52 protein-coding genes and 1 pseudogene are annotated in these 56,197 nt (G+C 69.4%); 30 read left to right on the top strand and 23 right to left on the bottom strand.

Annotation, left to right across the window (positions count from 1 at the left end):
- The 4 genes from A5771_RS24140 to A5771_RS17795 all read left to right on the top strand — a co-directional run.
- Positions 1 to 79, top strand: a 79-nt coding sequence (locus tag A5771_RS24140; protein ID WP_131808888.1) for a hypothetical protein, incomplete at its 5' end; no start/stop codon positions are given.
- Positions 80 to 123: 44 nt separating this feature from the next.
- Positions 124 to 1,251 carry an aminotransferase class V-fold PLP-dependent enzyme gene (locus A5771_RS17805; RefSeq protein WP_064856515.1) on the top strand — a complete coding sequence of 376 codons (1,128 nt, stop codon included), beginning with the start codon at positions 124 to 126 and terminating at the stop codon, positions 1,249 to 1,251.
- A 28-nt stretch (positions 1,252 to 1,279) separates the two neighbouring features.
- Positions 1,280 to 3,370 carry a phosphate acetyltransferase gene (gene pta, locus A5771_RS17800; RefSeq protein WP_064856514.1) on the top strand — a complete coding sequence of 697 codons (2,091 nt, stop codon included), beginning with the start codon at positions 1,280 to 1,282 and terminating at the stop codon, positions 3,368 to 3,370.
- Positions 3,367 to 4,512, top strand: a complete 1,146-nt coding sequence (locus A5771_RS17795) for an acetate kinase (protein WP_064856513.1) — start codon at positions 3,367 to 3,369, stop codon at positions 4,510 to 4,512. The genes pta and A5771_RS17795 overlap by 4 nt, the downstream gene beginning before the upstream one ends.
- 8 nt (positions 4,513 to 4,520) lie before the next feature.
- Here the strand turns inward: A5771_RS17795 and A5771_RS23455 are convergent, their stop codons facing one another.
- Complete coding sequence (locus A5771_RS23455; RefSeq protein ID WP_165606183.1) at positions 4,521 to 4,676, bottom strand: DUF6131 family protein; 156 nt, start codon at positions 4,674 to 4,676, stop codon at positions 4,521 to 4,523.
- Complete coding sequence (locus tag A5771_RS17790; RefSeq protein ID WP_064856512.1) at positions 4,673 to 4,927, bottom strand: hypothetical protein; 255 nt, start codon at positions 4,925 to 4,927, stop codon at positions 4,673 to 4,675. The genes A5771_RS23455 and A5771_RS17790 overlap by 4 nt, the downstream gene beginning before the upstream one ends.
- A gap of 172 nt (positions 4,928 to 5,099) precedes the next feature.
- Between A5771_RS17790 and pstS the strand changes: the two genes are divergently transcribed.
- The 4 genes from pstS to A5771_RS17770 all read left to right on the top strand — a co-directional run bounded on the left by pstS (position 5,100) and on the right by A5771_RS17770 (position 10,900).
- Complete coding sequence (gene pstS / locus A5771_RS17785; protein WP_064856511.1) at positions 5,100 to 6,215, top strand: phosphate ABC transporter substrate-binding protein PstS; 1,116 nt, start codon at positions 5,100 to 5,102, stop codon at positions 6,213 to 6,215.
- Between the two features lie 91 nt (positions 6,216 to 6,306).
- The gene (locus A5771_RS17780) at positions 6,307 to 8,235 is read left to right on the top strand and encodes a serine/threonine-protein kinase PknD (protein WP_064856510.1); all 1,929 of its coding nucleotides are present in this window, start codon (positions 6,307 to 6,309) and stop codon (positions 8,233 to 8,235) included.
- A 6-nt stretch (positions 8,236 to 8,241) separates the two neighbouring features.
- Positions 8,242 to 10,161, top strand: coding sequence for a serine/threonine-protein kinase PknD (locus A5771_RS17775; RefSeq protein WP_064856509.1), 1,920 nt, complete (start codon positions 8,242 to 8,244; stop codon positions 10,159 to 10,161).
- 118 nt (positions 10,162 to 10,279) lie between these two features.
- Positions 10,280 to 10,900, top strand: a complete 621-nt coding sequence (locus A5771_RS17770) for a cation transporter (protein ID WP_064856508.1) — start codon at positions 10,280 to 10,282, stop codon at positions 10,898 to 10,900.
- Between the two features lie 75 nt (positions 10,901 to 10,975).
- On the opposite strand, the gene ctpC is transcribed toward A5771_RS17770, so the two are convergent.
- The 4 genes from ctpC to A5771_RS17750 all read right to left on the bottom strand — a co-directional run bounded on the left by ctpC (position 10,976) and on the right by A5771_RS17750 (position 15,860).
- Positions 10,976 to 13,126: a manganese-exporting P-type ATPase CtpC gene (gene ctpC, locus A5771_RS17765; protein WP_109401193.1), complete on the bottom strand. Its 2,151-nt coding sequence runs from the start codon at positions 13,124 to 13,126 to the stop codon at positions 10,976 to 10,978.
- A gap of 53 nt (positions 13,127 to 13,179) precedes the next feature.
- On the bottom strand, positions 13,180 to 13,461 hold the full coding sequence (locus tag A5771_RS17760; protein ID WP_064856506.1) for a DUF1490 family protein: 282 nt from the start codon (positions 13,459 to 13,461) through the stop codon (positions 13,180 to 13,182).
- Positions 13,462 to 13,654: 193 nt separating this feature from the next.
- A complete protein-coding gene (locus A5771_RS17755) occupies positions 13,655 to 14,380 on the bottom strand; it encodes a TIGR03089 family protein (RefSeq protein WP_267887474.1) in 726 nt (241 codons plus the stop codon).
- A 10-nt stretch (positions 14,381 to 14,390) separates the two neighbouring features.
- Entirely contained in the window at positions 14,391 to 15,860 is a 1,470-nt protein-coding gene (locus A5771_RS17750) for an LCP family protein (RefSeq protein WP_064856505.1), read from the bottom strand.
- A gap of 68 nt (positions 15,861 to 15,928) precedes the next feature.
- Between A5771_RS17750 and rfbD the strand changes: the two genes are divergently transcribed.
- Genes rfbD through A5771_RS17735 form a run of 3 tightly spaced genes read left to right on the top strand, consistent with a single transcriptional unit; the run spans position 15,929 to position 18,757 of the window.
- Positions 15,929 to 16,798, top strand: a complete 870-nt coding sequence (gene rfbD, locus A5771_RS17745; protein ID WP_064856504.1) for a dTDP-4-dehydrorhamnose reductase — start codon at positions 15,929 to 15,931, stop codon at positions 16,796 to 16,798.
- A gap of 10 nt (positions 16,799 to 16,808) precedes the next feature.
- Positions 16,809 to 17,687: a glycosyltransferase family 2 protein gene (locus tag A5771_RS17740; RefSeq protein ID WP_064856520.1), complete on the top strand. Its 879-nt coding sequence runs from the start codon at positions 16,809 to 16,811 to the stop codon at positions 17,685 to 17,687.
- Positions 17,684 to 18,757, top strand: a complete 1,074-nt coding sequence (locus A5771_RS17735) for a sugar phosphate nucleotidyltransferase (RefSeq protein ID WP_064856503.1) — start codon at positions 17,684 to 17,686, stop codon at positions 18,755 to 18,757. The genes A5771_RS17740 and A5771_RS17735 overlap by 4 nt, the downstream gene beginning before the upstream one ends.
- Position 18,758: 1 nt before the next feature.
- On the opposite strand, the pseudogene A5771_RS24135 reads toward A5771_RS17735, so the two are convergent.
- The 6 genes and pseudogenes from A5771_RS24135 to cofD all read right to left on the bottom strand — a co-directional run.
- Positions 18,759 to 19,019: pseudogene (locus tag A5771_RS24135) on the bottom strand (hypothetical protein); the annotation flags it as partial.
- A 136-nt stretch (positions 19,020 to 19,155) separates the two neighbouring features.
- The gene (locus A5771_RS23450) at positions 19,156 to 19,545 is read right to left on the bottom strand and encodes a type II toxin-antitoxin system VapC family toxin (RefSeq protein ID WP_064856502.1); all 390 of its coding nucleotides are present in this window, start codon (positions 19,543 to 19,545) and stop codon (positions 19,156 to 19,158) included.
- Entirely contained in the window at positions 19,530 to 19,769 is a 240-nt protein-coding gene (locus A5771_RS23445) for a hypothetical protein (protein ID WP_064856501.1), read from the bottom strand. Before A5771_RS23445 ends, A5771_RS23450 begins: the two co-directional genes overlap by 16 nt.
- Positions 19,770 to 20,053: 284 nt before the next feature.
- Entirely contained in the window at positions 20,054 to 20,593 is a 540-nt protein-coding gene (locus tag A5771_RS17720) for an NUDIX hydrolase (protein WP_064856500.1), read from the bottom strand.
- Positions 20,590 to 21,939, bottom strand: a complete 1,350-nt coding sequence (locus A5771_RS17715; protein WP_064856499.1) for a coenzyme F420-0:L-glutamate ligase — start codon at positions 21,937 to 21,939, stop codon at positions 20,590 to 20,592. The genes A5771_RS17720 and A5771_RS17715 overlap by 4 nt, the downstream gene beginning before the upstream one ends.
- Positions 21,936 to 22,934 (bottom strand): 2-phospho-L-lactate transferase, encoded by a 999-nt coding sequence (gene cofD / locus A5771_RS17710; protein ID WP_064856498.1) that lies wholly within the window; start codon positions 22,932 to 22,934, stop codon positions 21,936 to 21,938. Before cofD ends, A5771_RS17715 begins: the two co-directional genes overlap by 4 nt.
- A gap of 335 nt (positions 22,935 to 23,269) precedes the next feature.
- On the opposite strand from cofD, the gene A5771_RS17705 reads away from it, so the two are divergent.
- Entirely contained in the window at positions 23,270 to 23,653 is a 384-nt protein-coding gene (locus A5771_RS17705; RefSeq protein ID WP_275084988.1) for a WhiB family transcriptional regulator, read from the top strand.
- A 15-nt stretch (positions 23,654 to 23,668) separates the two neighbouring features.
- On the opposite strand, the gene A5771_RS17700 is transcribed toward A5771_RS17705, so the two are convergent.
- The gene (locus A5771_RS17700; RefSeq protein ID WP_064856496.1) at positions 23,669 to 24,124 is read right to left on the bottom strand and encodes a metallopeptidase family protein; all 456 of its coding nucleotides are present in this window, start codon (positions 24,122 to 24,124) and stop codon (positions 23,669 to 23,671) included.
- 90 nt (positions 24,125 to 24,214) lie between these two features.
- On the opposite strand from A5771_RS17700, the gene A5771_RS17695 reads away from it, so the two are divergent.
- From A5771_RS17695 to A5771_RS17670, 6 genes are read left to right on the top strand one after another with little or no spacing between them, the layout of a single operon-like run.
- Positions 24,215 to 24,664 (top strand): DUF3499 domain-containing protein, encoded by a 450-nt coding sequence (locus tag A5771_RS17695; protein ID WP_082947302.1) that lies wholly within the window; start codon positions 24,215 to 24,217, stop codon positions 24,662 to 24,664.
- A gap of 58 nt (positions 24,665 to 24,722) precedes the next feature.
- Positions 24,723 to 26,123, top strand: coding sequence for a phosphomannomutase/phosphoglucomutase (locus tag A5771_RS17690; protein ID WP_064856494.1), 1,401 nt, complete (start codon positions 24,723 to 24,725; stop codon positions 26,121 to 26,123).
- A complete protein-coding gene (locus A5771_RS17685; RefSeq protein ID WP_064856493.1) occupies positions 26,120 to 27,241 on the top strand; it encodes a hypothetical protein in 1,122 nt (373 codons plus the stop codon). Before A5771_RS17690 ends, A5771_RS17685 begins: the two co-directional genes overlap by 4 nt.
- 8 nt (positions 27,242 to 27,249) lie before the next feature.
- Positions 27,250 to 28,491 (top strand): mannose-6-phosphate isomerase, class I, encoded by a 1,242-nt coding sequence (manA, locus tag A5771_RS17680; protein ID WP_064856492.1) that lies wholly within the window; start codon positions 27,250 to 27,252, stop codon positions 28,489 to 28,491.
- Positions 28,492 to 29,433: a cation diffusion facilitator family transporter gene (locus tag A5771_RS17675; RefSeq protein WP_064856491.1), complete on the top strand. Its 942-nt coding sequence runs from the start codon at positions 28,492 to 28,494 to the stop codon at positions 29,431 to 29,433. It abuts the gene before it with no gap.
- On the top strand, positions 29,430 to 30,515 hold the full coding sequence (locus A5771_RS17670) for a type I-U CRISPR-associated protein Cas7 (RefSeq protein WP_234783099.1): 1,086 nt from the start codon (positions 29,430 to 29,432) through the stop codon (positions 30,513 to 30,515). The genes A5771_RS17675 and A5771_RS17670 overlap by 4 nt, the downstream gene beginning before the upstream one ends.
- A gap of 7 nt (positions 30,516 to 30,522) precedes the next feature.
- Here A5771_RS17670 and A5771_RS17665 read toward each other — a convergent pair whose 3' ends face one another.
- From A5771_RS17665 to A5771_RS17655, 3 genes are read right to left on the bottom strand one after another with little or no spacing between them, the layout of a single operon-like run.
- A complete protein-coding gene (locus A5771_RS17665) occupies positions 30,523 to 30,921 on the bottom strand; it encodes a PaaI family thioesterase (RefSeq protein ID WP_064856489.1) in 399 nt (132 codons plus the stop codon).
- 7 nt (positions 30,922 to 30,928) lie between these two features.
- Positions 30,929 to 31,843, bottom strand: coding sequence for an alpha/beta fold hydrolase (locus A5771_RS17660; protein ID WP_064856488.1), 915 nt, complete (start codon positions 31,841 to 31,843; stop codon positions 30,929 to 30,931).
- A 32-nt stretch (positions 31,844 to 31,875) separates the two neighbouring features.
- Positions 31,876 to 33,318, bottom strand: coding sequence for an adenylate/guanylate cyclase domain-containing protein (locus tag A5771_RS17655; protein ID WP_064856519.1), 1,443 nt, complete (start codon positions 33,316 to 33,318; stop codon positions 31,876 to 31,878).
- Positions 33,319 to 33,543: 225 nt separating this feature from the next.
- On the opposite strand from A5771_RS17655, the gene A5771_RS17650 reads away from it, so the two are divergent.
- The 8 genes from A5771_RS17650 (at position 33,544) to lpqB (ending at position 42,038) form a co-directional block, all read left to right on the top strand.
- Positions 33,544 to 34,779: an alkane 1-monooxygenase gene (locus tag A5771_RS17650; RefSeq protein ID WP_064856487.1), complete on the top strand. Its 1,236-nt coding sequence runs from the start codon at positions 33,544 to 33,546 to the stop codon at positions 34,777 to 34,779.
- Positions 34,779 to 34,946 carry a rubredoxin gene (locus tag A5771_RS17645; protein ID WP_064856486.1) on the top strand — a complete coding sequence of 56 codons (168 nt, stop codon included), beginning with the start codon at positions 34,779 to 34,781 and terminating at the stop codon, positions 34,944 to 34,946. Before A5771_RS17650 ends, A5771_RS17645 begins: the two co-directional genes overlap by 1 nt.
- A gap of 20 nt (positions 34,947 to 34,966) precedes the next feature.
- Positions 34,967 to 35,572 (top strand): TetR family transcriptional regulator AlkX, encoded by a 606-nt coding sequence (alkX, locus tag A5771_RS17640; RefSeq protein WP_064856518.1) that lies wholly within the window; start codon positions 34,967 to 34,969, stop codon positions 35,570 to 35,572.
- Between the two features lie 73 nt (positions 35,573 to 35,645).
- Positions 35,646 to 37,106 carry an adenosylhomocysteinase gene (ahcY, locus tag A5771_RS17635; protein ID WP_109401192.1) on the top strand — a complete coding sequence of 487 codons (1,461 nt, stop codon included), beginning with the start codon at positions 35,646 to 35,648 and terminating at the stop codon, positions 37,104 to 37,106.
- 69 nt (positions 37,107 to 37,175) lie between these two features.
- Positions 37,176 to 37,805 carry a dTMP kinase gene (locus A5771_RS17630; RefSeq protein ID WP_064856484.1) on the top strand — a complete coding sequence of 210 codons (630 nt, stop codon included), beginning with the start codon at positions 37,176 to 37,178 and terminating at the stop codon, positions 37,803 to 37,805.
- 51 nt (positions 37,806 to 37,856) lie between these two features.
- Entirely contained in the window at positions 37,857 to 38,543 is a 687-nt protein-coding gene (mtrA, locus tag A5771_RS17625; RefSeq protein WP_019737852.1) for a two-component system response regulator MtrA, read from the top strand.
- 22 nt (positions 38,544 to 38,565) lie between these two features.
- Positions 38,566 to 40,215, top strand: a complete 1,650-nt coding sequence (gene mtrB, locus A5771_RS17620; RefSeq protein WP_064856483.1) for an MtrAB system histidine kinase MtrB — start codon at positions 38,566 to 38,568, stop codon at positions 40,213 to 40,215.
- On the top strand, positions 40,215 to 42,038 hold the full coding sequence (gene lpqB / locus A5771_RS17615) for an MtrAB system accessory lipoprotein LpqB (protein ID WP_234783101.1): 1,824 nt from the start codon (positions 40,215 to 40,217) through the stop codon (positions 42,036 to 42,038). The genes mtrB and lpqB overlap by 1 nt, the downstream gene beginning before the upstream one ends.
- 8 nt (positions 42,039 to 42,046) lie before the next feature.
- On the opposite strand, the gene A5771_RS17610 is transcribed toward lpqB, so the two are convergent.
- Positions 42,047 to 43,489: a WS/DGAT/MGAT family O-acyltransferase gene (locus A5771_RS17610; protein WP_064856482.1), complete on the bottom strand. Its 1,443-nt coding sequence runs from the start codon at positions 43,487 to 43,489 to the stop codon at positions 42,047 to 42,049.
- A 235-nt stretch (positions 43,490 to 43,724) separates the two neighbouring features.
- Here A5771_RS17610 and A5771_RS17605 point away from each other — a divergent pair, with 235 nt between their 5' ends.
- On the top strand, positions 43,725 to 44,810 hold the full coding sequence (locus A5771_RS17605; RefSeq protein WP_234783098.1) for an Acg family FMN-binding oxidoreductase: 1,086 nt from the start codon (positions 43,725 to 43,727) through the stop codon (positions 44,808 to 44,810).
- Here the strand turns inward: A5771_RS17605 and A5771_RS17600 are convergent.
- From A5771_RS17600 to A5771_RS17575, 6 genes are all read right to left on the bottom strand, one after another.
- On the bottom strand, positions 44,746 to 46,455 hold the full coding sequence (locus A5771_RS17600) for a GAF domain-containing sensor histidine kinase (RefSeq protein ID WP_064856481.1): 1,710 nt from the start codon (positions 46,453 to 46,455) through the stop codon (positions 44,746 to 44,748). The two genes, A5771_RS17605 and A5771_RS17600, sit on opposite strands and share 65 nt — an antisense overlap.
- Positions 46,448 to 47,116 carry a hypoxia response regulator transcription factor DosR/DevR gene (gene dosR / locus A5771_RS17595; RefSeq protein WP_064856480.1) on the bottom strand — a complete coding sequence of 223 codons (669 nt, stop codon included), beginning with the start codon at positions 47,114 to 47,116 and terminating at the stop codon, positions 46,448 to 46,450. Before dosR ends, A5771_RS17600 begins: the two co-directional genes overlap by 8 nt.
- Positions 47,113 to 47,790: a universal stress protein gene (locus tag A5771_RS17590; protein WP_064856479.1), complete on the bottom strand. Its 678-nt coding sequence runs from the start codon at positions 47,788 to 47,790 to the stop codon at positions 47,113 to 47,115. Before A5771_RS17590 ends, dosR begins: the two co-directional genes overlap by 4 nt.
- 94 nt (positions 47,791 to 47,884) lie before the next feature.
- Complete coding sequence (locus tag A5771_RS17585) at positions 47,885 to 48,652, bottom strand: slipin family protein (protein ID WP_064856478.1); 768 nt, start codon at positions 48,650 to 48,652, stop codon at positions 47,885 to 47,887.
- Positions 48,645 to 49,274 (bottom strand): hypothetical protein, encoded by a 630-nt coding sequence (locus tag A5771_RS17580; RefSeq protein ID WP_064856477.1) that lies wholly within the window; start codon positions 49,272 to 49,274, stop codon positions 48,645 to 48,647. The genes A5771_RS17585 and A5771_RS17580 overlap by 8 nt, the downstream gene beginning before the upstream one ends.
- Before the next feature lie 6 nt (positions 49,275 to 49,280).
- Positions 49,281 to 51,620 (bottom strand): nitric-oxide reductase large subunit, encoded by a 2,340-nt coding sequence (locus tag A5771_RS17575; protein ID WP_064856476.1) that lies wholly within the window; start codon positions 51,618 to 51,620, stop codon positions 49,281 to 49,283.
- A 178-nt stretch (positions 51,621 to 51,798) separates the two neighbouring features.
- Between A5771_RS17575 and A5771_RS17570 the strand changes: the two genes are divergently transcribed.
- The 3 genes from A5771_RS17570 to secA all read left to right on the top strand — a co-directional run.
- Positions 51,799 to 52,446: a ComF family protein gene (locus tag A5771_RS17570; RefSeq protein WP_064856516.1), complete on the top strand. Its 648-nt coding sequence runs from the start codon at positions 51,799 to 51,801 to the stop codon at positions 52,444 to 52,446.
- 132 nt (positions 52,447 to 52,578) lie between these two features.
- The gene (gene hpf / locus A5771_RS17565) at positions 52,579 to 53,283 is read left to right on the top strand and encodes a ribosome hibernation-promoting factor, HPF/YfiA family (RefSeq protein ID WP_064856475.1); all 705 of its coding nucleotides are present in this window, start codon (positions 52,579 to 52,581) and stop codon (positions 53,281 to 53,283) included.
- A gap of 108 nt (positions 53,284 to 53,391) precedes the next feature.
- Positions 53,392 to 56,197, top strand: a 2,806-nt coding sequence (gene secA, locus A5771_RS17560; protein WP_234783097.1) for a preprotein translocase subunit SecA, incomplete at its 3' end; no start/stop codon positions are given.

Genomic DNA, 56,197 nt, shown 5'->3' with positions numbered 1-56,197 from the left:
CGACGCCAAGATCACCCAGATCTACGAGGGCACCAACCAGATCCAGCGCGTCGTCATGAGCCGCCACCTGCTGCGCTGAACCGCGGCCCGATGACATCGCGGCTCGTCGACTAGGAGAGCTTCATGCCAGGACTGCTGCCCGAGGTGGACCCCGACGGCTTGCTGGAGTACTCCGTCGTCTATACCGACCGGGCACTCAACCACATGTCCGCACGCTTCCAGAACGTCATGACCGACGTCTCGGCCACGCTGCGCGAGGTCTACCACGCCGACGCGGCAATCGTGGTGCCCGGCAACGGAACCTGCGGCATGGAAGCCGTCGCGCGCCAGTTCGCCAACGATGCCGAGGTACTCGTCGTCCGCAACGGGTTCTTCAGCTACCGGTGGAGCCAAATTTTGGAGGCCGGCCGCATCACCGACCGCATCACGGTGCTCAAAGCGCGCCCAACGGGCGACGGCGACCAGGCACCCTGGGCGCCGGCGCCCATCGTCGAGGTCGAGGAGGCGATCGCGCGGACCCGGCCGGCGATAGTGTGCGTCCCGCACGTGGAAACCGCCAGCGGAATCCTGCTGCCCGACGACTACCTGGCGCGCATCGGCGCGGCGACCACGGCGGTGGGCGGCCTGTTCGTACTGGACTGCATCGCCTCCGGCGTGGTCTGGGCCGACATGGCCGCGCTCGGGGTCGACGTCTTGGTGACCGCGCCGCAGAAGGACTGGAGCGCCGAGCCGGGCTGCGCCATGGTCTGCCTGTCCAACCGGGCGCTCGAGGTCATGGACCGCACGCAAAGCACCAGCTTCGCGCTGGATCTGAAAAAGTGGCGCGAGATCATGGCGACCTACGAGAACGGTGGCCACGCCTACCACGCCACCATGCCGACCGGTGTCATCAGCGGCCTGCGCGACGCCATGACCGAGACCCGCGAGCGCGGTTTCGGCGCGGTGTGCGAGCAGCAGTTCACCTTGGGCCGCAAGGTGCGCGCGCTGCTGGCCGAACACGGTTTCCCCAGCGTGGCCGCAGCGGGATTCGAAGCGCCCGGCGTGGTCGTGAGTTACACCACCGACCCCGAAATCCGCACCGGTAGAAAGTTTTTGCCGCAGGGACTTCAGACCGCGGCTGGAGTGCCGCTGCAATGCGACGAACCGTCGACGTTCAGCACCTTCCGGCTGGGCCTGTTCGGTCTGGACAAACTGGCCGACATCGAGGGAACGGTGGCGCGACTGCGCTCGGCGATCGATCGGATCGGCTGAGCTCGCGCTGGTCTAGGTTGAACACACCATGACCGAAGCTGAACCGGCTCGCGCGTCGAGCATCTATCTGGCCGCCGCCGAGGGAGGCGCCGGCAAAACCGTGATCGCGCTGGGGCTGCTGCACCTGCTGGCCGCCTCGTCGGCGCGGGTTGGGGTGTTCCGGCCGATCGTCCGGTCGCTCGATGAGCCCGACGACCAACTCGAACTGCTGCTCGCACACGCCACCGCCCAGCTCGACGACCACCGCGGCTGCCGGGGGGTGACCTACCAGCAGGTCTACGCCGATCGCGAAGCCGCGCTGAGTGAGATCGTCGCGCGGTTCCACCAAGTCGCCCGGCAATGCGACGCGGTGCTGGTGGTCGGCAGCGACTTCACCGACGTCGTCAACCCGAGCGAGTTGAGCTTCAATGCCCGCGTCGCGGTGAACCTGGGCGCGCCGCTGGTCCTGGCGGTCAACGGCCACAACCGCGACCCGCACGCGATCTCCGAGATCACCGCGCGTTGTCTGACCGATGTGGCCTCGGTGCACGCCCGGCCGGTCGCGGTGATCGCCAACCGCTGCGCCCCCGGCCTGCTGGCGGAGGTCACCCAGGCGATGGCCGACATCGGCGTGCCGGCGTTCGCGGTTCCGGAAGTGCCGTTGCTGTCCGCCCCGACGATGGCTGAACTTTGCACGGCCCTGGGCGGCACCGTCTACAGCGGCGACCCGGAGCTGATGCGCCGGGAGGCGCTCAGCGTGATGGTGGGCGGGATGACAGCCGAGAACATCCTGGAGCGCCTGACCGAGGGGCAGGTGGTGATCGTGCCGGCCGACCGCTCCGAAGTCCTGCTGGCGCTGCTGAACGCCCATGAAGCGCAAGGGTTCCCGTCGCTGTCAGGCATCATCCTCAACGGTGGCCTGCTGCCGCACCCGGCCATCGACAAACTGGTCAAGGGGATGCGGCCCAAGCTGCCGCTGATCGCCAGCAGCCACCGCACCTACGACACCGCCGAACAGGTGTCGCACACCGGGTCCCGGATCACCGTCGACTCGCTGCGCAAGATCGACACCGCGCTTGCGGTGATGGCCGCCCACGTCGACGGTGCGGAGTTCGCCGAACGGGTCCGGGTGCCGGCCTCGGCGGTGGTGACCCCGCAGATGTTCGAGTACCGGCTGCTGGAAAGGGCCCGGTCCGACCGGCGCCATATCGTGCTCCCGGAAGCCTCTGACGACCGGATCCTGTTGGCGGCAGGGCGGTTACTGTCGCGCGGCATCGTGGATCTGACCCTGCTCGGGGTCGAGGATGTGGTACGCGGGCGCGGCGCCGAACTCGGGGTGGACCTGGGCGCTGCGCAGGTGGTCGACCCGAGCACCAGTGGCCTGCTGGAGTCGTTCGGCGCCGAATACACCCGGCTGCGCGCACACAAGGGGATGACCGAGGATCGCGCTCGCGAGATCATGCGCGACATCTCCTATTTCGGCACCATGATGGTGCAGCTGGGGATCGCCGACGGGATGGTGTCGGGTGCCGCGCACACCACTGCGCACACCATCCGTCCGGCTTTCGAGATCATCCGCACCACGCCCGGGGTGTCGACGGTATCCAGTGTGTTCCTGATGTGTTTGTCGGATCGGGTGCTGGCCTACGGCGACTGTGCGGTGGTCCCCGATCCGACGGTCGAGCAACTGGCCGACATCGCCATCTCCTCGGCGGCCACCGCAGAGGCGTTCGGTATCGAACCCCGCGTGGCGCTGCTGTCGTACTCGACCGGTGAGTCCGGTTCCGGGGCGGGCGTCGAGAAGGTGCGGGCTGCAACGCAACTGGTGCATGAGCGTCGCCCCGACCTGCTCGCCGACGGTCCGATCCAGTACGACGCCGCCGTGGATGAGACGGTGGCGGCCGCCAAGATGCCCGACTCGCCGGTCGCCGGGCGGGCCACGGTGCTGGTGTTCCCAGACCTGAACACCGGAAACAACACCTACAAGGCGGTGCAGCGCAGCGCCGGAGCGGTGGCGATCGGGCCGGTGCTGCAGGGCTTGGCCAAACCGGTCAACGACCTGTCCCGGGGCGCACTGGTCGACGACATCGTCTACACCGTCGCGATCACCGCGATCCAGGCGCAAGGAGTCGGCTCGTGACCAATCCCGGCCTGGTGCTGGTACTCAACTCCGGCTCGTCGTCGATCAAGTACCGGCTCGTCGATCCCGGCGCTGGAACCGCGGTGCTCTCCGGACACGTGGAGCAGATCGGCGAGGGCGGGCCGGTCGTCGATCACGCCGCGGGGCTGCGGCTGATCCATCGGCGGCTCATCGATTCCGGGGTCGATCTGGCCGCGGTGCGCGCGGTGGGGCACCGCGTGGTGCACGGCGGCAGCCGGTTCTTCGCGCCCACGCTGATCACCGATGCGGTGGTGTCCGAGGTGCAACGGCTCGCCGAGTTGGCGCCGCTGCACAATCCGGCCAATGTGATCGGGATCGAGGTGGCCCGCAAGGATTTTCCCGATGTTCCGCACGTCGCGGTGTTCGACACCGCCTTCTTCCATTCGCTGCCGTCCGCGGCCGCGACTTACGCGATCGATCACGGCGTTGCCACCCGATACGGCATCCGCCGCTACGGATTCCACGGCACCTCCCACCAATATGTCTCCGGGGAGACGGCCGCAGCCCTCGGGCGCGACCCGGCCGAGCTGAACACCATCGTGTTGCACCTGGGCAACGGCGCCTCGGCGTCGGCGGTGCGCGGGGGAGTGGCGGTCGAGACGTCGATGGGGCTGACCCCGCTCGAGGGGCTGGTGATGGGCACCCGCAGCGGCGACATCGACGCCGGCGTGCTGTTTCACCTCGACCGGGCCGCCGGGATGGGTGTCGAGCAGCTCGACGAGTTGCTGAACCGCCGCTCCGGGTTGAAAGGACTCAGTGGCGTCAACGACTTTCGGGAGTTGCTGCAGCGGCGGGCGGCCGGGGGAGCTTCAGGCGAGGCGGCCGCGCTGGCCTACGACGTCTACATCCATCGGCTGCGCAAGTACGTCGGGGCGTACCTGGCGGTGCTCGGCCGCGTCGACGCGATCGCCTTCACGGCCGGGGTGGGGGAGCACGTGCCCGACGTGCGTGCAGACGCCCTGGCGGGTCTGGACGGGCTGGGCATCGCCGTCGACCCGCACCGCAACCGAATCGGCACCGGCGCGCGGATCATCTCGACCGACGCCTCGCGCACCACGGTCCTGGTGGTTCCCACCAACGAGGAGTTGGCGATCGCCCGCGCCGCCTGGGAATTCGTGTAGCCGGGCGGTCAGTACCAATGCCGGCGGCCGCCGACCGGACGTCCGACGGACCCCAAGATCCACAGGACCGCGCCGATCACCAGCAGGACGATGCCGATGCTCCACAGAATCTGGATCCCGAACACGAAACCGAGAATGAGCAGAAGGACTCCCAGGCCGATCATGGCGACTCCATTCCTATGAGGTGTTCGATGCTGCGGTCGGGAAGTGAGCTGGGCTGCGGCAGCTCACATTGCGCCACTTGAGGATTGACGCCGCCGTAGTTCAGCGGCCCGGCGAGCACGGTCAGTGCGATGGTGCCCGCCGAGCGGCACGTCGGCTCGGCATTTTCCAGATAGCCGCGCTGCCACACCGCGATCGCCCCGATCAGCAACCAGATGAACGCCACCGTGCCGAGTACGTTGCCCAATCGCATCGTGACCTCCGTTTTCGGTTGCGCCCCCGGGTGGGTGCGACGACGATACCGCCGCAAAGCTTGTCGCGTACCCGGATTGGCTCGCGGACCGCTGTCGTCCTTGTGAAGTACCCCGGCAGAGCCGTCTCCAACCAGCATCCCGCTCGCCTCGGGCGGAGTACAGTTGTGAGCTGTGAAAATCGGCCGCGGGACCGTGTTACTGACTCTGCTCACTGTTGGCGCACTGATAGTTTCGGCCTGCGGCGGAAATTCCGGTGAGTCGGGCTCGGCGGCCGGCGCCTCGTCGGTCGACTGCGGCGGAAAGCCGGAACTGCACGCCAGCGGCTCCACCGCCCAGGAGAACGCGATCGAGCAATTCGTCTACGCCTACATCCGGGCGTGCCCGGGCCACACCCTGGACTACAACGCCAACGGGTCGGGCGCCGGGGTGGACGACTTCATCGGCAACCAGACCGATCTCGCCGGGTCGGATGTGGCGCTGGACGCCGCCAAAGGCCAGCCGGAACGCGCGGCGGAGCGGTGCGGTTCGCCGGCCTGGAATCTGCCGATCGTGTTCGGCCCGATCGCGGTGACCTATCACATCAGCGGGGTCAACGCGCTGACCCTGGACGGCCCCACGCTGGCGAAGATCTTCAACGGCACTATCGGTAGTTGGGACAATCCGGCGATCAAGGCGCTCAACGCGGGCGTACCGCTGCCCTCGACGCCCATCCACGTGGTCTACCGCAGCGACAAGTCGGGCACCACCGCCAATTTCCAGAAGTATCTCGATGGTGCCTCCGACGGCGCGTGGAACGGGGGAACGGGGGAGATGTTCAACGGCGGTGTCGGTGACGGAGCCGCCGGGAACAACGGCACCTCGGCTGCGCTGCAGAACACCGACGGTTCGATCACCTACAACGAGTGGTCGTTCGCGGTCGGCAAGCAGCTGCCGATGGCGCAGATCATCACCTCGGCAGGCCCCAAGCCGGTGTCCATCTCCGCCGACTCGGTCGGCAAGACGATCGCCGGGGCGAAGTTCGCGTCGCCGTCCGGGCAACCCAATGACCTGGTGCTGGACACGTCGTCGTTCTACAAGCCGACCGAGGCGGGCGCCTACCCGATTGTGCTGGCGACCTACGAGATCGTCTGCTCGAAATACCCCGACGACGCCACCGGCGCGGCCGTCAAGGCGTTCATGCAGGCTGCGATCGGCCCCGGCCAAGACGGGCTGGATCAGTACGGCTCCATTCCGCTGCCGGATTCCTTCAAATCGAAGCTTTTGACGGCGGTTAACGCCATCACGTGACCATTTGCGGGGGCGACGCCATTAGGCTGGTAGGCAGTCTTTCGCCGCAGATCGCGGTACGGGTGCTGGTGAGGCGAAGGGAGCGACGTCGGTGAACAACACCGAGCCGGGTTCGCGGGCCGGGTCGCGGTTCGGCCCTTACCGGCTTGAGCGTTTGCTGGGTCACGGCGTCGTGGGTGAGGTCTACCGGGCCGAGGACACCCGCAGCGATGAGATGGTGGCGCTGAAACTGATCTCCGAGGCGTTCTCCGGCGACGAGGCGTTCCGCAGCCGGCTGGAAGACGAGGCTGAAGCCGCCGGTCAGCTCATCGAACCCCACGTGGTGCCGATCCGGGCCTACGGCGAGATCGACGACGTGCTCTACCTCGAGACCGGCCTGATCGACGGCACCGACCTGGCCACGTTGTTGGCCGACGACGGCCCGTTGAGCCCGCCGCGGGCGGTGGCCATCGTGCGGCAGATCGCCGCGGCGCTGGACGCCGCCCACAACGCCGACGTCACCCATCGCGACGTCAAACCCGACAACATCCTGGTCACCGATGACGATCTGGCCTACCTGATGGACTTCGGGGTGGCCGCGGCCATCGGGGATCCGGGGATGCCGGCAGATCCGGCGACCGGCACCGTGCGCTACATGGCGCCCGAGCGCCTGACCGGCGAGCAGGTGACCCACCTCGCCGACATCTATTCGCTGGCCGGTGTGCTGGCCGAGTGCCTGAGTGGAGCGCCGGCGTTCTCGGCCGGCACCGTCGACGACGCGATCGAAGAACGCCGGACGGCGGCTGCGCCGCAACCCAGCAAGCTGCGCCCGGGGCGTGTCCCGGCCGCCATCGACGACGTGCTGGCCCGTGGGTTGGCCCGCAAGCCCGAGGACCGCTACAGCAGCGCCGGCGAACTGGCCGCGGCCGCCTACCAGGCGCTGACCGAGGCCGAACGCCACCAGGTGGCCAGAATTTTGCGGCGCGGCGAGCCCGCCCTGCACCTACCGGGCGGACTGGAAGCAGAGACCCGGACCGAACCCCGAAGCGGAGCCTGGGGCGATGCCGCCTCGCAGCCGGTGGCGTTGCCGGTGTCCCCGCTGCTGCGGGCCGAGACCCCGGCTAAGCCCTCCCAGCCCTCCTCGCCCGTCCCGCTCCGGCGCGGACGGCTGCCGCGCAAGCCGGTCCTGCTGGCGGCGGCTGCGCTCGCCGCGGTCGCGGTGGTGGCCGGCGTCGGCCACCTGGTGAGCCGTCCCTCGTCGGCGTCGGCGGTGGCGTCGCCCCCGCAGGAGGTGCTGGCGTTCACCGACCTGGACTACCGGCTCTCCCCGGCCGGGGTGGCGCTGGACAGCGACGGCAACGTCTACGTCACCAGCCAAGGCATGCAGGGCCGGGTGGTGAAACTGGCGGCCGGCTCGGGTGCCACCGCGGTGCTGCCGTTCAGTGATCACTATCAGCCGCGCGGGCTGGTGGTCGACGGCGACGGCAATGTGTACTTCTCCGACGTCGACAACCGGGTGGTCAAGCTGGGTTCCGACTCGCACACGGTGTTGCCGTTCGCCGGCCTGGACGATCCCGACGGGGTGGCGGTCGATTCGGACGGCAACGTCTACGTCGCCGACCGCGGCAGCGATCTGGTGTTGCGGCTGGAGTCCGGCTCGAACGTCCAGACCGTGCTGCCGTTCGTCGGCCTCAACAAGCCCGCCGGGGTGGCGGTGGATTCAGCCGGCGACATCTATGTCACCGACACCGGCAACAACCGGGTGCTCAAGTTGGCGGCCGCCGGAGGCGAGCAGCTGGTGCTGCCGTTCGCCGGGATCGTCTCGCCGTGGGGTATCGCGGTGGACGACGGCGGCGACGTCTACGTCACCGAACGCAGCCGCAACAAGGTGGTCAAACTGTCCGCCGGGGCAGCGATCCCGGAGGTGTTGCCGTTCACCGGTCTCAACGCGCCGCTGGATGTAGCCGTCGACAAGCACGGCAACGTCTACGTCGCCGACCGCGGCAACGATCGGGTGGTCATGGTGGAGGAGAACCGATGAGGACCGGTGCATAACGGCGGCCCGGGCTCGCGTGCCGGTTCCCAGTTCGGGCACTACCGGCTGATCCGGCTGCTGGGCAGCGGCGGCATGGGCGAGGTCTACGAGGCCGAGGACATCCGCAAGCGCCGCATGGTCGCGGTGAAGCTGATTTCGCCGCAGCTCTCCGACGACCCGGTTCTGCACGCGCGCCTGCAGCGCGAGGCCGACACGGCCGGGCGGCTCACCGAACCGCACGTGGTGCCGATCCACGATTACGGCGAGATCGATGGGCAGTTCTACGTGGAGATGCGCCTGATCCAGGGTCAGTCGCTGCGCGCGCTGCTGCATCGCCACGGCCCGCTCAGCCCGGCCCGGGCGGTGGCGGTGATACGTCAGGTCGCGGCTGCGCTGGACGCGGCGCACGCCGAGGGGATCATGCACCGCGACGTCAAGCCGGAGAACATCCTGGTGACCGACGAAGATTTCGCCTACCTGGTGGATTTCGGCATCGCCCGCGCGGCCACCGACCCCGGCCTGACCCAGATCGGGACCGCGGTGGGCACCTATAACTACATGGCCCCGGAACGGTTCACCGGCGGCGATGTCACCTATCGGGCCGACATCTACTCGCTGGCCTGCGTGCTCGGTGAGTGCCTGACCGGCGCGCCGCCGTATCGGGCCGACAGCATCGAGCGAATGATCGCCGCACACCTGACCGAACCCGCCCCGCGGCCCAGCGCGCAAGTCGCCAGTGTTCCGCCCGCCTTCGACCAGGTGATCGCCCGCGGGATGGCCAAACGGCCCGAGGACCGCTACCGCAGTGCCGGCGAGCTGGCGGCGGCCGCGCACGAGGCGCTCACCGGCCCGCAGCAGGACCAGGCGGCCACCATTCTGCGGCACGGCGAAGAGGCCGCCTTCGGTACCGGGACGATGGCCGCGCCGGCCGCTCCGTCCGCTCCGGCCGCTCAGGTCACCGGCTGGCGCAGCCAGCCCGCACCGCCACCCCCGACGGTGCGCCGGCCGTATGTGCCGCCGCCGGCATCACCGCCGTTCGGGCGGGTGCCTTCCGGCCCCGGCTCCCGGCGCTGGGCGGTGCTCGGCGCCGCGGCCGTGGCGCTGCTGGTGGTAGGCCTCATCGGCTATCTGATCGCCCGCCCGTCGCACCCGTCGACGGCGGCGCCGCCCGGGCAGAGCGAGCTGCAGTTCTCCGGCATCAACTTCCGGCTCTCGCCGAGCGGGGTGGCGCTGGACTCCGACGGCAACGTCTATGTCGCCAGCCAGGGCATGTACGGCCGGGTGGTCAAGCTGGCGGCCGGATCCCGTGCGGCGACTGTGCTGCCGTTCAGCGGGCTCTACCAACCGCAGGGCGTGGCGGTCGACAAGGACGGCACCGTCTATGTCTCGGACTTCAACAACCGGGTGGTGAAGCTAACGGCCGGCTCGAACGACCAGGTGGTGCTGCCGTTCAACGGGCTGAGCTACCCCGAGGGCCTGGCGGTGGACTCCGGCGGCAACGTCTATGTCGCTGACCGCGGCAACGACCGGGTGGTCGAGCTGGCGTCCGGGTCGAACAGCCAGACGGTGTTGCCCTTCAGCGGACTCAACAATCCCGACGGGGTGGCGGTGGACGGCACGGGCACCGTCTACGTCACCGACACCGACAACAACCGGGTGCTCAAACTGGCGGCCGGCTCCACCGACCAGGTGGTGCTGCCGTTCACCGGGGTCGCGGTGCCGTGGGGCATCACCGTCGACCCCGCCGCCAACGTCTATGTCACCGAACACGACGGCAACAAGGTGCTCAAGCTCCCGGCCGGGGCGACCAGCCCGAGCCCGCTGGGCTTCACCGGGCTCAACACCCCGCTCGACGTCGCGGTGGGCAAGGACAACACGGTCTATGTGGCCGACCGCGGCAACGACCGGGTGGCGCGGCTCGCTCCGGGCTGAGCGGCGCTGACCACGCTCCGCGGGCGGTAGCATTTCCAGCGTGGACAGTGGGATCGGGAGCCCCGAATCGGTGGGCGTCGTCGATGCCTGTGCCGTACCCCATGTTCACCCCCATCCGGTGCAACCGGTACTTGACGCCGGCTGGCACCGCGCCGCGGACTGGGCTCGCCGGCTCGCCTGGGTCAGCCTGGTGGTGGTGGGGTTCGAAGGCGTGCTGGGCCTGTGGCAGGGCTTGGCGGCCGGCTCGATCGCGCTGACCGGCTGGGCGCTGGGCGCCATTCCCGAGGCGATGGCCGGGGCCATCGTGATCTGGCGGTTCACCGGTGCCCGCACGCTGTCGCAGACGGCCGAGCGGCGCGCCCAGATCGGGGTGGCGGTGTCGTTCTGGATCAACGCCCCCTACATCGCCGCCGAATCGGTGCGCCACCTGGTGGGTGACCACCGCAGCGAGAGCAGCGTCATCGGGATCGCGCTCACCGGGGTGGCGGTGCTGGTGATGCCGATTCTGGGCCGCGCGCAGCGCCGGCTCGGCACCCGGCTGGGCTCGGCGGCCACCGTCGGCGAGGGCGTGCAGAACTACCTGTGTGCGATCCAGGCCGCCGCGGTGCTGGTCGGGTTGACGCTCACCACCCAGTGGTCGGGCGGATGGTGGCTGGACCCCCTGATCGGTCTGGCGGTGGCCGCGGTGTCGGTGTGGCAGGGGTTCCGGTCCTGGCGCGGCGAGGGTTGTGGCTGCTAACCGCTGCTAGGCAAAGTCCCGACTGCCCTGGAGCTGGTGGTGTTGCTCGACAGGGACAGTCGGGACCGACACAGATTACGCCCCGGCGGGGGCGGATGCCATCGGTTCGGCGTCCAGTCTGTAACGGATCAGCCGCGAACTGTTGGTGACCACGGCCACCGACGACGCGTTGTGCAGAATCGCCGCCAGCACCGGTGACAGCGCACCGCCGGCGCCGATCAGCAGGCCGGCTGCGTTGACCGCGATCGACATGCCGTAGTTCTGCCGGATCACCTCGACGGCCCGGCTGCCCAGGTCGCGGACGTCCAGCAGCCGCCGCAAGTCGTCGTTGGCCAGGGCGACATCGGCGGTCTCGACCGCCACATCGGTGCCCGCCAGACCCATCGCGATGCCCATGTCGGCGGCGGCCAGCGCGGGAGCGTCATTGACGCCGTCACCGACCATGCCGACCACGTAGCCCTCGTCCTGCAGGTCGCGGACCACCTGCAGCTTGTCCTCGGGGAGCACCTCGGCGCGCCATTCGGCGATGCCGAGTTCGGCGGCCACCGCCGCCGCGGTCTCCGGGTGATCGCCGGTCAGCATCACGATGCGGCGAATACCCTTGGCGCGCAACTGCTCAAGCACCTCGTGTGCCTCCGGGCGCACTTCGTCGCGCAGGCTGATCAATCCCACCAGGGTGCCGTCGACCGCCAGCAGCAACGGGGTCTCGGCCTGGGCGCGCAATTTGGTGACCCAGTCCGCCGCCTTCTTGGAGATGCGGACCTTCTCGGCGCGCAGCAGGTTCGGGCTGCCCAGCAGTAGCGTCCGTCCGTCGGCCCAGGTGCGGATGCCCAGCCCGACCAGAACTTCGCACTCCTCGTGCGGCGGGATGCTGATGTGGCGTTCCTCGGTGGAGCGGATCACCGCCTCGGCCAACGGGTGCCGCGAGTGCAGCTCCGAGCTGGCGGCGTAGGCGAGCACCTGTTCGGGCTGCCAATCCTTATGGAGGGCAACGATATTGGTCACTACCGGGCGGCCGACGGTGAGCGTGCCGGTCTTGTCGAACACGATGGCGTCCACCCGGCCGGCCTGCTCGAGATGCGAGCCGCCCTTGATCAGGATGCCGCGCCGGGCGCCGTTGCCGATGGCCGCGCTGATCGCCGTCGGGGTGGCCAGCCCGACCGCACACGGGCAGGCGACCAGCAGCATGGTCATCGCCCGGCGGACGTCGCCGGTGACCAGCAGGGTGAACGCCGACAAGATGAACGACGCCGGTACGAAGCGCCGGGAGAAGTTCTCGCCGACGGTCTGGATCGGAGCACGGTCGTGTTGGGCCTCCTCGACGCGGCTGATGATCCGTCCGATCACGGTCTGGCTGCCGACCGCGGTGGCGCGCACCACGACTCGGCCGCGCACCACCACCGATCCGGCATGCACACGCGCCCCGGCGATCACGCTGACCGGCAGGGTCTCGCCGGTGATCGCGGACTGGTCCACGATGGCCTCGCCGTCGATGATCTCGCCGTCGACCGGGATCGCGACGTGGTCGTGGACGATCACCTCGTCGCCGAGCTGCACCGTGTCGACCGGTACCTGGACTTCGGTGTATTCCGGGCTTTCCGGGGGACCTTGCTCCACACGCACCCAGGCGGTGTCTTGGCTGCCGCGCAGCAGATCCGAGATCGCGCGGCGGGTCCGGCGCAGCGTCAGGTCTTGCAGATACTCGCCGATGTTGAGCAGCCACAGCACGGTGAGCGCGACCACGTTCTCCCGCAGCACCAGGCTGGCGATGGTCGCGGCGGTCACCAGGGCATCGGTGCCGGCCTTGCCGGAGCGGATCGAGCGCAGCGCGCCGCGCAGGAACGGATAGCCCATGAAGACCGTCGCCCCGGTGGCGACCAGTTGACCGCTCGGTCCCAGCAGCGGCGGCCGGGCGAAGACGTAGCGGCGCACGCCCAGCAGCGCCAACGCCGTACCGCCGATCACCATGCGCAGCACGTCGGTGTTGCGGATGTCCGCCGAGCGCGGGGTGCGGGCCGGGATCAGCTCGGCGGCGACGCCGGCCGCCTCGCGGATCGCCGCCAGGATCTCCGCGGTATCGCACCGTTTGGGGGAGTACCACACCACCACCGCGCCGGTGCGCGGATAGGCGTGCACGGTGCGCACCCCGTTGACCCGGTCGGCGGTCTCCTCGACCGCCACCGCGCGCCGCGAGTCGCTGCGGACCCAGGGCACCCGCACCCGCATCCGGCCGGCGGCGTCGGAGACGACGACCAGTTCATCGACGGCGTGGGTCACGATCAGTGGTCGTGGTCGTGTGCAACGGCCACAGCAGGCGGTGTCGCCTCTTCACCGATGCGTTCGCGGGCCTCGGCGACCACGTCGGCCACCTTGAGGCGCGCCGACTCGGCGACCTCCTCGGCCCGCCGGGTGCCACGCAGGCTCCATTCGGTGGCGGTCACCGCGGCCTGATGCAGCGGAGCCTTTTCCAGCGCCTTGCGTGCCAGCTCGTAGGCGCTGACCCCGACCAGCCCGGTGAACACCGTTCCGGCCGCCTTCGCCAGCAGTCCCTGTACCGCCATGAGTCATCCCCTCCGTGGGTCGTCCGTCTTAGTCAGCGAGGGTATCAGCATATAAGCATTTCTGCATATATCGCGGTGACTCCCTCGTGGGCGACGCGCCGAGCGTGCGGTTTCGTTTCCCCGCAAGCGGGAGGTGCCCCCAGCGACCCGCCGGCGCGGGCGTACCGAACCGCACATTCGAGGCCTAGATCGCCTAATCAAGCGTCCGGGTGACCTTCTCGCTGTCCCGGCGGCGTTGCTGTGCGGCCGGATCCGGATGGGCGACCTGCACCAGGGACGCGCCGACGGCGAACACCGCCAGCATGTTGTCGATCAACTCGGCGGGTGTACCCCAGGCGTTGGCCGACCACACCCGATCCGATGACGTCAAAGACGTTGCGGCCGCGGATTTCTCGCAGAGGGCCAACACCTCGTCGGCGGATGATCCCTCCAGCGCCGGGCCGGGGCGCGGCTCCGGGTCGATCTGGTCGCCGTGCACCCGCACCGTCGTCGCGTAGTCGGTGACCCCCACCGGCAGGTCCGGGGCCGGGCGCCCGAACGGGTCCAGCGACAGCACCACCACCTCGCCGCCGGTGGGGGCCACCGCCGCGTCGGCCTCGTCGAGCCGGTCCGCGGTGCACAGGGCGATGTCAGCCTCTCCGCCCGGGTTGGCGAGCAGCACCTCGGCGCCGATCCACCACGCGCCGAACAGCACCGCCGCGGTCTGCCAGTGCGCCGGCAGCAACACCGCCACCCGGCTGCCCGCCCCGGCGCCGAGTTCGTCGCGCAGCAGATTGCCGGTCTTGGCGGCCCAGTTCGTCAGAGTCGCCGCGGACAACTCGATGCGTTCGCCGGAAGCGTCGTCGTAATAGGTGATCCGCGGTCCCACCGGGTCGGCGCGCATGATCGGATCAAGGATCGCCGAGGCAAGGTTGGTCACCGCACCGACGCTAGTTCACGCATTGCGGGTCGTTGGAACCCGCGGTCAGAATCGGTGACGGAGCGGGGATTTCGGACAGCTGCGTGTCGTCGGCGGCGGAGAAGCCGGCTATTTCGGCGCGGTCCCCGGCGCCCAAGCCCGATCCGGGACCGGTGTAGTCGTTGGCCAGTACGACGCGTACCGCCCCGGCGGGCACCGCCGCGTTGGAGACCACCGGCAACCCGCCCAGATCCCGGGCCACCGCCTGGGCGCCGGGGTCGTCGGTGTTGGCGGCCTGCACCTGGCTGGTCGTTACCCGGGCGGCCTCGTTGTTGCCGACCGATCCGGTGCCGAATCCCTTGGCGTTCAGCACACCTGAGACGGCCGCGGCCAAGCCGTTGATGTCGGTGTCGTTGTACACGCTGGCGGTGGTGTGCTCGGGGTCGTAGGCACGTTGGTCGGCTTTGCCCTCGTCGGTGTCGTGCAGCAATCCGTCCACCCAGTCGGCCACCTGCTGCGGGTCGACGCGCACCACGCTCTGCATGCCGTCGTCGCTCCAGCCGGATTCCTCGAGCACCGGGATGGTGGCGAAGGCCACCTTGCCGGCCGCCAGATCCTGCAGCTTGGTGATGAAATCCATCACGTCCCAACCCTCCGACAGCACCACCGAGCGCTGGACCGCCGCCTGCAGTCGCGTCAGGGTGCCCGGGCTGGACAGCGTCTTGCCGGAGATCACCTGGTGGGCCAGGGCCGCCATCACCGCCTGCTGGCGACGGACCCGGTCCAGGTCGCCGTGCGGGAGTTCATGGCGCTGGCGCACGAAACTCAGCGCCTGGGCGCCGTCGAGCCGCTGCCAGCCGGCCGGGAAGTCGGCGCCGGAGAGCTCTTCGTACACCGGTTCCTTGAGGCAGACGTTGACGCCGCCGAGCGCGTCGGTGATCAGCGAGAACCCGAGCAGCCCGACCTCGGCGTAGTGGTCGACGGTGACCCCGGTCAGGTCGGCCACCGTCTTGATCAGGGCCTCCCGGCCGGCCTGGGTGCCGCGGGCCTGGGCCTGCGCCGGATCCATGCCGGCTTCCACCAGGGCGTCGGCGGTCTCGAGCCGGGTGGCGCCGTAGACGCCGTTGATCTTGGTCTTGTCCAGCCCGGGCGCCGCCACGTAGGAGTCGCGGGGGATCGAGATCGCGGTCGCCGACTTCCCGTTGTTGGGGATGCGGACCAGGATGATCGTGTCGGTGTTGGTGGCGTCGTCGTCGCCGACTCGCAGCGCCGCGAGTTCCTCGGGGGTCAGCGGGTTGCCGTGGGCGTCGGTGCGGCTGTCCATGCCGACCAGCAGAATGTCGACCGCGCCGTCGGCTCCGCCTTGGCCCAGCGCCAGCGACGCCATGTGGAAGATGCCGTCCTCGAAGGAGCGCACCCGACTCCAGGCCACTCCGGTGCCGAGGACGACGGCGACGGCTGCCACGGTCGCGATCACACGAATCACACGTTGCGCAGGCATCACTCGAGGTTACTTGTGTAACTGCTGTATCGGTGGTAGCTGCGGTCGGCGTGCCAGACTCGGCGGTTATGACTTCTGGGCAGCGGATCGTGATCACCGGGGCCGGCGGGCAGGTCGGCAGCTTCCTGGCGGTGCGCGCCGCCGAGGCCGGCCATGACGTGCTCGCGCTGTCCTCGGCGCAGTGCGACATCACCGACCCCGCCGCCGTCGGCGCCGTCGACCTGCGTCCCGGCGATGTGCTGGTCAACTGCGCGGCCTACACCGCCGTCGACGCCGCCGAGAGCGACGCCGAGCGAGCTTATGCCGTCAACGCGGCCGGGCCCGGCCACCTCGGGGCTGCCTGCGCGCGGGCCGGGGCGCGACTGATCCACATCTCCACCGACTACGTCTTCGACGGTGACTTCGGCGACGCGGCGCCGCGCCCGTACGAGCCGGGGGAGGCGACCCGGCCGCTGTCCGTCTATGGCCGCACCAAGCTGGACGGCGAGAACGCCGTGCTGGCGGCGTCGCCGGAGGCGCTGGTGGTGCGCACCGCCTGGGTCTACACCGGCGCCGCCGGCGGGTCGGACTTCGTCGCCGTGATGCGGGACAAGGCCGCAGGCTCCGGTGCGGTGGAGGTGGTCGACGACCAGGTCGGCTCACCGACCTATGTCGGCGACCTGGCCGATGCGCTGCTGGCCTTGGCGCGGGCGTGGCCTGCGGCGCGGGTGCTGCACGCGGCCAACAGCGGTGCGGCCAGCCGCTTCGAGCAGGCCCGCGCGGTGTTCACCGCGCTGGGCGCCGACCCGCAGCGGGTGGCACCGGTCAGCAGCGCCGCGCGGCCCCGTCCGGCGGCTCGGCCCGCGTACTCGGCGTTGTCGAGCGTCGAATCGGCACGAGCCGGCCTGGCGCCGCTGCGCCCATGGCGCGATGCGCTGGCCGCGGCACTGGCCAGATAACCTCTACGCCGTGAGTGAGGCCCTGCCGGTGGTGACGGTGACGTATTCGCCGGGTTGGCATCTGGACCGCTTCCTGGCGTCGCTGTCGCTGGCAACCGATCGTCCGGTGCAGGTGGTGATGGCCGACAACGGATCCACCGACGGCGCGCCGCAGGAGGCCGTGCAGCGCTACCCGGATGCGCAGCTGTTCGAGACCGGGGCCAACCTCGGCTACGGTGGCGCCGTCAACAGCGCGGTGGCCCGGCTCGGCGACCGGGATAGTGAATTTCTCATTGTGGCCAACCCCGACGTGCAGTGGGGCCCGGGCAGCATCGACGCCCTGCTGGAGGCGGCCGCCCGGTGGCCGCAAGCGGCGACGCTGGGTCCGCTGATCCGCGAGCCCGACGGCTCGGTGTACCCCTCGGCGCGCCACCTGCCGAGCCTGATCCGCGGTGGCATGCACGCCGTTGTCGGCCCGATCTGGCCGAACAACCCGTGGTCGCGGGCCTACCGCCAAGAACGCCTGGAACCCAGCGAGCGCCCGGTGGGATGGCTGTCCGGTGCCTGCCTGCTGGTGCGCCGCGCCGCGTTCGATCAGATCGGCGGCTTCGACGACCGCTACTTCCTCTACATGGAAGACGTCGACCTGGGCGACCGGCTCGGTAAGGCCGGCTGGCTCAACGTCTACGTGCCGTCTGCGGAGGTGCTGCACCAGAAGGGTCACGCCACCGGCAAGGATCCGGCGGCCAACCTGGCGGCGCACCACCGCAGCACCTACACCTACCTCGCCGACCGCCATCCCGGTTGGTGGCGCGCGCCGCTGCGCTGGACCATGCGGGGAGCGCTTGCGGTGCGCTCCGGCCTGGCCGTGCGCAGCGCGCGGCGCAAGCTGACGAAAGGACGTCCGTGACGCTTCAGCAAGTCGATGCCGTGCTGTTGGTGGGCGGCAAGGGCACCCGGCTGCGGCCACTGACGCTGTCGGCGCCCAAGCCGATGCTGCCCACTGCGGGGCTGCCGTTCCTGACCCACCTGCTGTCGCGGATCGCGGCTGCGGGAATCGAACACGTGATCCTCAGCACGTCCTACAAGCCGGAGGTGTTCTCCGCGGAGTTCGGCGACGGGTCCGCGCTGGGCCTGCAGATCGACTACGTGACCGAAGACGAACCGCTGGGCACCGGCGGCGGCATCGCCAACGTGGCGTCCAAACTGCGTCACGACACCGCGATGGTGTTCAACGGCGACGTGCTCTCCGGGGCCGACCTGCGCGAGCTGTACGCCTATCACGGCGAGCATGCCGCCGAGGCCACCCTGCACCTGGTGCGGGTCGGTGACCCGCGAGCGTTCGGCTGTGTGCCCACCGACGACGGCCGGGTCACCGCGTTTTTGGAGAAGACCGAGGACCCGCCGACCGACCAGATCAACGCCGGCTGTTATGTGCTGTCCCGCAACGTGATCGACCGTATTCCGCGGGGCCGGGCGGTCTCGGTGGAGCGCGAGGTGTTCCCGGCGCTGCTGTCCGACGGCGTGAAGGTCTGCGGCTACGTCGACACCAGCTACTGGCGTGACATGGGCACCCCGGAGGACTTCGTGCGCGGCTCGGCGGATCTGGTGCGCGGCATCGCGCCGTCGCCGGCGTTGGGCGATCAGCGCGGCGAGTCACTGGTGCACGACGGTGCCGCGGTGGCCCCGGGTGCGGTGCTGATCGGCGGCACGGTCGTCGGTCGCGGCGCCGAGATCGGCCCGGGCGCCCGGCTGGACGGCGCGGTGATCTTCGACGGCGTGAAAGTCGAGGCCGGCTGCGTGATCGAGCGCTCGATCATCGGGTTCGGCGCCCGCATCGGGCCGCGGGCGCTGATCCGCGACGGGGTGATCGGCGACGGCGCCGACATCGGGGCGCGCTGTGAGTTGCTGCGCGGGGCACGGGTGTGGCCGGGAGTGTCGATCCCGGACTGCGGGATTCGCTACTCCAGCGACATCTGAGCTATCCGCGCTCGGGTCGGTCTTGCAGCCATGGTGCGGCAGCGGCCAGCAGCGCTGCGCGGTCGCCGTTGCGCGGCGGGTAGATCCGGCGGGTGTTGACGTCTGCTTAGTGGCCTTGGGCTCCGCGCCACACGCCACCAGCTGGCCGGCCGAGCCGGTAACGCGACACCGGCAATTGCGCGGTCAGCGCGCTGGCCCGCATCTTGGCGCACCAGACGACCGTCACGGCTGGCACCATCTCACCGGAGGACAACGACACGCCGTGCCCCCGATGGCTGTCGCCGTGACGCCGAGTTTCCGCCGTGCGCGGCGAGTTCAAGGGCCTGTCGGAGATCTCCTTGTTGGACAGTGCTTCACCGACCAGGCCGGCTGCTCGCGTCGACGGGCGGATCCGGGCGCTATGCGAGCTCGTGCAGCCGCAACCCGTCCACTCGTTCGAAATGCTTGCGGTTGCGGGTGGCCAACGGCAGATCAAAGGACAAGCAGATGCCCGCCTGGAGGCAGTCGGCCAGCCCGATGTCTCGACCGTCGTCTCGCAGTGTCGCGGCCACTTCGCCCGCACGCCGAGCGCTTCGGGAATCGAGCGGGAAGGTCCGTGATCGCATCAACCGCAGAATGTCGTCGCGGCGCACCAAGAAGTCCGTCCCGACCCGCAGCTCGAATGCGGTTATCGCGGTGACACGTAAGCGATGGGCGGCAATCAACTCGCGAACCAAGGGCACGCCGGGGCCTTTGCCGCGAAGAAAATCGATGACCAGATCGGTATCGACGACTACGACGCCCGCCACGTGGTTCTCGCCTCGTCGATGCGGGTTCGAACCTCGCGTGCCTCGGAGTCGCTGAGGGTGCCTTCGAGGCCCAGTAGCAGGTCGACTTCGTCGGTGGTCATGTTTGCGAGGTAGCTGTCCAGCGCTTCCTGAACCAAGGCAGAAAACCCGCGCACCCCGCGACGCTGCGCGATCGCGCTCAGCGCGCGGTGCTGTTCGTCGGTGATCTCGATCGTGGTACGCATGCATGCATGTTAACGCATGCGCATGCGAGGGCTAAGTCCCCTGGAGTGGGGTTTCGGGCCTGCGGCTGACTGGGGCGGTTGGGCTCTGGTGTGTCGTTGAGGGCTTTGGGGTGGGTCATCGCGTAGTGGTCATTGAGTTACCGACCAAAGTGACTCAAGCAAAGGACACACAACGCGATGACCCATGACCATTCTGCCCTGCTCGCTCAGCTCGATGCGCTCAAGTCCGCTGATGCCGGGGCGGTGTTCCCGTGCGCAGCTCAGCTCCAGGGTGACCGGTGCTCTCAGCGCCGATTCCTCGCCGCGCCAACCAGATACCGCAGCGCGTCATCGGCATCCGGCGGTAGCGCGTCGACCGGCCACCAGCGCAGGTCCACCGACTCGTCGCTGATGCCGATCTGCGCGCCGGCCGGTGCGTGCGCCACGAACTGCAGGTCCAGATGCCGGGTCGGCACCCCCAGCGAGCAGGTCACCGGGTGCACATGCACGGCCGCCAACCTGGGGTCGAGCCGAAGCCCGTCGATGCCGGATTCCTCGGTGGCCTCGCGCAGTGCGGCGTTGACGATGTCGGGGTCGGCGTCCTCGCAGTGCCCGCCCAGTTGCACCCAGCGGCCGACGCGCGGGTGCAGCGTCAGCAGCACCTGCTCGCCGGTGTGGTCGAGCACCAGCGCCGAGGCGGTGATGTGGCCGGGCACGCACTCGCGCGCACAAGCATCGGCGCGGGCATCCAGAAACGCCAGAACCGCATGCCGCAGCGCGTCCTGCGCGAAATCCGGTGCTGCCCAAGCCCGCAGTGTTTCGACCGTGGAGGCGTGCGTGCTCACCGGCGCACCAGCAGGTCGTCGACCGGCGCCGGCGGGCGGGGCTCGGTTGGCTCCGGCGGGTAGCCGATTGCGATGGCGCCCAGCGGTTCCCAGTCCGCCGGCAGATCCAGTTCGGCGCGCACCAGTTCGGGGGTGAAGATGGTCGACCCGATCCAGCAACTGCCCACGCCGCGCACCGCCAGCGCCACCAACAGCGCCTGGACCGCGGCGCCGACCGCGACGGTGAACATGGTGCGCTCGGCGGCGGTGCGGGCCGCGTCGGGGTAGGAATGGGCACCGTCGGGAACCATTACCGGGATGACGACTTCGGGTGCGTCGTAGAGGATCCGGCCGCGCGAGACCCGGGTCTCGATCGCCTCGGGCGACTTGCCGTCGCCGGCCAGGTCGGCGCGCCACTGCTGTGCCATCGCATCGAGCAGCCGAGTGCGCACAGCCGGGGTCTGCAGCCAGACGAACCGCGCCGGCCGGGTGTGGTGCGGCGCCGGGGCGGTCAACGCTTCGGCCATGGCGTCGGTGACCAGATCGGCGGGCACCGGTTCGCCGGAGAACGTGCGCACCGACCGGCGCAGCAGCTGGGCTTGGCGTCGCCCGGTCTCGATGGCCTCGGCGGTGCCCAGCCAGAACAGGTCGTCGGAGCCGGAGCGCACCAGCGCGGCTGCGGTGGAACCGTCGTCGGGACTGGACACTCCGCGTACCACCGCGACCGGAACATCGGTGAGCTTGCCCTTGACCAGGTCGGCTGCGGCGGCCAGTTCGTCGGCGACCGCCACTTCGGTGACGAACAATTCGTTGCCGTGCCGGTCGACGGCACCGGCGTAGCTGTTGAGGACGCTCAGGCCCGACGACCCGATCGCGACGTCGATCTGCCCGTTGCGCCAGGCCCGGCCCATCGTGTCGGTGATCAGCACCGCCACGTCCACGCCCAGCCGCTCGGCCAGGCCGGTGCGCAACGCGGCGGCGCTGGCGTCGGGATCGACCGGCAGCAGCGCGAGTTCATCGGAGCCGACGTTGGAGCCGTCCACGCCCGCGGCGGCCTGCACCAGGCCGAGCCGATTCTCGGTGATCCAGGTGCGGCCCTTACGGGCCAGCACCCGCACCGCCTCGGACTCGACCAGCTGGCGGCGCAGGGCATCTCGCGCTTCGGCATCATGCGGCGCCGGCACAATACGTCCTTCGCACTTGGACACCACCTTGCTGGTGACGACCACGATGTCGCCGTCGGCCAGCCATGGTGCGGCTTGTGCCAGCGCGACCGCCAGATCGTCGCCCGGCCGGAATTCCGCCAGGCCGAGGACGGGGAGGATCTCGACCTTGGCGGCGCTGCCGTGTTCTGCCCGCCCTGTTATAGCGACACCCCCGCTAACTCCAGCCCGGCGCGCACCATCTCAGCCGTCGCGGCCGGATCGGTCATCAGCATTGGGCCGGAATGCACCGTCACACCGGGTACCTCGGCGTCCTCGCCCTCGTGCACCAGCCAGTAATCCAGGATCCCGGTTCCGCTGCGGGCTCCGTAGTGGGCGCCCACCGCCTGCGAGGTGGAGTCCAGGCCGATCACGCGCAGGCAGGTGTCAGCCATGCCGCGCAACGGTTTCCCGGCGATGATCGGCGAATAGCCGACGATCGGAGCCTGAGTTGACCGCAGTGCGGCGCGGATGCCGGGGACGGCAAGAATGGCGCCGATGCTCACCACCGGATTGGACGGAGCCAGGAGCACGATATCGGCTTCGGCGATGGCCTCGGTGACTTCGGCTGTCGCGCTGGCCTTCTCGCTGCCGACGAAGCCGAATCCGTGGGTTGGCACGTCGGCCCGGTAGCGCACCCACCACTCCTGGAAGTGGATGGCACGCTGAGAGTCGTCGGCCGGATCGGTGATCACGACGTGGGTTTCGCAGCCGTCGTTGGTTACCGGCAGCAGCCGCGCGCCCGGCTGCCAGCGCTCGCACAATGCCGCGGTCACCTCGGTCAGCGGATAGCCGGCGCGCAGCGCCTGGGTGCGGACCAGGTGGGTGGCCAGGTCGCGGTCGCCGAGACCGAACCAGTCCGGCTGCATGCCGTAACGGGCCAACTCCTCCATCGCGTGCCAGGTTTCGTCGCGGTGGCCCCAGCCGCGCTCGGGGTCCACCCCGCCGCCCAGGGTGTACATGCAAGTGTCCAGATCCGGGCAGATGCGCACCCCGTGCATCCAGGCATCGTCACCGACGTTGACAACCGCGGTCAGTGCGTGCGCGGCGCTCTCGCCGTCATCGGAGCCACCGCCGAACTGGCCGAGGCCCAGCAGTTTCTGGACGCCGAGCAGGAACCGGGCACCGCCAACCCCGCCGACCAGAACCGTGACCTTCACAGCGCACGACAGTACCTTTGGTGTGGATGCAGCCGGTGTGGCGGTGCGTCCCGGCGACCCCCGCAAGACACGCCGGAGGACCGGTGTGGTCTAGACAACACGGACTCGCCGGTCTCGGACACGTCCGAAATCGGTCACGGGATGGTAAGGAATTTGGCCATTCGGCTTGACCGGGCCGATCAACCCGTGTCTAATCACATCAGTGTCATTTCCCGGTTGGCCAGCCGATTCCGGTGTCGCAGACCGAGATTCGATCACATGTTCGAATTGGTACGGACAACATCGCAATAGCGGGCGACAGATCAGGATCGCGCAACCAGGTGAGGAGGCCCAGCATGTCCTATGAGCACCTTTGGGGCGTAATCGGGGGGGCACCGCAAGCTCATACCGTAATGAAGCCAATCGAGGCCGAGCTGCCGCCCAGCCGGCCGCATTTGAGCCTGGTTCCCGAACCGGACGGCTACGACGAGTTCGACCCGTTCGACGCCGAGACGGCCACCAACGAGGAATGGCAGGACCGCGCCCTGTGCGCGCAGACCGACCCCGAGGCGTTCTTCCCGGAGAAGGGCGGCTCCACCCGCGAGGCCAAGAAGATCTGCCAGCGGTGCTCGGTGCGCAGCGAGTGCCTGGAGTATGCCTTGGCGCACGACGAGCGTTTCGGCATCTGGGGTGGGCTGTCCGAGCGTGAGCGCCGTCGCCTCAAGCGCGGCATCATCTGAGCCCGTTCGCGTTACTCAGTCGTCGATCGTCGGGTCGATGACGGTGGGTTCGACATCTAAGTAGGTGGCCACCTGAGCCACCAGAATTTCGTGCAACAAATCTCCGAGTTCGGTGCTGTCGTTCGCCCGTTGCTCGATCGGCTTGCGGAACAACAAGATTCGCGCCCGCGTCGGATTGCCCCGGACATCGACTCCGGCGGGAATCAAGCGGGCCAGCGGAATCGGGCCGTCGGCGACCACTTCCGGGGGCCACTGCACGCTGTCAGGGTCCTTGGCGGCGATCCGCGGAATCTCGTCGACCGCGATGTCGAGCGCCGACAGCCGTTGTTTCCAGCGTTGTTCGATGGGCTCGTAGGCCTCCAACACCGCCATATCGAACCGTTCGGCGCGGGTGCGCCAACCCGGCACGGTCGGCGGAAGCAGCGGCCCGCGGGGCTCACGGCCGCGCCCATGGCGACGCGATGCGGTCACGCAGACGATGGTAACGGTTGCGCATAGCCTGCCCGGCCCTTGCGCGTGTCCGGCGCCACGGCGGTGCGCGGCCACGATAGCCTCACGGGCGTGAACGTTCCGCGTCGCTGCTGTCGGCCAGCGTGCCCGCACTACGCGGTGGCGACACTTACCTTCGTCTACTCGGACTCCACCGCTGTGGTCGGCCCGCTGGCCACCGCCGCCGAGCCGCATTCGTGGGACCTGTGCTTCAATCACGCCGGCCGGATCACCGCCCCGAGGGGCTGGGAACTGGTCCGCCACCCCGGCCCGTGGGTGTCGCCCGAAGACGACGACCTGATCGCGCTCGCCGAAGCGGTTCGCGAGCGCCAGTCCGGGCAGGCCGGGTCTTCTCGACCGGCCAACGGGTGGTACCCGCAGACCGGCCCGGCCGATTCCGGCGCCCGGGGCGCACCCGCCCCCGCTCCCGGCGGCGGGGTGCTGGCGCCGCCCGGCCCGCCCGCCAAGAGCAACGGCCGGCGGCGTGGTCATCTTCGCGTCTTGCCAGACCCGTCGGACTGATCGCCGGTTGCGGGCTAGGCTTGAGCGGCAAGAGTCCACTTCGTCAGGAGCCCTGTCCATGTCTCGGCCCGCTGCGGCTGTCCACCGTGTGATCAAGGCGTACGACGTACGTGGTCTGGTCGGTTCGGAGATCGATGAATCACTGGTTACGGAGGTCGGGGCCGCATTCGCCCGGCTGATGGGCGACGAGGGCGCCCGCCAGGTGGTGATCGGCCACGACATGCGCGAGAGCTCGCCGCCGCTGTCGGCGGCGTTCGCCGAAGGGGTGATCGCCCAGGGCCTCGACGTGGTCCGGATCGGTCTGGCCTCGACCGACCAGCTCTACTTCGCCTCCGGTTCGCTGGACTGCCCGGGCGCGATGTTCACCGCCAGCCATAATCCGGCCGCCTACAACGGGATCAAGCTGTGCCGGGCGGGCGCCAAGCCCGTCGGTGCCGACACCGGGCTGGGCCGGATCCGCGACGAGCTGATCGCGGGCGTGGACCCGGGCGCCGGCCGGTCCGGACAGCGCGGCGCCATCACCGATCGGGACGTGCTGGACGACTACGCGGCGTTCTTGCACTCCCTGGTCGACATCAGCGGCTCGCGCCCGCTGCGGGTCGCCGTCGATGCCGGCAACGGGATGGCCGGCCACACCGCTCCGGCGGTGTTCGGCTCAATCGGGGCGGTCACGCTGCTACCGCTGTATTTCGAGTTGGACGGCAACTTTCCGAACCACGAAGCCAACCCGCTGGACCCGGCCAACCTCGTTGACCTGCAGGCCTTCGTCCGAGACACCGGTGCCGACATCGGGCTGGCCTTCGACGGCGACGCCGACCGCTGCTTCGTCGTCGACGAGCGCGGGGAGCCGGTGTCGCCGTCGGCGGTGACCGGTCTGGTCGCCGCCCGCGAGCTGGCCCGCGAACCCGGTGCGTCGGTGATCCACAACCTGATCACCTCGCGGGCGGTGGCCGAACTGGTGGCCGAGCGCGGCGGTACCCCGCTGCGGTCGCGGGTGGGGCACTCCTACATCAAGGGGCTGATGGCCGAGACCGGCGCCATCTTCGGCGGGGAACACTCGGCGCACTACTACTTCCGCGACTTCTGGGGCGCCGACTCGGGCATGCTGGCCGCCCTGCACGTGCTGGCCGCACTCGGCGAACAGCAGCGGCCGCTGTCCGAGCTGACCGCCGACTACCAGCGGTATGCGGCCTCCGGCGAGATCAACTTCACCGTTGATGACGCAGCGGCGTGCGTGGAGGCGGTCCTCGCGGCGTTCGGCGAGCAAGCCTCCGTCGACCGCCTGGACGGGGTGACCGTCGACCTCGGTGAGGGCAGCTGGTTCAACCTGCGCAGCTCCAACACCGAACCGCTGCTGCGGCTCAATGTGGAGGCGCCCGACGCCGCCGCGGTGGATGCGGTGGTGGCCAAGGTCGCCGAGCAGATCGAGGCCGTCGCCACCGAGAAGTCACGGTCGTGAACGCGTTCTCTTCCACCGTCGACCTCGACGACACCGAGGCGCTGCTGGCCGCCGACCGGGACGGGGCGCTGTGGGCGGCGTCGATGGCCGGGGCGCAGGTGCGCGCCACCGCCGCGGCGGTCGCCGAGGGCGCGTTGGACGCGGTGCGCAGCGACAGCCGGGACTATCCGCCGCGCACGCTGATCTGGGTGGCAACCCGCGGAACGGCGGCGTCGGCAGGAAGCCTGCTGTCCGCGGCCCGCGGGGACTCGGCTCGCGAGCCGCTGGTGCTGGCCGCCGAGGCCCCGGCGTGGATCGGGTCGCTGGATGTGCTGGTCGTCGCCGGCGATGATCCGGGGGACCCGGCGCTGGTCGCCGCGGCTGCAGCCGGGGTGCGGCGCGGTGCGCGGGTGGTGGTGGTGGCGCCCTATGAGGGCCCGCTGCGCGACGCCACCGCCGGCCGGGTCGCGGTGCTGGAGCCGCGGCTGGGTGTACCGGACGAATTCGGCCTGCCGCGCTACCTGGCCGCCGGGCTGGCGGTGATGGACGCGGTGGAGACAGCGGCCACCGCGACCGACCTGGGCGCGCTGGCCGACCAACTGGACGCCGAGGCGCTGCGCAACAGCGCCGGGCGCGAGCTGTTCACCAATCCGGCCAAGATGCTGGCGGACCGGATCGTCGGCCGCGACGTCGCGCTGGCCGGTGACTGCGCGGCGACGCTGGCGCTGGCCCGGCACGGCTGCGCGGCGATGCTGCGGGTCGGGCGGACCACGGTGGCCGCGACGGGGCTGGCCGATGCGGTGAGTGCGCTGCGGGATCGGGCCGCCGCGGGATCCGCCGACATCTTCCATGACGAGCAGATCGACGGCCCGGCCGCCCACCGGCTGCGGGTGCTGGCCTTGACGCTGGCCGCTGACCGTACCGTGGTCGCGGCCCGGGTCAGCGGTCTGGACGATGCCGACCTGGTCGGCGCGGGGGATGTGCCGCTGTTGCCGGGGGCGCAGGAGGAAACCGCGGCGCCGGCTGGGTTTTTGGAGGCGGAGGCGCCGACCGGCCCGGGCGGGGTCGAGCAGCAGCTTGCGGTGTTGGCCGTGCGGTTGGAGATGGCGGCCGCCTATCTGCGACTTGTGCGGGGTTGACAAGAACTGTGGAACCACTACGCGGCGCGATACGGACCTACGCATGGGGCTCGAGGACCGCTATCGCCGAGTTCACCGGTCGGCCGGTCCCAGCGGCACACCCGGAGGCCGAGCTGTGGCTGGGCGCGCACCCCGGGGATCCGGCCTGGCTGGAGACTGCCGACGGCGAGGCGTCGCTGCTGGACGTCTTGACCGCCGACTGGGAGGGCCAGCTCGGCGCGGTGGCGCACGCCCGCTTCGGTGACCGGCTGCCGTTCCTGGTCAAGGTGCTGGCCGCCGACGAGCCGCTGTCCCTGCAGGCCCACCCCAGCACCATGCAGGCGATCGAGGGCTACGAGCGCGAGGAGCGGCTCGGGGTTCCGGTGTCCTCGCCGATCCGCAACTATCGCGACACCAGCCACAAACCGGAACTGCTGGTGGCGCTGCAGCCGTTCGAGGCGCTGGCCGGTTTCCGGCCCGCGGCGCGGACCATCGAGCTGCTGCGGGCGCTGGCGGTCTCGGACCTCGACCCGTTCATCGACCTGCTCGGTGCCTGCCCGGACGGTGGCCAGTCCGACGCCGACGGCCTGCGGGCCCTGTTCACCACCTGGATCACCGCGCCCCAGCCCGACCTCGACGTGCTGGTGCCCGCGGTGCTCGAAGGGGCCATTCAGTACCTCAGTTCCGAGGCCGGCGAATTTGCCGCGGAGGCCAAGACGGTGCTCGAACTCGGTGAGCGCTACCCGGGCGACGCCGGTGTGCTGGCCGCGCTGTTGCTCAACCGGGTCAGCCTGGCCCCCGGAGAGGCGATCTTCTTGTCGGCCGGCAACCTGCACACCTACCTGCACGGTGTCGGGCTGGAGGTGATGGCCAACTCCGACAACGTCCTTCGCGGCGGACTGACGCCCAAGCACGTCGACGTCCCCGAACTGCTGCGGGTGCTGGACTTCACTCCGACCACCGAGGAGGCGCTGCGCGCGGCGGTGCACACCGACGGGCCCGAGGTGGTCTACCAGACTCCCGCCGAGGAGTTCGCGGTGTCACGGCTGACACTGGACGGCGCCTACCTCGGTCATGAGTTGGACGCGCCGGCCCACCATGACGGCCCGCAGATCCTGCTGTGCACCGAGGGCTCGGTCACCGTGCACGCCAAGACGGGGACGTTGACGCTGCACCGGGGCGAGTCGGCCTGGGTGCCCAGTGACGACGGGCCGATCCGGCTGCTGGCCCAGCAGCCGACGGCACTGTTTCGGGCGACGATAGGCCTGTGAGTGTCCTCGTCCGGTAGTACCAGGGCGATCATCGCGGCGCTGGTCGCCAACGCCGGAATCGCGGCGGCGAAGTTCGTCGGCTATCTGATCACGGGCAGCGCCGCCATGCTCGCCGAGGCGGTGCACTCGGTGGTCGACACCTCCAACCAGGCGCTGCTGCTCTACGGCCAGCGGGCCGCGGCCAAGGCCCCCGATGCGCTGCACCCGTTCGGGTACGGGCGCAGCCGCTACTTCTGGTCGTTCGTGGTGGCGCTGGTGCTGTTCAGCCTCGGCTCGATGTTCGCGATCTACGAGGGCTACGAGAAAGTCCGCCACCCGGTCGAGCTGAGTTCCCCGCTGGTGGCGGTGGCGATCCTGGCGGTGGCAATCGGGTTGGAGACCTACAGTTTTCGCACCGCGCTGCGCGAGTCGCGTCCGTTGAAGGGCGAGGGCAGCTGGTTGCGGTTCCTGCGCACCTCGCGTAACCCGGAGCTTCCAGTGGTGCTGCTGGAGGACACCGGCGCGCTGATCGGCCTGATGCTGGCGCTGGCGGGGGTGGGCCTGAGCATGCTCACCGGCAACCCGGTCTGGGACGGCGTGGCGACCCTGGGCATCGGCGCGCTGCTCGGGGTGATCGCGGTGTTCCTGATGGTCGAGATGCACAGCCTGCTGATCGGGGAGGGCGCCACCATCGCCGAGGACCGGGCCATTCGGGCGGCGCTGGAAGGCACCGTCAACGTCACCCGGCTGATCCACATCCGCACCCTGTACCTGGGTCCCGACGAGATGTTGGTGGGGGCCAAGATCGCGGTGCTTCCCGGGCTGGATCTGGCCGCGATCGCGGCCACCATCGACGAAGCCGAAGCCAACATCCGCGCGGCCGTGCCCGCAGCCCGGGTCATCTTTCTCGAACCTGACCTGGACCGCACACCTGTGCCAGACTCGCTGGAGCAGAAAGGTTGACCGTTTTGTCCCGCTTCTCCTACCGACAGCTCAGCGCCGCTTGTCAGGCCGGCGGGGCCAGCACGTTGAGCCTTGCCACCGAGTTGGCGCCGGCGGGCGGGCCCCACGCCGCGATCAGCCCGGCCCACCGGGCCGGACGTGGCCCGTCGGCCATCGCCACCGAGACCCGCCTGATCGATGGCAACCCGACGGCGACAGTGGTCGTCGACGACAACCAAGGTCAGATCCAGCGCGTGGAAGCCGCGATCCTGCGCGGCATCCGCGATCAGCACCCGGTACTGAGCCGGGTGCCGCGCATGGAGGTCTCCTACGAGGGCGGCCGGACGGTCTACACCGATCTCGAACTGCCGCAACGGGTTTTCGACGGCCACTTCTTGACCGGGTCGATCGACGCCCAGCCGGCGGTCGCTTACCCGGTCTATCGGGCCGCCCGCGAGAGCACCCCCGAAAACGCCCGCGCCCTAATGGAATTGAGCCCCGGCAGCCTGGTGTTTGGCGCGATCGACGCCGCCCGCGGCACCGGCCAGAGCCGCTTTCGCGGGGCGGTCTCCGGTGAGATCATCGGCGTGCTCGTCGAAGGCGCAGCGGCTGACTCGCGCGCTGGCTCCGACACCGTCTGTTGCAGCCGCATCATCCGCACCCAGGTACTCAGCTTCGCCGCACTGCGGCAACTGCGATTCGACAGCGGACCCGCCGGCGACGAGGCCTGCCGGGCGTTGTTGGGCGCCTACGCGCTGGCCGGATTGGCGCGCTCGAATGCCGAACTGAGCATCCGGGCCAACTGCGATCTGGTCGAGACCGGGCCGACGACGCTCAAACTCGACGCCCGCGACGGCGACTTCGTCGAGCTGGCAGCGCTTTCCATCGAGCAGGCCGACGAACTGCTGGAGCGCGCGCTGGTGCAGGCTTACCGGGAGGCCGATATCACCTGGCGCGGCCAGGTGCTGCGCGTCACCGGTAACTCGGGGGCCTACGCCGCGGCGCAGAACGGCGGAGTGGCGCAGGAGGCGCCGGTCGCACATGAGCCGCGCCGGTTCCGGCTGCCGCACTTCATCGAGAGCCGGCGCACCGCGGCGCACTGAGCGCGCGCTACCCGCCCGGCAGTTCGATGGCCGCGAAGTTCACCGTCGCGGTGGCCGCGAGTTCGTCGTCGTTGCCCCGGTAGATGTCGACCTGGACGACCACCGAACGTCGGCCGGTGCGCAGGATGGTCGCCACCGCCCGGGCCGGCCCGATCTTGATCGGCCGCAGGTAGCGGATGAACAGATCGGTGGTGGCGATGCCGTTGCCGAATGCCGTGCTGCGAGCGGCGAGCTGCCCGGCCGCGACGTCGGCCATGGTGGCGATCAACCCGCCTTGCAGTCCGCCGGCGGTGTTGACCACCCGCTCGTCGACGGGCATCTCCATGGTCAGGGTCCCGTCCGCCGACGGCACCTCCTGCAGGCCGAGCTGGGCGAACAGTTCCCTGATCGATTGGGGTGCGGTCATGGCTCGGTCAGCGCGACTCGGCGCGCTCCCAGGCCTCGTCCATGGTGCGCAGAATCTCCGCGGCGCGACCAAGCCCGGCGAGGTGGCTTTCGCCGGGGATCGGGTACAGCCGCGCGTCGGGCAGCAGGGAGACGGCGTGTTCCCCGTGTGCGAACGGGACGATGTGGTCGGCGTCGCCGTGCCACCAGTGCACCGGCACCTTCACCTCGTCGAGCCGGAAGCCCCAGTAGCGGGCGAACAGCACGGCGTCGGCGATGGGAGCGGCGAGCTGCTTGCGGGAGCCGTTGAGCAGGTCGTCGAGGAACATCGCCTTGAACTCCGGCCGGGCCAGCAGCCGGCGGTCGCCCTCGGGGGAGATCAGCGCGTAGAGCTCCAGCGCCGGTTCGGCCACCGGCCGGATCATCCGGATCAGGCCGGTGGCCAGGATGCTGATCGGGCGCCCGGCGCGCTGCAGCACCGGCTCGGCGATCCGCGCCAGTGTCATCAGACCGCTGTCGATGGCATCGGGGCCCACCGCCGGGGCGACACCGCCGAGGATTCCGGCGGCCACCACCCGCTCGGGCATCGCCGCCGCGCACGCCAGGGTGTAGGGGCCGCCGCCGGACAGCCCGATGACCGCCATCTTGTCGATGCCGAGCGTGTCGGCCACGGTGCGCAGGTCGTCGGCGAACTGGGACACCGTCTGGTACTGGTACGGCGTCGAGGAACCGATGCCGGGCCGGTCCACCCCGATCAGGCGAATGTTCGCCTCCTTGGCGTAGACCCGCGCCTCGACCGGGATCTGGCGGCGGGCGCCGGGGGTGCCGTGCAGCCAGAACATCGCCCGGCCATGCGGAGCGCCGAACTCGGCGAAGCCGAGCTGACGGTCTTCACCGACGGCAATGTTGCCCTCGATCTGCGGGCGGGCGATCGCGTAAACCATGCCCTGAGTGTGGCATGAGTGTGGGAGCTGGGTCACACCCCGGCTGTCGGCATGGACATCACCGTGGGCTGGGCACGCCCGCGCAGCACCGCCGAGCCGTGCCGCGCCCAGTTCCTGAGCTCGTGCTCGTCGGCGCGTTCCAGCGCGGTCTGCGAGCACAGCACGCGGGCGCTGACGGCCTTGGCGCGGTCGGCTAACCGCGCCGCCTCGTTGACGGCGTCACCGACCACGGTGTACTCGTAGCGGTTCTCGCTGCCGATGTTGCCGGCGAACACCGGCCCCGCCGAGACGCCGATCCCGAAGTCCACCAACGGCAGCCGGCGAAGCGTGGTGTGCAGGGTGCGGGCGGTGGCCAGCGCCGCCGCGGCCGACCCGTCGAAGGGTACCGGTGCGCCGAACACCGCCAGGGCCGCGTCGCCCTGAAACTTGTTGATCGAGCCCTGCTGCGCGTCGACTGCGGCCACCACGATGCGGAAGAAGTCGTTGAGCACCGCGGCGACCTCGTCCGGGGGATGGGTGGCCGCCAACTCCGTCGAACCCACCAGGTCGATGAACAGGATCGCCGCCTCCTGCACGTCGCCGGCGAGCGCGCGCTCCTGCTCGACGGCCAGGCGGGCCACCTCCGGGCCGACGTGCCGACCGAACAGATCCCGCAGCCGGTCGCGTTCACGCAGGCCGGCCACCATCCGGTTGAATCCGGTTTGCAGCCGGCCGATCTCGGAGTGTTCATAGACGCTGACCGAGACGTCCATCTCGCCGTGCTGGACCCGGGCCATCGCGGCGACGACCTCGCCGACCGGATCGGAGACCGAGCGGGCCACCAGGATCATGGCGCGCATCCCGAGCAGCACCGCGACCAGGCACAGCACCAGCACCGGGGTCTCCACCGAGGCGCTGCGGTCGATGACCCACCCCATCCGCCGGCAGGCGATCAGGACGACGATGGCCGCGGCGGGCAGCGCGCAGGTGATGAACCACATGGTGACCAGCCGGGCCAGCACACCGGGGGCGGTGGCGCGGACGTCGGTATTGCGCCAGGTGGCCGCCACGATCGGCCGGAAGGTGCGGTGGGTGAACAGCATGCTGGTGCACACCGAGGCGGCTCCGCCGAAGACGACGACCATGGCCAGCAGCACCATCAGCCCGACGTCTGTCGAGCGCAGCGCGGCCAGGCCGATGGCCCCGCCGATCACCCAGGTGCCCAGCACGATCGTCGACTGACGGCGCAGGATGTTGATCGCGCCCCGACGTTGACCGGCGTCGGGCTGCTGACCGGCGGTGTACCAGCGCAGCGATCCAGCGATGCTGGCCGTTCCCGCGATGACCACGGCCAAGGTGCCCAGCCCGACCAGCACCCCGGTCAGGATCACGTGCTGCGGGCGCAGCAGGATATCGGCGCCGGTCGGCGTCTCACCGCTCAGGGACAGCACCACCGCGATCGCCTCGGCGCTGGTGAGCAGGTGGGCAAAGGCCAGCCCGGCCGCATAATCGGCGCCGACCCGGAAGGCCGAACGGGGCCGCGAAGCCCCCGTCGTCATCCGTGATTCTGCAGTCAAAGTGCACTCAAAGTTATACGGATTCATCGGCCGCGGTACGCCGAATCACCGTGTACAAATTACTATCAAATGTCTAGACAACCGACGTGCGAACCGGTAATGTCCATCCGCGACGGTGGTCGAACTCACAAGGAGGGGCGCGGGATGGCGCACACGGGCGCGGCGGCGGCAACAACGCAGGCGTGGCGGGACAAGAAGCGATACCTGTGGCTCATGGGACTGATCGCCCCGACCGCCCTGTTCACCATGCTGCCGATCGTCGCGGCGATGAACCGGCTCGGCTGGCACACCGCCGCGCAGCTGCCGTTCTGGATCGGGCCGATCCTGGTCTACCTGCTGCTGCCCGCACTGGACCTGCGCTTCGGCGTCGACGGACAGAACGCGCCCGAGGAAGCCATGGTGCAGCTGGAGAACGACCGGTACTACCGCTACTGCACGTACGCCTACATCCCGTGCCAGTACGCCAGCGTCGTGTTCGGCGCCTACCTGTTCACCGCCACCGACCTGAGCTGGCTGGGTGTCGAGGGGTCACTCAGCTGGTTCGCCAAAATCGGGCTGGCGCTGTCGGTGGGGGTGCTGGGCGGCGTCGGCATCAACACCGCCCACGAACTGGGGCACAAGAAGGCTCGGCTGGAGCGCTGGCTGTCCAAGATCACCCTGGCGCAGAGCTGCTACGGCCACTTCTACATCGAGCACAACCGCGGCCACCACGTGCGGGTGGCTACCCCCGAAGACCCGGCGTCGGGCCGGTTCGGCGAGACGTTCTGGGAGTTCTTGCCGCGCACCGTCTTCGGTGGGCTGCGTTCGGCGTGGCAACTGGAGGCGGCGCGGCTGCGTCGGCTGGACAAAAATCCCTGGCGGTTGTCCAACGACGTGCTCAACGCATGGCTGATGTCGGTGGTGTTCTGGGGCGTGCTGATCGCGGTGTTCGGGCCGGCGCTGATCCCGTTCGTCGTCATCCAGGCCGTCTACGGCTTCTCGCTGCTGGAATCGGTGAACTACATCGAGCACTACGGGCTGCTGCGTCAGACCCGTGCCAACGGCCGCTACGAACGCTGCACGCCCGAACACAGCTGGAACTCCGACCATCTGGTCACCAACCTCTTTCTCTACCACCTGCAGCGGCACAGCGACCACCACGCCAACCCGACCCGGCGCTACCAGACGCTGCGCAGCATGGCCGAGGCGCCGAACCTGCCCAGCGGGTACGCGTCGCTGATCGGGCTGACCTATATCCCGCCGCTGTGGCGCAAGCTGATGGATCACCGGGTGCTGGCACACTACGGCGGCGACATCACCCGGGCCAACATCGACCCGCGCCGGCGGAAGAAGATCCTGGACCGCTACGGGGCGAGCGACATCGAGCGGGCGGCCGCGTGATGGCGGCCTACCGCTGCCCGGGCTGCGACTACGTCTACGACGAGACGCTCGGCGCGCCTCGGGAAGGATTCCCGGCCGGCACGGCATGGGCGCAGATCCCCGAGGACTGGTGCTGCCCGGACTGCGCGGTCCGCGAGAAGCAAGACTTCGAACAGGTCCCCGCGTGATACCCACTAATCTCGCGGTGGTGAAACGCATTCCCTACGCCGAGGCATCCCGGGCGCTGCTGCGCGACTCGGTGCTCGACGCGATGCGGGAGCTGCTGACCAGCCGGGACTGGTCGTCGATCACGCTGGCCGCGGTGGCGGAGGCGGCCGGCGTCAGCCGACAGACCATCTACAACGAGTTCGGCTCGCGCCAAGGCTTGGCGCAGGGCTATGCCATCCGGCTGGCCGACCGGCTCGTCGACTCCGTCGAACGCGCGATCTACGGCAACGTCGGCGACGTCCATGCCGCGTTCCTGGAAGGGTTCCGGTCCTTCTTCTCCTCCTCGGCCGCCGACCCGCTGGTGATCTCGCTGCTGACCGGTGTCGCCAAGCCCGACCTGCTGCAAATCATCACCACCGACAGCGGCCCGATCATCACCCGCTGCTCGCAGCGGCTCACGTCGTCGTTCATGCACAGCTGGGTCAAGGCCAGCGAGGAAGACGCCGGGATCCTGGCCCGGGCCATCGTCCGACTGGCCATGAGCTACGTTTCGATGCCCCCAGAAGCCGACCACGATGTGGCCGCTGACCTGGCCCGGTTGTTCACCCCGGCGGCAGAGACCTACGGGGTCATCGACGGCGATTGACCCGCTCGAGCATTCTCCGGCCTCCGCCGGTAGCTTGTAGCGGAGCTGATTTCACTGAACCTACGGGGGCGCACTGATGAGTTTGACCGCGGACAGCCGCAACGGCATCGACTACAAGGTGGCCGACCTGTCGCAGGCCGAGTACGGCCGCAAGGAGATCCGGCTGGCCGAGCACGAGATGCCCGGCCTGATGGCGCTGCGTAACGAGTACCACGGCGTCAACCCGCTCAAGGGCGCCCGCATCACCGGCTCACTGCACATGACGATCCAGACCGCGGTGCTCATCGAGACCCTGGTCGACCTGGGCGCAGAGGTCCGCTGGGCGTCCTGCAACATCTTCTCCACCCAGGACCATGCCGCCGCTGCGGTCGTCGTCGGGCCGCACGGCACCGTCGAGGAGCCCAAGGGCACCCCGGTCTTCGCCTGGAAGGGCGAGAGCCTGGAGGAGTACTGGTGGTGCGCCGAGCAGGCCCTGACCTGGGACGGCGAGCCGGCCAACATGATCCTCGACGACGGCGGCGACGCCACCATGATGGTGCTGCGCGGCGCCCAGTACGAGAAGGCCGGCGTGGTCCCGCCGGCTGAGGACGGCGACTCGCACGAGTGGAAGGTCTTCCTGAACACCCTGCGCGAGCGCTTCGAGACCGACAAGACCAAGTGGACCAAGATCGCCGAGTCGGTCAAGGGCGTCACCGAGGAGACCACCACCGGTGTGCTGCGCCTGTACCAGCTGGCCGCCGCCGGTGAGCTGGTGTTCCCGGCGATCAACGTCAACGACTCGGTCACCAAGAGCAAGTTCGACAACAAGTACGGTTGCCGGCACTCGCTGATCGACGGCATCAACCGCGGCACCGACGCGCTGATCGGCGGCAAGAAGGCGCTGGTCTGCGGTTTCGGTGACGTCGGCAAGGGCTCGGCGGAGTCGCTCAAGGGCCAGGGCGCCCGGGTGACGGTCACCGAAATCGACCCGATCAACGCGCTGCAGGCGCTGATGGAGGGCTACGACGTCCAGACGGTCGAGCAGGCCATCGGCGATGCCGACATCGTCATCACCACCACCGGCAACAAGGACATCATCACCCTCGAGCACATGAAGGCGATGAAGAACCAGGCCATCCTGGGCAACATCGGTCATTTCGACAACGAGATCGACATGGCCGCCCTGGAGACTTCCGGCGCGGTGCGCGACAACGTCAAGCCGCAGGTCGACGTCTGGACCTTCCCCGACACCGGCAAGTCGATCATCGTGCTGTCCGAGGGTCGGCTGCTCAACCTGGGCAACGCCACCGGCCACCCGTCGTTCGTGATGAGCAACAGCTTCTCCAACCAGGTGATCGCTCAGATCGAGCTGTGGACCAAGGGCGACGAGTACGACAACGAGGTCTACCGGCTGCCCAAGCACCTCGACGAGAAGGTGGCCCGCATCCACGTCGAGGCCCTGGGCGGCACGCTGACCAAGCTGACCAAGGACCAGGCCGAGTACATCGGCGTCGACGTCGAAGGCCCGTACAAGCCGGACCACTACCGGTACTGATTCCATGTCGACCGTGCGGTTTCGTACGCAACACACCGTAGGTGGCGTGCGAAACCGCACACTCGCGCCATGCTGATCGCGATCGAAGGCGTCGACGGCGCCGGCAAGAACACCCTGACCCAGGGGTTGCGCGCGGCGTTCGAAGCCGCCGGGAAATCGGTGGCAACTTGCGCGTTCCCGCGCTACGGCAGCTCGGTGACCGCCGACGTCGCCGCCGAGGCGCTGCGCGGGCAGCACGGTGACCTGGCCGATTCGGTGTACGCGATGGCGTTGCTGTTCGCGCTGGACCGGGCCGGCGCCATAGAGGAGATCGCGGGCCTGCAGACCAGCCACGACGTGGTGATCCTGGACCGGTATGTGGCCTCCAACGCCGCCTACAGCGCCGCCCGGCTGCATCAGGACGCCGACGGCGGGGTGGTCGCCTGGGTGCGGCAGCTGGAATTCGAGCGGCTCGGGCTGCCCGCGCCGGACTGGCAGATCCTCCTGGACGTCCCCGCCGACCTCGCCGCCCAGCGCGCCCGGAATCGCGAGGCGCACGACACCGCCCGGGCCCGCGACAGCTACGAGCGCGACGACGGCCTGCAGCGCCGCACCGGCGAGGTGTACCGCGGACTGGCCCGAACCGGGTTCGCCGGGCGGTGGCAGCTGGCCGGCCCGACGGTCTCGGCGGCCGAGCTGGCCGGCGTTCTGCACGTTTAACCTGCGAAACACGCGCGTGGTAGCAGGATTTTGTCTCGATCTGATGACACCATGTACGCCATGAGGCAAAGGATTCTCGTCGTCGACGACGACGCTTCGCTGGCCGAGATGCTCACCATCGTGCTGCGTGGGGAGGGTTTCGACACCGCGGTCGTCGGTGACGGCACCCAGGCGCTCACCGCGGTGCACGAGCTGCGGCCCGATCTGGTGCTGCTGGACCTGATGCTGCCCGGCATGAACGGCATCGACGTGTGCCGGGTGCTGCGCAAGGACTCCGGGGTGCCGATCGTGATGCTCACCGCCAAAACCGACACCGTCGACGTGGTGCTGGGGCTGGAGTCGGGCGCCGACGACTACATCATGAAGCCGTTCAAGCCCAAGGAACTGGTGGCCCGCGTGCGCGCGAGGCTGCGCCGCAACGACGACGAGCCGGCCGAGATGCTCTCGATCGCCGACATCGACATCGATGTCCCGGCGCACAAGGTGAGTCGTGCCGGTGAGCAGATCTCCCTGACGCCGTTGGAGTTCGACCTGCTGGTGGCCCTGGCACGCAAGCCGCGCCAGGTGTTTACTCGTGAAGTGCTCCTCGAACAGGTCTGGGGATACCGGCATCCGGCCGACACCCGGCTGGTGAACGTGCACGTCCAGCGCCTACGGGCCAAGGTGGAGCAAGACCCGGAGAACCCGACCGTGGTGCTGACCGTTCGAGGAGTGGGTTACAAGGCCGGACCTCCGTGATCCCCACCGGGGAGCGGCGCACGTGATCTTCAGCTCCAGACGGCGCCCCCGGCGGTCGGGTCCCTTGCTGCTCGGCGTGAACACGCTGCGCCGCGCGGTGCAGGTCGCCTGGCGCCGGTCACTGCAGCTGCGGGTCGTGGTGCTCACGATGGGGTTGTCGGCTGCGGTCATCTTGGCGCTCGGATTCGTTTTGACCAGCCAGATCACCGACCGGGTGCTGGACGTCAAGGTCCGGGCGGCCACCGAACAGATCGAGCGGGCCCGCGTCACGGCCGGCGGCATCGTCGGCGGTGAGGAGGCTCGCTCGCTGACCTCGAGCCTGCAACTGGCGCGCAACACGCTGATGAGCAAAACCGGCCCGGCCGCCGGCAGCGGAACCGCGGGCGCGTTCGACGCGGTGCTGGTGGTGCTCGGCGAAGGCCCGCGGGCGGCGACCACCGCCGGGCCGGTCGAGCAGGTGCCGGTCGCACTGCGCGAATTCGTCAAGGCCGGCCAGGTCAGCTACCAGTACGCCCCCGTGCACGTGGAGGGGTTTTCCGGCCCGGCGCTGGTGATCGGGACGCCGACGACGTCGCGGATCACCAACCTGGAGCTGTACTTGATCTATCCGTTGGGCACCGAGCGCAACACGATCAGCATGGTGCGCGGCACCATCGCCACCGGCGGCCTGGTGCTGCTGGTGCTGCTGGCCGGCATTGCGCTTTTGGTGTCCCGGCAGGTGGTGCTGCCGGTGCGGTCGGCCTCGCGGATCGCCGAACGGTTCGCCGAGGGGCACCTGTCCGAACGCATGCCGGTCCGCGGCGAAGACGACATGGCCCGGCTCGCGGTGTCGTTCAACGATATGGCCGAGAGCCTGTCGCGCCAGATCACCCAGCTCGAAGAGTTCGGTAACCTGCAGCGCCGGTTCACCTCCGACGTCAGCCACGAGCTGCGCACCCCGCTGACCACCGTGCGGATGGCCGCCGATTTGATCCACGACCACAGCCAAGACCTGGAGCCCTCCCTGCGACGCTCCACCGAGCTGCTGGTCAGCGAACTCGACCGGTTCGAATCCTTGCTGAACGATCTGCTGGAGATCTCCCGGCACGACGCCGGGGTGGCCGAGCTGTCGGTGGAGTCGGTGGACCTGCGCTCGACGGTCAAGAGCGCGCTGGACAACGTGGGACATCTGGCCGCCGAGGCCGGCGTCGAGCTGCGGGTGGACCTGCCGGGCGAGGGGGTGATCGCCGAGGTGGATCCGCGCCGGGTGGAACGCATCCTGCGCAACCTGATCGCCAATGCGATCGACCACGCCGAGCACAAGCCGGTGGTGATCCGGATGCGCGCCGACGACGACACCGTCGCGGTCACCGTCCGCGACCACGGGGTGGGGTTGCGGCCGGGGGAGGAGAAGCTGGTGTTCAGCCGGTTCTGGCGCGCTGACCCCTCGCGGGTGCGGCGCTCCGGGGGGACCGGGCTGGGGCTGGCGATCAGCGTCGAGGACGCCCGGCTGCACCAGGGCCGGCTGGAGGCCTGGGGCGAACCCGGCAAGGGCGCCTGCTTCCGGTTGACCCTGCCGCTGGTGCGCGGCCATAAGGTCACCACCAGCCCGCTGCCGATGAAGCCGGTCACCGCCGCCGAGCGCCGCGAGCTTCGGCAGCGAGCGCGTGAACACGCCGAGCGGAGCGGATGATGGCGCGGGTTCGGATGCGGCGGTCCAGCTTCGTCTCTCCTGCGTCGAGCCTCGCTAACCGCCGGCTGCGCGCGGCGGCGCTGATCCTCGCCCTGATAACCGCCCTGGCGTTGGCGGGCTGCGCCGGAGTGCCCAGCACATCGGCCCCGCAGGCGATCGGCACGGTGCAGGCGCCGCCGCCGACGGTGCTGCCCAAGCCCACCCCGGGCATGGACCCCGATGTGTTGCTGCGCGAATTCCTCAAGGCCACCGCCGATCCGGCCAACCGGCACCGCGCGGCACGGCAGTTTCTCACCCAGTCGGCGTCGGACGCCTGGGACGACGCCGGCAGTGCGCTGCTGATCGACAACGTGGTGTTCGTCGAGACCCGCAGCGCCGACCGGGTCGCGGTCACCATGCGCGCCGACATGCTGGGTTCGCTGTCGGACATGGGGGTGTTCGAGACCGCCGAGGGCGCGCTGCCCGCCCCGGAGCCGATCGAACTGCTCAAGACTTCTGACGGCTGGCGCATCGACCGGCTGCCCAACGGAGTCTTCTTGGACTGGCAGCAGTTTCAGGCCACCTACAAGCGCAACACGCTGTATTTCGTCGACCCGACCGGCAAGACGGTGGTTCCCGATCCCCGCTACGTCGCGGTGTCCGACCCCGACCAGCTGGCCACCGAGCTGGTGTCCAAGCTGATTGCCGGCCCGCGCCCGGAGATGGCCGGAGTGCGCAACCTGCTGGCCACACCGCTGCGGCTACGCGGCCCGGTGACCCGGGCCGACGGCGGCAAGAGCGGGGTGGGCCGCGGCTACGGCGGGGCGAAGATCGACCTGGACAGCCTGTCGACCACCGACCCCAACAGCAGGCAACTGCTTGCCGCCCAACTGATCTGGACCCTGGCCCGGGCGGACATCAAGGGCCCGTACGTGATCACCGCCGACGGCGCCGCGCTCGACGACCGGTTCCCGGACGGCTGGACGACCTCGGACGTGGCCACCACCGACCCGGGCGCCTCCGACGGCGCCGGCGCCGGAATCCATGCGCTGGTCGGCGGGTCACTGCTCGTCCTGGACGGACAGCAGGCCAACCGGGTGCCCGGCGCGTTCGGGCGGGAACCCGACCAGGAGTCGGCGGCGTTGTCGCGCAACGGACGCCAGGTGGCCTCGGTGGTGGTGCACCCGGGCGCCCCCGACCCGCCGGCCACGTTGTGGATCGGCGACCTCGGCGGCGAGGCGGTGCGAGCCGCCGAGGGGCACACCCTGTCGCGGCCGAGCTGGTCGCTGGACGAAGCGGTATGGGTGGTCGTCGACGGCAACAACGTCCTGCGCGCGATCCAAGAGGTGGCCTCGGGCCGCCCGGCCCGGATTCCGGTGGACTCCGGGGCGATCAACGCCAGGTTCCCCGGACCGATCAGCGAGCTGCAGCTGTCCCGCGACGGCACCCGGGCCGCCATGGTGATCGACGGACAGGTGATCCTGGCCGGCGTCGAGCAGACCGCGGCCGGCCAGTTCGTGCTGAACTATCCGCGCCGGCTGGGCTTCGGGCTCGGCTCCTCGGTGGTGTCGCTGAGCTGGCGCACCGGCGACGACATCGTGGTGAGCCGATCCGACCCGAAGCACCCGGTGTCCTACGTCAACATCGACGGGGTGAACTCCGATGCGCCCAACGGCAATCTGCAGCTGCCGGTGTCCACGATCGTCGCCGACCCGTCCACGGTCTACGTGGCCGATCCGCGCGGGGTGTTGGCATTGTCGTCGGCGCGGGCCGAGGACGAACAGAGCTGGTCGCCGCTGGGCCCGTTCATGGTCGCCGGCGCGCAGCCGGTGCTGCCGGGCTGAGCCTTGGCTTAGCCGATCGCCACCAGCGACGGGCGCCCGTGTTCGGCGTGCTCCCGGTGGGCCTTGCGCCGCTTGGCGACGGCCACCAGCCGGGCCACCGCCGTCTCGATGCTGCGGGCGAATTCATCGACGTCGGGCATGGTGTCGTAGTCGGCCAGTACGCCGAAGAACAGGCTCTCGGCGTAGCTCAGCATCGCCACCCCGGTGCGCAGCTGCAGCGCGATCGGCGGCACCGGAAGCACGTCGAGCACGGTGCGGCCCATGATGTGCAGAGTCTGCGACGGACCCGGCACATTGGTCGCGATGGTGGTGACGCCCTGCTGGGGCAGCCGCGTCAACAGCCGCACCGCCCATGCGGTCAGCGGGAACGGGATGTGGTTGGCCGCCGAGACGAACGCACTGCCGGCTTGGCGCTGCCCGGTGCGCTTGGTTCGGCTCAGCCGCGCGTGCACCAGTTTCAGCCGCCGCACCGGGTTGTCCTCCTCCACCGGCAGGTAGGGCAGCATCACCGACACCCGGTTGTCGGTCGCGTCGACGGCGTCGCCGCCGCGGGTGGACACCGGCACCAACGTGCGCAGCGTTTCGGGCAGGGGGCGTTCGCCGCGGCGGTGCAGCATGCCGCGGTAGGCCTCGGTCAAGCCGGCCAGCGCGACATCGTTGAGGGTCACGTCGAATGCCTGACAGATCTGGTGGACGTCGGCGAGCGATACCTTCGCCGAGCTGTACCGGCGCAGCGCGCTCATCGGTCCGTTCAACGAGGTGGGGGTGCCCTGGTGCAGCAGCCCGGCGGACAGTTCGACGGTGCCGCGGGCGGCCCGTAGGGCCGCGGCGCTGATCGCGGTCGACACGTTCCACAGATCGGCGGCCCAGGCCGCAGGGCTGGTGTTCACCGCGGGAAGTCCGAAATGCCGTTCACCCGAATGTGATTCGTGCGAGCTCCGAAGGTGGCCGGCGAAACTCGCCACCCCGCCGCCGAGGTCGCCGCCTTCATCGCAGAGCCCGGTGAACAGGTGCGAGGTCGCGATCCCGTCGCCGATACAGTGGTGAACTTTAACCAGCATGGCCCACCGGTCGCCGGTCAGCCCCTCGATCACCCAGATGTGCCACAGCGGCCGATCCCGGTCCAGCCGGCGTGCCATCTGGTCGGCGACGAAGCCGAACAGTTCGGCGTCGCCGCCCGGGCCCGGCAGCGCGACCCGCCGCAGGTGATGCCCCATGTCGAAGTCGGGATCGGCCACCCACTGCGGCGGCGCCAGGTCGAACGGGTGCACCTGCAGTTTCTGGCCGAACCGCCGGCAGCCGCTGATCCGCGCACCCAACGCGGAGACCAGGGCGGCGTAATCCGGTGGCGGCCCTTCCAGGATGACCAGCCCGCCGATCGCCAGGCTGATGTGGCGGTCGGAGTCCTCGGCCTCCAGAAAACCCGCGTCCAGTGTGGTCAGTTGCTCCATGATGCGGACCTCCTGCCTGCGTCCGCTCTTTATGATCCGCCCGCGCCGCTCGGCGTCGGCAGGGCCAGAAGTCCCTAGTCGCTGAGCTTGCGCCCGGTGGCCCAAAGTCCTTTCCGGTCGGGCCTTCCTGCCCTGTGCGGGCCGGCCGGCCGGAGAGCATGGTGAAAGAGGCACTGGCCCTTCGGTTCGGTGCCAGATCGGCTCAAGACCGTGCCGAAAGAATGGGGGCCGGATCGTGGATGAGCAGCCTGTCGGCTACCCGGACCCCGCGGCAGTCCGGGAGACCGTTCGCACTGCGCTTGAGCTGGCGGCGCGGGCACCGTCGGTGCACAATTCCCAGCCGTGGCGCTGGCGGGTGCAGACGGCGTCACAGCCGCCTCGGCTGGAGCTGTTCGCCGACCCCGACCTGCACCTGCGCAGCGTGGATCCCGACGGCCGCGGTCTGATCCTCAGTTGCGGTGCGGCGCTGCACCATTGCGTGGTCGCGCTGGCCGCGCTGGGTTGGCGCGGCAAGATCCACCGGCTGCCCGATCCGGCCCGCCCCGAGCACCTGGCGACGATCGAGCTGTTCGGGCCCGATCCGGGGCGGCCGCCCGAGCAGACCGACGTGGCGCTGGCCGCGGCGATACCGCGGCGACGCACCGACCGCCGCTACTTCAGCGGCTGGCCGGTGGCGGCCGCCGACGTGGCGCTGATGGGTGCCCGGGCCGCGCGCGCCGGGGTGATGCTGCGCCGAATCGACGCGCTCGACCGGCTGAATGCGGTTGTGGCGGAAGCCGTCTACGCCCACCGCACCGACTACGACTACCTCGCCGAGCTGGCGAGGTGGAGCGGTCGGTACGGGTCGGTGGCCGGCGTCCCGGCACGCAGTGTTCCCGCTCCGAATGCCGGCGCACCGATTCCGGGGCGGCTGTTCGCCGACCCGATGCTGGCCCAGCCGCCCGGTGCCGGCCCGGCCGAGGACCGCGCGGTGATGCTGGCATTGGGCACCGACGACGATGACCGGCTGGCGCAACTGCGCGCCGGTGAGGCCACCAGCGTGGTGTTGCTGACCGCGACGGCGCTGGGGCTGGCCAACTGCCCGGTCACCGAGCCGCTCGAGATCGCCGAAACCCGCGCCGCGGTACGCCGCGATGTCTTCGGCACCAGCGGCTATCCGCAGATGCTGCTGCGGGTGGGCTGGGCCCCGATCAACGCCGACCCGCTTCCGGCGACCCCGCGACGCTTCCTCGACGACACCGTGGAATGGGCGCCGGCTACGTCATCAGCGGTGCGGACCAGCGCAGTACGGTGCCGCCGCCCGGGGCCGGTTCGATGCTGAAGGCGCCGCCGGCCTGTGCGGCGCGCCGTCCTAGGTTGTCCAGGCCGCTGGGGGTGATGACCTCCGGCATCCCGCGCCCGTTGTCGGTCACCTCGATGGCCAGGTCGTCTTCGACCTTGATCTGCACGCTCAACGCGGTGGCGCCGGAATGCCGGACCGCATTGCTGACCGCCTCGGAGACCACTGCCTCGGCGTGATCGGCCAGCGCCGGTTCGACCACCGACAGTGGGCCGACGAACTGCACGGTGGTGTGCAGCCCCGACCCGGAGAACTGCGCGACGGCGTTGTCCAGCCGCTGCCGCAGCCGGGTCACCGCCGAGGAGGCCCCGTGCAGATCGAAGATGGTGGTGCGGATCTCGCCGATGATCTCCTGCAGGTCATCCACCGCGTCGCTCAGCCGGCGCTGCACCGCGGCGGAGCGGGCCCGCGGAATCGTGCCCTGCAAGGACAATCCGACGGCGAACAGTCGCTGGATCACGTGGTCGTGAAGGTCGCGGGCGATGCGATCGCGGTCGGTGACCACGTCGAGTTCGTGCATGCGGCGCTGCGACGTGGCCAACTGCCAGGCCAATGCGGCCTGGTCGGCGAACGCGGCCATCATGTCGAGTTGTTCGACGCTGAACGGATTCGTGGTGTCGTTTCGCGCCACCACGACGACGCCGGCCACCGCGTCCGCGGCGCGCAACGGCAGGATCAGCGCCGGGCCGGCCACGTCGACGCCGGTCAGCCCCAGTCGGGCCACTTTGCGCGGGATGCGCTGGGCGAATGCCTCGCCGACCGCAGTCCCGGCGACCGGGATGGTGTCCCCGGCGATCGTCTCCATGGCCGCACCCAAGGTTTCGACCACCAGGAGTTCTTTGACGTCGGCGTCGAAGGTTTCCTCTTCCAGCGGGATGGCCACCAGCGCCGACTCGGCGCCGGTGAGCTTGCTGGCTTCCTCGGCGATCAGCCGGAACACCGTGCTGGGATCGGTTCCGGACAATAATTCGGTGGCGATGTCACGGGTGGATTCGATCCAGGATTGGCGCGCCTTGGCCTGTGCGTACAACCGGGCGTTGGCGATGGCGATCCCGGCGGCGGCCGCCAGTGCTTGCACCAGCACTTCGTCGTCCTCGCTGAACGGCAGCCCATTGGCCTTCTCGGTGAGATACAGATTGCCGAAGACCTCGTCCTGCACCCCCACCGGCACGCCGAGGAAGGTGCGCATCGTCGGGTGGTATGACGGAAACCCCACCGACGCAGGGTGTTTGGTGAGGTCATCGAGACGCAGCGGGCGGGGATCGTCGATCAGCAGGCCCACCACGCCCACGCCTTCGGGCAGCCGCCCGATCCGTGCGAAGGTGTCGTCGTCGATGCCCTCGTAGACGAACTCCCGCATCCGGCGGTCGTGGTCGTGCACTTCCAGCGCACCGTATTTGGCCTCGACCAGGTTGGTGGCGGTCTGCACGATGGAGCGCAGCGTGGCGTCGAGCTCGAGCCCGGAGGTGACCACCAGCATCGCCGCCAGCAGACCGTCGAGGCGGTCGCGGCCCTCCACGATCTGCTCGACCCGGTCCTGCACTCCGACCAGCAGTTCGCGTAGCCGCAGCTGGGACAGTGTGTCGAGCAGGGGGTTGGGGCCGTCGGCGGGTGCGTCGTCAGTCATTCCGGGAGCGCTCGAGTTTGGTGGCGAAGACGGCGGCCTGGGTTCGGCGTTCCATGCCCAGCTTGGCCAGCAGTCGTGACACGTAGTTCTTCACGGTCTTCTCGGCCAGGAACATCCGGTCGGCGATCTGCTTGTTGGTCAGGCCCTCGGCGAGCAGGCCCAGCAGGATGCGTTCCTGTTCGGACAGCCCCGACAGCGGGTCGGGCTTGGCGGTGGCGCCGCGCAGTTTGGCCATCAGTGCGGCGGCGGCGCGGTTGTCGAGCAGCGAGCGTCCGGCGCCGACGTCCTTGACGGCGCGGGCCAGCTCCATGCCCTTGATGTCCTTGACGATGTAGCCGCTGGCACCGGCCAGGATGGCATCGAGCATCGCCTCGTCGGAGGTGAACGAGGTGAGGATCAGGCAGCGCAGCTCCGGCATGCGGGACAGCAGATCACGGCACAGCTCGATGCCGTTGCCGTCCGGCAGGCGTACGTCGAGCACCGCCACGTCGGGCCGCAGGGGCGGGATGCGCGCCAGCGCCTCGGCGACCGATCCGGCCTCGCCGACGACGTCGAGTTCCGGATCGGCGCCGAGCAGGTCGATCAGGCCGCGGCGCACCACTTCGTGATCGTCGACCAGAAAGACCGTGACGGTGGCGCGCCCTTTCGCCGCGGCCGTCATCGCGGCGTCCCGCCGACGGTGAGCACCGAACAGCCGCCGGTGCCGCCGGCCCAGCCCAGGCTGCGCCGATCGCGAGTTCCCGAGACGAACAGCTGGATCGACTCGGCGTGCGCGGCGAGGTAGCCCTCGACGTCGCCGGAGGTGACCAGCTGCAGCGGCGCGTGACGCAGCTCGGCTTCGGCCCTGGCCCATCCCAGCACGGTCTTATTGTCCGGGGACGTATCGATTTCGGCAACGATCGCCCCGTCGTGTCGGGGAGTGCCGGCACCGTGGATCACGGCCACCGGGCAGCCGGTCGATCCGGCCAGCGCGGCGGCGGTCGAACCGGCGCGATGGCAGGTGTGGGCCACCCCGACCGATCCCACCACAACCATTGCCGCCGAGTGGGACAGTTCGATCAAGGTGGCGAGCGGGTTTCCGTGCAGCGCCGCGGTTTCGATCTGCACGCCGGCGGCGGCCCGGGCCGCCTGGCGGGCCTGCGACAGCGCGCTGGAGGCGGCGGCCTGCGGGTCGGGGGGATCGGCCGGATCGCCGGCCGAATGGATGACATAGACCAGCTTCAGCGGCAGGTTCCGGCCGGCCGCTTCGCCGGCCGCCCAGACCGCGGCGCTGTCTGCGGCCGGTGACCCGTCGATGCCGACGACAACCGCCTGTGTTGACTCCCGATCACCCATGATGGCTCCCGATTGGCCGGCCGGACGCCGACCGCGCCCGGCACTGCCCAGCGTAACCGCGCCGAGACGCCGAGAGCAGTGCCATTGGTCCATATCAGCGTTTGGGTGAGCCGCCGCCCAGAAACGGGGTGATGATGTCCACCGGCAGCGGGAAGACCACGGTGGAGTTCTGGTCGGCGCCGAGCTCCAAAAGAGTTTGCAGGTAACGCAGTTGCAGCGACGCCGGATTGCGCGACAGTGTCTCGGCGGCCTGGCTCAGTTCCTCGGAGGCCTGCAGCTCACCGCGGGCGTTGATCACCTTCGCGCGGCGCTCGCGCTCGGCTTCGGCTTCGCGGGCCATCGCGCGCTGCATCGACTCCGGGATCTCCACGTCCTTGATCTCGACCACCCGGACCTGCACGCCCCACGGCTCGGTCTGGGTGTCGATGATGGTGCGCAGGTCGGCGTTGAGGTCGTCACGGTGCGCCAGCAGGGTGTCCAGATCGGCCCGGCCCAGCAGCGAGCGCAGGGTGGTCTGGGCGATTTGGGAGGTGGCCACCGCGTAGTTCTCCACCGCGAGAATCGCTTTGAGCGGATCGACTACCTGGAACATCACCACCGCGTTCACCCGGGCCGGCACATTGTCGCGGGTGATCACCTCCTGCGGGGGGATGGTGAGCGTCACCACCCGCTGGTCGACGCGAATCATCTTGTCCACCAGCGGAATCAGGATTCGCAGTCCCGGCTGGTACAGCGGGCGGGCATGCCCGACCCGGAAAACGACGCCCCGCTCGTATTCCCGCAGCACATGGATCGAGAAGTAGGCGAGCGCGGCCAGTACCGCGATCACGAGCACCGCCACGGTGATCAGGCCCTCACTCATTGACGCGCTGCCTCCTCGAGTCCGAAAAGCCGCCCCAGCGGGTCGAGTACCGGTCGATCGCCGCCTCGACCTGTTCCGGGTCGACCCGGTGCGGGGAATCCTGCGGGGCGTTCGACGGAGTGTTCCACAGATGGCGGAGCAGTGGGGAGCCGCCGGTGAGCACGATCAGGATCGCTGCGGTCAGCACCAGCACATCGGCGGGCCGGTGGTTGCCGATCAGTGCCGCCAGCGGCATCACCACCCCGAAACCGGCCACCGCGCAGGCGATGCCACGGTGGAACCGGCCCGCCTCGGAATGCGGCCAGGGGTCGACCGGCCGGCTGATCTGCCGGCCGTGATTCGACGTGGTGCAGGTGTCCTTGACCGGGCATGCGTTGCAGATCGACGGCGTGGCCTGGTACCGCATCACCCGGTTGTCCGGATCGAACGAGGTCGGCCAGAGCCACTGGTCCTCCGGACATTTCCAGGCGTCGTGATCCTCGTGGTAGGTGAACTTTCCGGTGCGCCACGCCGCGGCGCGCTCGGAGGTTCGCTTGGCCATGCCGTCGAAGCCCCACGCGAAGACGAGCAGGAGCAGCGCGTAGCCCGACATCAGCCACACCCAAGCTCCCGGCATCGTCATCGTCGATCAGCCCTGTGTCGCGGCTTCGGTCGCGTCGGTCGCCACCGAGGTGTACAGCGCGTGCTCGGGCAGCTCGTCAACGGTCTGACCGGAACGGAAGTGCCGCAGGGCAATCCAGGCGATCCAGCAGAACGGCACGACGCCTCCGACGATCAGGATCGCATCGCCTGGCAACCGCATCCACTCCAGCACGGCGTTGCCCGGCTGAGTGATGTAGCCCAGCGACCGCGCTTCGAAGTAGCCGGCGTTGACCGAGTGGAACAACTGCAGCACACCCAGCGGCAACAGGGTGACGAACACCATCCAGGCCAGGCCGATGTTCATGCACCAGAACGACAGTCGGGCCAGCTTGTTCGGCCACTTGTCCGCCGGGATCACATACCGGAAGGCGAACATCGCCAGGGCCACCGCCAGCATGCCGTACACCCCGAACATCGCCGCGTGCGCGTGGTTGGCGGTCAGCGCGGTGCCGATCTCGTAGTAGGACACCACCGGAAGGTTGATCAGGAAGCCGAAGATGCCTGCGCCCAGGAAGTTCCAGAACCCGACCGCGACCAAGAACATCACCGCCCAGCGCGCCGGGAAGTTGTGCTCACCACCGGCTTCCTGGCGAGCGCCCAGCTGCAGGAACGCCCATGCCTCCACGGTCAGGAAGGTCAGCGGGATGACCTCGGCGGCGGAGAAGAACGCGCCCAGCGCCATATGCTCCACCGGGGTGCCGGAGAAGTACAGGTGGTGCATGGTGCCGATGACGCCGCCGGCGGAGTACAAGATGATGTCGAGGAAGATCACCAGCAGCGCGACCCGCTCGCGCACCACCCCGAGCTGGACGAACAGGTAGGCCACCATCGCCGTGGTGAACAGCTCCAAGAAGTCCTCGACCCACAGGTGCACCATCCAGAACCGCCAGAAGTCGGCGACCGAGAAGTGCGTCTCGCTGCCGGCGAGCAAGCTGACCGCGTAGAAGGTCGGGATGGTCAGGCCGGTGAAGAAGAAGATCCACGGCAGGTTCATCTTCGAGGTGCTGGCCAGCTTGGCGCGCATGCCGCGCCAGATGATGAAGATCCACAGGAACAACCCGACGATCAGCAGCAGCTGGAACACCCGCGGCAGGTCCAGGAACTCCCACTGCTGCGACATCACCGTGCCGGGCTCCACCTTGCCGAAGATCGACAGCGCCTCGAATGCCATGGATCCGAAGACCACCACGGCGAGCGCTCCGAGCAGCCCGTAGACCAGCCACGACTGCTTGGCGGGCTCGCGGCGGGTGATGAAGGGCACCAGGAAGATGCCGCCGGCCAAAAACGCTGCCGCGGTCCAGAACAGCGACAGTTGCAGGTGCCAGGTGCGGGCCAGGTTGTAGGGCAGGAACTTGGCGAGGTCGATCCCGTAGAACTCCGCCAGGTCCGCGCGGTAGTGCTCGACGGCGCCGCCGAGCAGTGTCTGGATCAAGAACAGCACCGCGACGACGGCGAAGATCCAAATCGCGGCCCGCTGAGAGCGGGTCAGCGGCACCTCGCCGGGCTGCCGGAACTCGAGCCTGGTCGTCTCGGCGCCGTGCCAGCCGATGTTCTGGCTCCACCGGCCGTAGACGGTGAACATGATCCCGATCCCGCCGAGCAGCGCGATGAGTGACAGCACCGACCACACCACGACCGATCCGGTGGGACCGTTGTCCACGCGCGGCTCCGAGGGCCAGTTGTTGGTGTAGCTGTAGGAGTGGCCGGGCCGGTCGGCCGCCGCCGCCCAGGCGGTCCAGGCGAAGAACGCGGTCACGTCGCGGATCTCGCCCGGGTCGGTCATCATGTGCGGCAGCAGCCCGTATTTGGTGGAGGCTTCACCGAAGTAGTCGGCGTAGTGCCGCTGGATATCGGTGAACGCGCGGGCCTGTTTGTCGGTGAAGACCAGGGTGCCGGTGTCGGCGTTGTAGCGGTTGGTCCGGAACTCGGCGACCACGTCGGTGTGCGGGTTGGTCACGCCCTGCGCCTCGAACTGGCGGGTGACGTTGTCGGTGGCCATCCGCAGGTATTCGGCGGTGTAGTCCGGGCCCAGGTAGGCGCCGTGGCCCAGCACCGAGCCGTACTGCATCAGTCCCCGGGCCTGGAACAGTGTCTGGCCGCGGGTGATGTCGTCGCCGGTGAACAGTTGTTGTCCGGTCTCGGTGACCACCTTGTCCGGCAGTGGCATCGAGGCGGTGTAGGTGCGAATCGCCAGGATGCCCATCACCAGGAATCCGAAGATCATAACCAGGGCCACGCCCTGGGCCCAGCCTTTGCCGATCAACGCCGTGGCGCCGCCGGATTCGGGCTCTGCTGACGTGTCCAACTGCGTTGATTCGGAGGTCATGGACGGCGACGCTAACAGTATTGAGGAATGAAATTCGTGAATCTGTTAGAGACTTCACGGTTTTGGTGTTTGGTGATGCTGCTATTGCGGACTAAAGACCCCTTGACATGCGGATACGACCTGACTAGGAGGAGTTTGTAGGGGCCGGTTGTCGGTGGCCGGTGCCAGTCTCGAGCGCATGCTCGACGTTGGGTTGGATTTGGTGCTTCCCCGGCAGTGCGGTGGCTGCGGCGCCCCGGCCACCGGTTGGTGCGCCGGCTGCGCGGCGCAGCTCGCCGTCGGACCCGACGAGCCCCGCCTGGCCAGTCCGCGGCTCGACCCGCAGGTGCCGGTGTTCGCGCTGGGCCGCTACGCCGGGGCCCGCCGGCAGGCGATCGTCGCGGTGAAGGAGCGGGGACGCACCGACCTGATCGCGCCGCTTGCTCTACCGCTCGCGGTCGCGCTGCAGCGGTTGCTGTGCTGGGGGATGCTCGACCTGCCGCTGACGATCATTCCCGCGCCCACCCGGCGCAGCGCCGCCCGCCGCCGCGGCGGCGACCCGATCGGGCGGATCGCGGCCGCGGCGTCGGCGCGGCACCCCGGCATCACGGTGGCGCCGGCGCTGCGGATGCGGGCACTGACCCGCGACTCGGTCGGGTTGGGCAGCGGCGCGCGCGAACGCAACGTCGGCGGCCGGGTGGTGCTGAGCCGGCGCCGGCTGCCTCCCGGTGATGTCTTGGTGGTCGACGACGTCGTCACCACCGGGGCCACCCTGGCCGAGTCGGTGCGGGTGCTGCGTTCCGGCGGTGTTGCGGTGGCCGCCGCATTAGTGATCGCGGCGGCTTGATGCCGGTGCGGCCACCAACTCACAACGGGTCCGTCAAAGCAGTGGCACGTATCCGGCGGCATGGCTACGGTCGTCATCAAGGACGGGAACCGTGGAGTACGTGGTCGAGACGAGAAGAAAAGAGTGTCGAGCATGGTAAGTCAATTCGTGGGAACCAGCCGCACGCCGGTCGATGCCGACGAGAGCCCCGATCAGGCGGGCGCCGAAATCGTGGTCAAGGGCCGCAACGTCGAGATACCGGACCACTTTCGGGTCTACGTCTCGCAGAAGCTGGCCCGCCTGGAGCGGCTGGACCGTTCCATTCGCCTGTTCGACGTCGAACTCAAGCACGCGAACAACCGCCGGCAGCGAAAGTCCTGCCAGCAGATCGACATCACCGCGCACGGCCGCGGGCCGGTGGTTCGGGGTGAGGCCCGGGCCAACAGCTTCTACGCTGCCTTCGAGGCTGCGATCGACCGCCTCGAGAGCCGGTTGCGCCGCGGCAAAGGCCGCCGCAACGTCTCCTACGGCGACAAGACGCCGGTCTCGGTGGCCGAGGCGACCGCGCCGGACCCGGAGTTCCTGGCTGCGGCGTTCAACCGGGACGGTATCGCCGAACCGGACCGCGACGGGTCCGGCCACACCGACGGCGCGCTGCATGATGGCCACGACTACGAACCGGGCCGGATCGTGCGCACCAAGGAGCACTCCGCCACGCCGATGTCCGTCGACGACGCGCTCTATGAGATGGAGCTCGTCGGCCACGATTTCTTCCTGTTCCATGACAAGGAGACCGACCAGCCCTCGGTGGTCTATCGCCGGCACGCCTATGACTACGGCTTGATCCGGTTGGTGTGACGCCGTTTGTATAACACCGCCGGAACCCGGCGGGGCCGCCCCTTGCAACAGTGTCACCTACCATGGGTGACGCTCGATTAATGCCGAAGACTGAGTAGGGGACCAGCCGTGCTGTCCAAGTTGCTGCGTTTTGGTGAAGGCCGGATGGTCAAACGGCTCCGGAAGGTCGCCGACTACGTCGACTCCCTGTCCGGAGACGCCGAGGCGCTCACCGACGCGGAGTTGCGGGCCAAGACCGATGAGTTCCGGGAGCGCTACGAAGCCGGCGAATCCCTCGATGACCTGCTGCCGGAGGCCTTCGCGGTGGCTCGCGAGGCGGCCTGGCGGGTGCTGAGCCAGCGGCCGTTCCACGTGCAGCTGATGGGTGGGGCGGCACTGCACTACGGCAACGTCGCGGAGATGAAGACCGGTGAGGGCAAGACCCTGACCTGTGTGCTGCCGGCCTACCTCAATGCGATCTCCGGCAAGGGCGTGCACGTCGTCACGGTCAACGACTACCTGGCCAAGCGCGACGCCGAGTGGATGGGCCGCGTGCACCGCTTCCTGGGTCTGGAGGTCGGGGTGATCCTGTCCCAGATGACCCCCGACGAGCGGCGGGTCGCATACAACGCCGACGTCACCTACGGCACCAACAACGAGTTCGGCTTCGACTACCTGCGTGACAACATGGCGCATTCGCTGGAGCAGCTGGTGCAGCGCCCGCACAACTTCGCCATCGTCGACGAGGTGGACTCGATCCTGATCGACGAGGCGCGCACCCCGCTGATCATCTCCGGCCCGGCCGATGGCGCCTCCAACTGGTACACCGAGTTCGCCCGGATCGTGCCGCTGATGGAAAAAGACGTCCACTACGAGGTGGACCTGCGCAAGCGCACCATCGGTGTGCACGAGCTCGGGGTGGAGTTCGTCGAGGACCAGCTGGGCATCGACAACCTCTACGAGGCAGCCAACTCGCCGCTGGTCAGTTACCTCAACAACGCCCTGAAGGCCAAGGAGCTGTTCAACCGCGACAAGGACTACATCGTCCGCAACGGCGAGGTGTTCATCGTCGACGACTTCACCGGCCGGGTGCTGGTCGGGCGGCGTTACAACGAGGGCATGCACCAGGCCATCGAGGCCAAGGAGCAGGTGGAGATCAAGGCCGAGAACCAGACGCTGGCCACCATCACCCTGCAGAACTACTTCCGGCTCTACGACAAGCTCGCCGGGATGACCGGTACCGCCGAGACCGAAGCCGCCGAGCTGCACGAGATCTACAAGCTGGGCGTGGTGCCGATCCCGACCAACAAGCCGATGGCGCGCACCGACCAGATCGACCTCATCTACAAGACCGAGGAGGCCAAGTTCGCCGCGGTCGTCGACGACCTGGCCGAACGCTACGAGAAGGGCCAGCCGGTGCTGATCGGCACCACCAGCGTGGAGCGCTCGGAGTATCTGTCCAAGCAGCTGACCAAGCGGCGCATCCCGCACAACGTGCTCAACGCCAAGCAGCACGAGCGCGAGGCGCACATCATCGCCGAGGCGGGCCGGCGCGGCGCGATCACGGTGGCGACCAACATGGCCGGCCGCGGCACCGACATCGTGCTCGGCGGCAACCCGGATTTTCTGGCCGACCAGAAGCTGCGCAACCAGGGCCTGGACCCGGTCGAAACCCCCGAGGAGTACGAGGCCGCCTGGGATGAGACGCTCACCGCGATCAAGGCGGAGGCGGCCGCCGAGGCCAAGGAAGTGATCGAGGCCGGCGGTCTCTACGTGCTGGGCACCGAGCGGCACGAGTCGCGGCGCATCGACAACCAGCTGCGCGGCCGGTCCGGCCGCCAGGGCGACCCCGGCGAGTCGCGGTTCTACCTGTCGCTGGGCGACGAGTTGATGCGCCGGTTCAACGGTGCGGCACTGGAGTCACTGCTGACCCGACTGAACCTGCCCGACGACGTGCCGATCGAGGCGAAGATGGTCAACAGGGCGATCAAGAGCGCCCAGACCCAGGTCGAGCAGCAGAACTTCGAGATCCGCAAGAACGTCCTCAAGTACGACGAGGTGATGAACCAGCAGCGCAAGGTGATCTACGCCGAGCGCCGCCGGATCCTCGACGGCGAGAACCTGGCCGAGCAAGCCCACGACATGCTCGTCGACGTGATCACCGCCTACGTCAACGGCGCCACCGGCGAGGGCTACGCCGAGGACTGGGATCTCGAACAATTGTGGACCGCGCTCAAGACGCTGTACCCGGTCGGCATCGACTACCACGAGCTGCTGCACGCCGCCGACGTCGGTGAGGCCGACGACCTGACCCGCGAGGAGCTGCTCGAGGCACTGATCGCCGACGCCGAGAACGCCTACGCCGCGCGCGAGGCCGAGGTCGACGGCGCCGCCGGGGCCGGCGCCATGCGGGAGCTGGAACGCGGCGTGCTGCTGTCCGTCCTGGACCGCAAGTGGCGCGAGCACCTCTATGAGATGGACTACCTCAAGGAGGGCATCGGGCTGCGGGCGATGGCGCAGCGCGACCCGCTGGTGGAATACCAGCGCGAGGGCTTCGACATGTTCACCGGCATGCTCGAGGGGCTCAAAGAGGAATCGGTCGGCTTCCTGTTCAACGTCGCCGTCGAGGCCGCACCGAAGCCGTCGGTGGCACCGGTGGACGCCCCGCAGGGTTTGGCGGAATTCGGGTTGCGCGCCAAGGGAATCGACGGGGCCAACGGGGCCGCGGGTGCCGACGGTACCGCGGGGCTGACCTACTCCGGTCCCGACGAGGACGGCTCGGCTCAGGTGCGGCGCAGCCGCGACCTGCAGCCGGCCGGTGCGGCGTGGGGGGGGGGGGGCCGGGGGGGGGGCCCCCCCCCCCGCCGCGGCCCCCCCCCCCCCCCCCCCCGCCCGCGCGGGGGGGCGGGGCCCCCCCCCCCGCCCCCCGCCGGGG

This window comes from Mycolicibacter sinensis, from assembly GCF_001667375.1.
In the GTDB taxonomy this organism is placed as follows: Bacteria; Actinomycetota; Actinomycetes; order Mycobacteriales; family Mycobacteriaceae; genus Mycobacterium; species Mycobacterium sinense_A.
The sequence above is the reverse complement of the archived record's forward strand: the minus strand, read 5'-3'. Positions and strand labels throughout refer to the sequence as shown.

Excerpts from the sequence above, each read along its gene's own strand:
- pta (WP_064856514.1), top strand. The coding sequence starts at position 1,280 with ATGACCGAAGCTGAACCGGCTCGCGCGTCGAGCATCTATCTGGCCGCC.
- hpf (WP_064856475.1), top strand. The coding sequence starts at position 52,579 with ATGGTAAGTCAATTCGTGGGAACCAGCCGCACGCCGGTCGATGCCGAC.
- mtrA (WP_019737852.1), top strand. The coding sequence starts at position 37,857 with ATGTACGCCATGAGGCAAAGGATTCTCGTCGTCGACGACGACGCTTCG.
- A5771_RS17580 (WP_064856477.1), bottom strand. The coding sequence starts at position 49,274 with ATGACGATGCCGGGAGCTTGGGTGTGGCTGATGTCGGGCTACGCGCTG.
- A5771_RS23455 (WP_165606183.1), bottom strand. The coding sequence starts at position 4,676 with ATGATCGGCCTGGGAGTCCTTCTGCTCATTCTCGGTTTCGTGTTCGGG.
- A5771_RS17630 (WP_064856484.1), top strand. The coding sequence starts at position 37,176 with ATGCTGATCGCGATCGAAGGCGTCGACGGCGCCGGCAAGAACACCCTG.
- A5771_RS17645 (WP_064856486.1), top strand. The coding sequence starts at position 34,779 with ATGGCGGCCTACCGCTGCCCGGGCTGCGACTACGTCTACGACGAGACG.
- A5771_RS17750 (WP_064856505.1), bottom strand. The coding sequence starts at position 15,860 with ATGCCTGCGCAACGTGTGATTCGTGTGATCGCGACCGTGGCAGCCGTC.
- rfbD (WP_064856504.1), top strand. The coding sequence starts at position 15,929 with ATGACTTCTGGGCAGCGGATCGTGATCACCGGGGCCGGCGGGCAGGTC.
- A5771_RS23445 (WP_064856501.1), bottom strand. The coding sequence starts at position 19,769 with ATGCGTACCACGATCGAGATCACCGACGAACAGCACCGCGCGCTGAGC.
- A5771_RS17660 (WP_064856488.1), bottom strand. The coding sequence starts at position 31,843 with ATGGTTTACGCGATCGCCCGCCCGCAGATCGAGGGCAACATTGCCGTC.
- A5771_RS17570 (WP_064856516.1), top strand. The coding sequence starts at position 51,799 with ATGCTCGACGTTGGGTTGGATTTGGTGCTTCCCCGGCAGTGCGGTGGC.
- A5771_RS17575 (WP_064856476.1), bottom strand. The coding sequence starts at position 51,620 with ATGACCTCCGAATCAACGCAGTTGGACACGTCAGCAGAGCCCGAATCC.
- A5771_RS17690 (WP_064856494.1), top strand. The coding sequence starts at position 24,723 with ATGTCTCGGCCCGCTGCGGCTGTCCACCGTGTGATCAAGGCGTACGAC.
- A5771_RS17805 (WP_064856515.1), top strand. The coding sequence starts at position 124 with ATGCCAGGACTGCTGCCCGAGGTGGACCCCGACGGCTTGCTGGAGTAC.
- A5771_RS17665 (WP_064856489.1), bottom strand. The coding sequence starts at position 30,921 with ATGACCGCACCCCAATCGATCAGGGAACTGTTCGCCCAGCTCGGCCTG.
- A5771_RS17610 (WP_064856482.1), bottom strand. The coding sequence starts at position 43,489 with ATGGAGCAACTGACCACACTGGACGCGGGTTTTCTGGAGGCCGAGGAC.
- A5771_RS17585 (WP_064856478.1), bottom strand. The coding sequence starts at position 48,652 with ATGAGTGAGGGCCTGATCACCGTGGCGGTGCTCGTGATCGCGGTACTG.
- A5771_RS17650 (WP_064856487.1), top strand. The coding sequence starts at position 33,544 with ATGGCGCACACGGGCGCGGCGGCGGCAACAACGCAGGCGTGGCGGGAC.
- ctpC (WP_109401193.1), bottom strand. The coding sequence starts at position 13,126 with ATGCGGGTGCGGGTGCCCTGGGTCCGCAGCGACTCGCGGCGCGCGGTG.
- A5771_RS17600 (WP_064856481.1), bottom strand. The coding sequence starts at position 46,455 with ATGACTGACGACGCACCCGCCGACGGCCCCAACCCCCTGCTCGACACA.
- lpqB (WP_234783101.1), top strand. The coding sequence starts at position 40,215 with ATGGCGCGGGTTCGGATGCGGCGGTCCAGCTTCGTCTCTCCTGCGTCG.
- A5771_RS17790 (WP_064856512.1), bottom strand. The coding sequence starts at position 4,927 with ATGCGATTGGGCAACGTACTCGGCACGGTGGCGTTCATCTGGTTGCTG.
- A5771_RS17590 (WP_064856479.1), bottom strand. The coding sequence starts at position 47,790 with ATGGGTGATCGGGAGTCAACACAGGCGGTTGTCGTCGGCATCGACGGG.
- A5771_RS17705 (WP_275084988.1), top strand. The coding sequence starts at position 23,270 with ATGTCCTATGAGCACCTTTGGGGCGTAATCGGGGGGGCACCGCAAGCT.
- dosR (WP_064856480.1), bottom strand. The coding sequence starts at position 47,116 with ATGACGGCCGCGGCGAAAGGGCGCGCCACCGTCACGGTCTTTCTGGTC.
- A5771_RS17760 (WP_064856506.1), bottom strand. The coding sequence starts at position 13,461 with ATGGCGGTACAGGGACTGCTGGCGAAGGCGGCCGGAACGGTGTTCACC.